Consider the following 57,671-nt stretch of genomic DNA (forward strand, 5'->3'; position numbering starts at 1 on the left):
GTCTACTTTGAGAGGATATGGTCGTAACCAGCATACGGCAGGCGGGTAGCCTCAAGCCACAGGTGAAGGTTGAAGAATTACGGGTTGGACAAGTGAAGACACCTCCATAGAGCGAGCGATGGAGCTTGCAAACATGTCCTCTATATATAAGAGGAATGACTCTCTGAGATCTCAGGCAGGCGCCTGTAGCTGACGAGCCTGCACGAAGCGCACCCCTAGCAGCGCTGCCAGGGGCCTAGCCTCCAGACTTAAAAATCACGCCTAAAAATCGCCCCGCACACCCTATATAAGGTGCGCTCAGACCACCTCCCGGCACCTCTCGCACCCCAATTTTTCGGTTTTCCGCCCCTTTCTTAAAAATTTTTTCGCCCCGAGCACCCACCCATGTCCGCCGTGCGCTGAATCGCCGCGCCGCGCCCACACGCCGCCCAAAAACCGCGGAATTCCGCGGCAAAACCGCCCATTCACGTCTCGCCGCCGCCTCAAAATCACCCGTAAAACGCCCCTCCAGACCCCCGAAAGCCCCACCCTTCACGCCCCTCAACATAAAAAAGTTGAGTAAAGTTCGCTCAAGTCTCTTGACAGCCCTTTCGAGAGGGTGCATACTTGAGTACATGAGGCTCAAGGAGCCGCGCAGACCACCCCACACGGAGCGGCACGCGCAGCACCGACCGCCTCCAAAACTTTCAAACTATCCCGCCTCGCATTAGAAGAAGCGGGGCACTAACACCTAAGGAGTGAATAAACATATGGCACGTGCAGTAGGTATTGACCTCGGTACCACCAACTCGGTCGTAGCAGCACTGGAAGGTGGCGACCCGGTCGTCATCGCTAACGCAGAGGGCACCCGCACCACCCCCTCCGTCGTCGCATTCTCCAAGGACGGCGAGGTTCTGGTCGGTAGCGTTGCAAAGCGTCAGGCGGTGACCAACGTCGACCGCACCATCTCCTCCGTCAAGCGCCACATGGGCACCGACTGGACCACCGAGATCGACGGTAAGAAGTACACCCCGCAGGAAATCTCCGCTCGTATCCTCATGAAGCTGAAGGGCGACGCAGAGGCATTCCTGAACGACAAGGTCACCGACGCCGTCATCACCGTTCCCGCATACTTCAACGACGCTGAGCGTCAGGCAACCAAGGAAGCCGGCGAGATTGCAGGTCTGAACGTCCTGCGTATCGTCAACGAGCCCACCGCCGCAGCACTGGCATACGGCCTGGACAAGGGTAAGGAAGACGAGCTCATCCTGGTCTTCGACCTCGGTGGCGGTACCTTCGACGTCTCCCTGCTGGAAGTTGGCAAGGACGACGACGGCTTCTCCACCATTCAGGTTCGCGCAACCAGCGGTGACAACCGCCTCGGTGGTGACGACTGGGACCACCGCGTCGTCGAGTGGCTGCTCGCACAGGTGAAGGCAAACACCGGCGCAGACCTGTCCAAGGACAAGATTGCTCTGCAGCGTCTGCAGGAAGCAGCTGAGCAGGCTAAGAAGGAGCTGTCCAGCGCTTCTAGCACCAACATCTCCCTGCAGTACCTGTCCGTGACCCCCGAGGGCCCCATCCACCTGGATGAGAAGCTGACCCGCGCAAAGTTCGAGGAACTGACCCGCGACCTGCTCGAGCGCACCAAGAAGCCCGTGCTCGACGTAATCAAGGAAGCTGGCGTGTCCATCTCCGAGATTTCTGAGGTCATCCTGGTCGGTGGCTCCACCCGTATGCCCGCTGTTGCTGAGCTCGTCAAGGAGCTCACCGGCCGCGAGCCCAACAAGGGTGTGAACCCCGACGAGGTCGTGGCAATGGGTGCAGCACTGCAGGCAGGCGTGCTGAAGGGCGACCGTAAGGACGTTCTGCTGATCGACGTCACCCCCCTCTCCCTCGGTATCGAGACCAAGGGCGGCGTGATGACCAAGCTGATCGAGCGCAACACCGCAATCCCGACCAAGCGTTCCGAGACCTTCACCACTGCAGAGGACAACCAGCCCTCCGTGACCATTCAGGTCTTCCAGGGTGAGCGTGAGTTCACTCGCGACAACAAGAACCTGGGTACCTTCGAGCTGACCGGCATCGCCCCCGCACCCCGTGGCGTGCCCCAGATTGAGGTTACCTTCGACATTGACGCAAACGGCATCGTGCACGTCTCCGCAAAGGACAAGGGCACCGGTGTTGAGCAGTCCATGACCATCACCGGCGGTACCTCCCTCTCCAAGGACGACATCGACCGCATGGTCAAGGACGCAGAGGCACACGCTGAGCAGGACAAGGCACGCCGCGAGGCTGCTGACACCCGCAACGAAGCCGAGTCCGTCGCATACACCACTGAGAAGCTCCTGAAGGAGAACGGCGACAAGCTGCCCGAGAACGTCAAGACCGAGGTCCAGGGCGATGTCGACGAGCTGAAGAAGGCACTCGAGGGCGACGACGACGCAGCAGTGAAGTCCGCATTCGAGAAGCTGCAGGCATCCCGATCCAAGCTGGGCGAGGCACTCTACGCAGCAGCACAGGCTGAGGCATCCGAGTCCAAGCCCGCCGCTGATGAGGACGTTGTCGACGCCGAGGTTATCGACGAAGACGAGAAGAAGTAATCATGGCTGAGCAGGAAAACACCACCCCCGACCCGCTGGAGGAGGCATTCAATGCCCCCGCAGCGGAAGGCCACCCCGAAGCTGAATCGGTCGAAAGCCCCGAGGAAGCTGCGGAAGCCGTCGAGGCTGAGCTCCAGGACGCCGTAGAAGCAGAATCTGCTGACGCGGCACTCGCCGCAGAGCGCCTGGACTCCCTGCTTCGCCTGCAGGCCGAGTTCACTAACTTCAAGAACCGCACCGCCCGCGAAAAGGAGCAGTTGCGAGGCTTCGTAACCAGTGAACTGGTGACCGCGCTGCTGCCGGTGCTCGACGATATCGACGCCGCACGCAAGCACGGCGACCTGCAGGAAGGCCCCTTCGCCTCCATCGCTACCAAGCTTGAAGAGCTGCTCGGCAAGCAGGGCGTGGAGCGCTTCGGTGAAGTAGGCGACGCCTTCGACCCGAACATCCACGAGGCTGTACTGCAGCAGCCCACCGACGAGGTGGCTGAGGATCATGTCTCCATGGTTCTGCGTTACGGCTACCGCGTGAACGACCGCGTGGTTCGTACCGCTCAGGTGGCTGTGGCTGTTGCAGCGTAAGGTGACGGCTAAGCATTGGCTGAATAACTAACGACGGGCGGGTGCTCTCCCAGCGGGGGAGTGCCCGCCCTGTTGTTTGCCTTGTGTCGTTTACCCTGGATGTTTTGCCTGGGCTGTTTTGCTGGGGCTGTTTGCTGGAGTGTTTGTCTGGGATGCGGCGAGCTGTGGTCGCGGTGAAAAACCCTTGGAGGGCGCTATTTTTTGGTCTAGCCCCTTCCAAAATTGAGTCAAGTAGACTAAACTTTTATATAGAGCATTAAGACAAGAACGTGGTGCCCTGCTAGCCGTCCCGTAACCGAGGAGGGCGGCGCATCACCGCGAGAGGAGAAACAAACACATGGCAAGTGAAAACTGGATAACTGACGACTTCTACAAGGCACTGGGTGTCAGCGAAGACGCAAGCGAAAACGACATCAAGAAGGCGTACCGCAAGCTCTCCCGCAAGTACCACCCCGACCTGAACCCCGGCGACGCCGCAGCGGAGAAGAAGTTCAAGGAAATCTCGGAAGCATACGACGTGCTCTCCGACAAGAAGCAGCGCGAGGAGTACGACCAGATCCGCCGCTACGGTGCCGCAGGCATGGGCGGCTTCGGTGGTGGCAGCTACACCGGCTACCCCGGCGCGGACGCATTCGGTGGCTTCAGCAGTGGCGGGGCGGGCATCAACATTGACGACCTGCTCGGCGGCCTCTTCGGCGGTAGCGCGGGCGGCTCCCGACGCTCCGCAGGCTTCACCAGCGCCGACTTCGGCGGCATGGGCGGTGGCGGCTTCGGCGGCGCACAGCACGTAGCCCCCGAAGAAAGCACCACCAGCACCCGCATCAGCCTCGCCCAGGCATACACCGGCGCAACCGTGACCGTGTTCCTGCCGGACGGTTCCCACACCGAGGCACGCATCCCCGCCGGTATTAAGGACGGTCAGAAGGTGCGCCTGCGCGGCAAGGGCCTGCACGGCGCCGATCTGAAGGTCACCGTGCGCGTCTCCGACGACTCCGTGTACTCGCGCGAGGGCAACAACCTGATCATGCGCGCACCCGTCACCCTCGCCGAGGCCGTCGACGGCGCAGTAATCGAGGTGCCCCTGCCCGACGCATCCACCGTGAAGCTGCGCCTGGCACCCGGCCAGGTTGGCCGCCGACTGCGTGCCAAGGGCCGCGGCTTCAAGGCTAAGGGTGGCGATGGCGACCTGATGGTCATCCCCGAAATCGTTCTGCCCACCGAGCTGAGCGCAGAGGCGCAGGAAGCATTCGACAAGTTCGTAAAACTGGCACCGCAGGAGAACCCGCGTAAGGATTTGTTGAAGAAGGCGAAGTAAACTATGGCATCTCGAGAATCATCATCCAAGTCTCGTAGCGGCAAGCCGCTGCACAGCGTGGACCTGCCGGTTTTCGTGATTTCTGTGGCGGCTGAGCTGGCGGGCATGCACCCGCAGACCCTGCGCCAGTACGACCGTATCGGCCTGGTTCAGCCTTCGCGTGCGCCCGGTAAGGCGCGCCGCTACTCGCAGCGTGACGTGAACCGTCTGCAGCAGATTCAGCAGCTCTCGCAGGAGGGCGTCTCCCTGGAGGGTATTCGCCGCATTATTGAGTTGCAGTCCCTCGTGGAGGAGCAGCAGGAACAGATTGCGGCACTGCAGCGTCAGGTTGAAGATGCGAAGGTGAAGCTGGGCCTGACGGAGCGTGTGTTCGCCGCCGGTACCAGTGGCGACGTGGTGCATATTGCCCGCGGTACCCGCCCGGCGCCTCGTCAGCGTTCTTCGGCTGTGGTGTTGTACCGTCAGCGTCACCAGTCGGCTACGGCGGATGATACGAAGCCGCAGCGCTAAACCGGCTAAACCCGCTACACTTGGATAAACGGCTCGGCTGTTTTAGCTCATTTGCGCTAGTCGGCCACCCATATAGGCTTGTGCGTCTTTGTGTATACGCCGCGTGAGGGAGGTTGACTTCCTCCTCCTTGCGAACAAAGAGGACTCCTGCCAGCCGCATACCCTACAGGTATGCGGCTCTCGGTGGGTTAACAGCGTCAACAGCAACAGCACCCGCAAGCAGGCGTCTTACGTCCCTCTTCTGTTCGTTTAAACTCTCCGCAAGTCCTGCGGCGAGCATAATATTCACACACGCATTAGCATCTCGATCTAAGCGCATACCACACTTGGTACACGCCCATTCACGGATATTCAGCGGCTTTCTACCGCCCGGCTCACCACACACAGAACACAGCTGCGACGTGGGGGCAAACCGGTCAGCAAAGACCACCATGCGATGACGTTCATCAGCCTTCTCTTCTATCAGACGGCGTAATAAACCCCATGAGGCATCCAATACCGACTTACCTAAACGGGTACGCGACAGACCAGCCACATTCAGGTTCTCCAGGGCGATGACTTGGTTCTCGTCCACCACCTTGTTTGCTACCTGATGCGCGTAATGGCTCCTTGTATTGCGTACCTTGGCGTGAGCTTTGGCTAGGCGGATGCGTTGCTTTTCGTAGCGGTTGCTACCGCGCTTTTTACGGGAGAGCTGACGTTGAAGCGTAGCAAGACGTGCCGCTGCCTTCTTTAAAGGGCGGGGGTTCTCAAAGAACACCCGTTCACCCTCAGAATTGACAGCTACGGCCAGGCGATTCAGGCCTAGGTCAACACCGACAGCGTATGCAGAAGGCTCCGGTATCTGAATATTTTCAGCAGGCACATCCACAACAAATGAGACATAGTACTTCCCATCCGGCTCACGAATGAGTGTGACTGAGGATGGCTCAGCAGGTAGAGGGCGTGACAGCACGAACCGCACATTTCCAATTTTGGCCAAGCGCACAAAACCGACTCGATGAGTTGTTTCATGCACTATAAACCCGGAGTTCTTCGTAAACCTTGCTGACTGGCGGTGACTGCGCTTTTTAAAGCGCGGTGCATGAGCGCCGCGTTTACCTTTGCGCTGGCCAGTGACAGTAGCAAAAAAAGCCTTATAGGCTTTATCCAAGTCACGTAAGGCTTGTTGTAGGGGTACGGAGGAGACCTCACTCAGCCAGAATCGTTCCTCGGTTTTCTTTAACGCAGTCAGGCGTGCGGACAGTTCAGCGGCTGAAGGTTTAGTGCCGGTGAGCCGGTAGGTCTCTAGTGCGTGGGCTAAAGCGTCGTTGTAGGTTACGCGCACGCATCCAAAGAGTCGGGCAATAGGTTCGACCTGGCCCGGTTTTGGGTATGCGCGGTATCGGTAACGCTTCAACATAACATCTCCATTATATACTTGGTGTCATGGCAGATAATGCAGACATTCGCACTGGAAGACAAGCTATCTGGGATCTTCATGTCCAGTTGGTGTTTGTAACTAAATACCGTCGATATGTCTTCACAGATGACATGTTGAAAACCTGTGAAAACATCATGCGGGACGTATGTAAAAACTTCGGCGCAACCTTGGAAGAGTTCAGCGGAGGGGCCAATCACGTTTACTTGCTGGTGGGATACCCTGCAACAGTTGCTGTTTCCAAGTTGGTCAATTCCCTCAAAGGTGTTTCCTCGCGTATCTTACGGCGAGATTACGCGGATGAGATTGCCCCTTACCTGTTGGATGGGCATCTGTGGTCACGCTCGTATTACGCAGGCTCTGCTAGTGGTGCTCTATCGCAAGCCGCGCTAACCGGCTACACTGGGATAAACAGCCCGGCTGTTCTAGCTTGTCTAGGCTAGTCAGCTACTTATATAGACTTGTGCGTCTTAGCGTCATACGAAGCGAGGGAGGGTAGACCCCCGCCCCGCATGCACTTGGACCCACACACAAGGAGGTGAGGCTCCCCGAACGAACGGGGAGCCTCACCTGCTTGGTTATATAGTTGGAGATAGCATAGTTGGACTAACAAGTTCGGGGTATTGAGATGGAAGAGGGGTTGGCAGAGTGAAAAATTTGTTCGTCTGGAACACCTTTATGCAGTGGAAGCCAGTAGCTATCAAAGAGCAGAAAGTTACTGAGAATCAGGCAGGGTCTGGCGATGCAGCAACTGATAATAATCGGGCACCGGCTGAGGCCCAAGCACCAGCTCCGGTTGAGCAGGGCGTGAGTTATGAGGAGAGATGGAGACTTGTTCAGTACTTCTCCGATTGGATTAAAAATGCTGACGTAAGAATCCAGATGCTGTTGGCCGTCCAGGGCTTTATCGTAGCGGCTTATGGCTCACTCATCCCTGCTATGGATAAAAATAATAGCTTTTGGAATTTATGGACGTATTTTTGGGTAGTTTCATTTGTTGTTAGTGTGATTACCTCTTTCGGGATTGGATTTCTTCAGTTTCCTAATAGAGAAGTTGGAGGAGCTGAAGGAAACGTATTTTTTTATGGGTCATACGAAAATAGTAACCAAAGATATATTTTGAAAAATGTTTCATTCGATAAAAGGGATGAATATCTCAGTGGTCAACTAGTGAAGCTTGCAAATATTGCAAATACTAAATTTAAAAATGTCCAGAAACTTCAGACCTCAGTATTTTTAAGTTCGCTCTTCTTGGTGCTGTCAGCGACTGGATTTATCCCATGGATTTCTACAATTTTCTATGAATGGCCGGTATGTTCTGCTCTGGTTATTGCTCTTGTAATTAGTGTTCTTGTAATTATTGGTCTTTGGATGTCATATAAAAAGAAAGTGAAGTAGGCTTGATTAGTGCTGATTATGTAGATAATAGGTCCATCGATTCTGGAAGGGCTGGGGGTGGATTTCACGCTATATTGGTATGTGGTGTTGATATTAGTGAATCAACTGCTTTAAAAATTAAGTATCCTATTTCTGGTGTCGGCGTAATATCAACCTTTATGGAAAGCTTCGATAAAGGTCTGAGGGAGTCGAATCATCAGGTTGAATCTGGCGTCGATACAGGGTGGTTCTTATGGAGAGTCAGGGGCGATGAGCTGGTGTATCTCCGAATCATACCTATTGGAGACGACGGCAGGCCTGAACCGGTAGCTATTGGAGAGGCGTTGCAGCAATTTATTGCATCTCTTGAATCAGTTTCTCCCAGTCAGATTCCTGGTTCGTCATACACCCTAAAACTGCGTAGCTACGCTTTTCTTCTTCATTCGCAAGGGAACCCCTGGGATTATCGCTGGAATCTTATGCCTAAGGATTGGAATAACAATCTAAAAGGTAAGGAGGATTTAAAAAATCAGGTAGGAGGTTTGGGTATTGGAAGTTCCGCTGACCTGAAATCATTCAGTGATTGTAGAACTAATCTCCACGAGATCCAAAAAGACTATTTTATAGATTTTATTGGAGCTGATGTTGATCTTGGGTTTAGGGTTGCAGAGCAATCTGAGGCGCATCGAATGATTCTATCGCCCTATTTGGCTTATCTTGTAATGGTGGGTCTTGAAAAAAATAAGATAAGTCCATTTAGTATATATTCTATGGGAGAACGTGAGCTAAAAGGGTGCACCATTAAAGAAACTGGTCTTGTTGAGTACCCTCTGTATTATGTCCCTATAGGAAATTTCTCGATTCTTGAAGAACTTACTGGTGCACCCATGCAGATTAATATTTCGAAAGAAATAAAGAAGCTGGAAGAGTTTGAAAAATCTAGAAATGACTCCTACCGATTTATCTACGAGAAGGCTTTGAAACATGCGTCGGCTGATGAATCATAGGGTTTAGCTATAGAAGAATCCGTATATGAACAAGGAGGTGAGGCCCCCCGAACGACCGGGGAGCCTCACCTCCTTAACGTATATTCGCGCTGACCCGCGCTCAGCTGCGCCAACTAACGCTGACGCATCCCTGCTTACTTGCGGCGGTAAGTCAGGTCGTGCGCGCGGCGGCCCGCCTCCTGAGCCTTACGCTCAAAACTGGTGAGGGTGCGGCCCTCCCAACGCGGAGCCCAACCACCCTGCGGATCCTCCTCGGTCGCACCGGTGCCGGGGTTCACGTTCTCAAAGTCGGGGTGCGCCTCCAGAACATCACGCATGACCAGGGCGTACTCCTCCCAGTCGGTCGCCAGACGCCAAATGCCGCCGGGCTTGAGCACGCGCGCAACCTTATCAGCGAACGCCGGGGACACCAGGCGGCGCTTGTGGTGGCGGGACTTGTGCCAGGGGTCCGGGAAGAACACCCACAGCTCGTCCACGGAGTTCTCCTCGAGCATGTTGTCGAGCAGCTCGGGCGCGTTCGCCTGAGCCACACGCACGTTCTCCACGCCGGCGTTGCCCATCTTCAGCAGCAGGTCCGCAATGCCGGGGGTGTACACCTCAACGGCGAGGAAGTTCGCCTCGGGAACCTCAGCTGCGCGGTGCACAATCGCCTCGCCCAGACCGGAACCGATCTCGACGACCTGGTATGCCTCGCGGCCGTAAATCTTGACCGGGTCGAAGGTTGCCTCGGGTGCGACGGAGGTGTCGGTGCGCAGGCGCGGAATGTCCAGCACGTGGGTGGGGGAGTAGGTGTCCCACGCCTTCTGGCGGCGCGCGGTGAGGCGGTCGCCGCGGCGGACGAAGGAGTAGGGCTGGCGGAAGAATTCCTCGGGAACCGGCTTCTTGGCCTTTTCTTCGGTGGATTCGGGTGCCTGGCTAGGCTGCGTGTTCTCAGTAGACATACCTAAAAGAATAGCGTAGCGCCGCTATACCGTGCGGTGTCGCGGCGTGCGGGGCTGGCATGACGCTGAATTAGCCGGGCGTGAGACTGAACTAGCCGGGTGTGAGACTGAACTAGCCGGGAACATGCCGGTCTGAGAAACACAGAAATTCAGCACGCATACAAAAGTGCGGCGGCTCAGGGGTGGTGCGGGGCGTGTTTTGGGTGGAGGTTGAGGGATGCCACAGGCTCGCCCCGTCTCAATCGCCCCGTCTCAAAAATTTGGTGATGTTGTATTCCTTGTACTTGTGTGGGTATGAGGGGGTAAAATTTGAAATTATGCATTCTCTGCATAACCTTTTATCGGCGATGCAAGAAGTCGGAAGCCCGCAAAATCGGAGCCCACAAGCCCAAGCGCACCGCGCCGGCTCGGGAAGCGCGGGAACCGCCTCCTGGCGCGCCGTTCAGGATTATGCACGAATACCAACCACCCGGACTCGCCCCCGAGTGAAATTTAGGGCGAATCGACGCAGGAAAGAGAAACACGTGACACAGCAGCCAATGCAGCACAACTCCGTCACCGGCCTAGACTCCGAAGCTGAGCACTCTAAGCTTCAGCGCGGACTAAGCTACCGACACATCCAGCTGATCGCTATTGGCGGCGCCATCGGCACCGGCCTTTTCCTCGGCTCGGCAAAGACTATCGCCCTGACCGGCCCCTCCATCGTCTTGGTGTACGCCATTATCGGTAGCGTCATCTACTTTGTTCTGCGCGCCATGGGCGAGATTCTGCTCTCCAACCCCAAGTACAAGTCCTTCACCGACTTCATTACCGACATTCTCGGTCTGCGCGCCGGCTTCTTCGTCGGCTGGTCGTACTGGTTCTTCTGGGTTGTCACAGGTATCGCGGACGTCATCGCGATTACCGGCTACGTGCAATACTGGCTACCCGACATGCCCAAATTCATCCCGGCGTTGACCGTTATCGTGGCTCTGCTGCTGCTGAACCTGCCCTCGGTAAAGAACTTCGGTGAAATCGAATTCTGGTTCGCAGTCATTAAGATCGTCGCGATTGTCGCCCTCATTATTGTTGGTGCGCTCATGGTCGCCTTCAGCTTCACCAGCCCCGACGGTACTACCGCCTCCGTAACCCACCTGTGGGACCACCCCGGCCCCTCCGGTAGCGGTATCTTCACCCAGGGCGTGACCGGCTTCCTGGGCTCCTTCCAGATTGCTCTCTTCGCCTTTGTGGGCGCTGAGCTCGTCGGCACCGCTGTGGCTGAGACCAAGCACCCCGAACGTACCCTGCCCAAGGCTATTAACGCTGTGCCCTTCCGCATTGCGCTCTTCTACGCTGTACCGCTGATGACCATCCTCGCCGTGACCCCCTGGGACAAGCTGGATAAGTCCATGAGCCCCTTCGTGGGCATGTTCTCCCTGGCGGGCATTGCGGTTGCGGCATCGCTGGTGAACTTCGTGGTGCTGACCTCCGCGGCATCTTCGGCAAACTCTGGTATCTTCTCCACCTCCCGTATGGTGTACGGTCTGGCACACGACGGCGCCGCACCCTCCGCACTGGGCAAGCTCACCAAGAACGGTGTGCCCGCCAACGCCCTGTACCTGACCACCGTGCTGCTGCTGTTCAGCCTGGTCATGCTGTACGCCGGTAGCGGCATTATGGAGGCGTTCACCGTGGTGACCTCCGTGGCGTCGATGATGGGTATCTTCACCTGGAGTATGATCCTGATTGCGTACCTGGTCTACCGTAAGAAGTTCCCCGAACGCCACGAGGCATCCGTATACAAGATGCCCTGGGGTATTGGTATGAGCTGGTTTGGTCTGGTCTTCTTTGCTGTTATGGTCTACGCCCTGAGCCTGTACCCGGATACCGCAATCGGTCTGGCGCTGACCCCCATCTGGTTCATCGCTCTGGCTATTGGCTACGAGATTCTGACCCGCCACCATGCGGCGAAGCGTGCTCGCGCACTGGCCGCCGAGAAGCCTGCTGAAGAGGCTGCTCAGAAGTAATTCTGTTCTTTCTGCGGCGCTGTTGGTAAGCCCCGTTTCTGCATTCTTTGAGGATGCGGAGGCGGGGCTTTCGCATGCCCTCATGCCTGCCTGTTTACGTTCGGGGCGGTATTTTTTACACTGCTTGATATGATGTAAATAATAGAAACAGGTCACATTTTTGCTGTAAATCCTGTTTTCTTGCACTTAATACCTGTAGAATAACTATCCAAGTAGCTGTGAGGGCTCTCAGAAAAACTCCGCGTCAATCGATAGTGTGACACTTCCGAATACTGCGCGGTAGCTGGCAGAGCCTCAGCCTCGCCCCGAAATCCGGGGACACCCCGCAAGCAAATGGCCGCATATTCATGCATTAGCTATACCTCCTGAATCTTAATGATTCTCATTACACTAGGGGTACATGCGGTACGGGGTACAACCGCTGAAAAGAGGACGTCGTGACTGAACAGAACAACGTCAGCCTGAATCCTAAAGCTCCCGAACAGGGAGAGCGACTACACCGCGGTCTAAGCAACCGCCACATCCAGCTCATCGCCATCGGCGGTGCCATCGGCACGGGCCTGTTCATGGGCTCCGGTCGCGCCATCTCCCTGGCGGGTCCCTCAGTTATTTTCGTGTACATGCTCATCGGCGCCGTCATCTTCCTGGTACTGCGAGCTATGGGCGAGATTCTGCTCTCCAACCTGAGGTACAAGTCCTTCTCTGACTTCACCACCGACCTTGTCGGCCCCATGGCGGGCTTCTTCCTCGGCTGGTCCTACTGGTTCATGTGGGTGGTCACCGCCGTCGCGGACATCATCGCAATCGTCGGCTACCTGCACATGTGGTGGCCCGACCTGCAGCCATGGATCCCGGCGCTCGCCGTCATCGGCGTTCTGCTGACCCTGAACCTGGTCTCCGTGAAGAACTTCGGCGAAATCGAATTCTGGTTCTCCATGATTAAGATCGTCGCCATCGTCGCCCTGATTATCGTTGGCGGCGGCATGATCGCCATCGGATTCACCTCACCCAATGGCGCGCAGGCATCCGTCGCAAACCTCTGGAACGACGGCGGAATGTTCCCCAACCACCTGATTGGCTTCCTCGGTGCATTCCAGATTGCCGTCTTCGCGTTCATGGGCTCCGAGCTCGTCGGTACCACCGCCGCAGAAACCCAGGACCCCGAAAAGACTCTGCCCAAGGCAATCAACGCCGTGCCGGTACGTATTATGGTCTTCTACGTGGGTGCGCTCGCCGTCATCCTGATGGTCACCCCCTGGCGCCTCGTCAGCCCCGATAAGAGCCCCTTCGTCGCCATGTTCACTCTGGCGGGCCTGGGCATCGCCGCGCACATCATTAACTTTGTGGTGATTACCAGTGCGACCTCCTCGGCGAACTCCGGTATCTTCTCTACCTCGCGTATGGCATTCGGCCTGGCGCGCGAGCGTAGCGCCCCCGCGTTCCTTGGCAAGATTTCCAAGAACGGTGTACCGCGTAACGCGCTGTTCCTCTCGGCCGTGATGTTGCTCTCCTCCATCGTGCTGCTCTACGCAGGTGACTCGATTTCTCGTGCGTTCAACCTGGTCACCACCGTGGCTGCGGTGCTGGTGATTTTCGCGTGGGCCATGATTATGGTCAGCTACCTGATGTACCGCAAGAAGTTCCCCTCGCGTCACGAGAAGTCGCACTTCCGCCTGCCCGGTGGCCGTTTCTCCGCGTGGCTGTCCCTGGCGTTCTTCGCCTTCACTATCGGTGTTCTCACCATGGATGAGGAAACCCTCATGGGTCTGATGGCAATGCCCGTCTGGTTCGCGATTCTGGGTATCGGCTGGTTCTTCAAGCGCCGCGCTGATGCACGTCGCGAAGAGGCAATCTCGACCCGCACCGCACAGATTGCGATTGTGGAGGCGTCGGAGATTTTCTCGGCACGCTAGGCAACTGCGCTAGGCAACCAGGCTCAGTCGCGCCGGTTATCGGCCCGGGGCTACCAGCGCATGCGTAAAGCCCGCGTCACCTACTTCTCTTGGAGTGGGGACGCGGGCTTTCGCTGTCTCCAGGGATGAACCCGAGAGGCTCTAGAGATGAACTCGAGAGGCGCGCGGAGTGTGCGCTTAGAGAGGCGCCACCTCAGCCTCTTCGGCAAGCGGGTCGTTGTCGTCATCGGTGCGGTAGAAATCCCAACGTTCACAACCGCAACCCGAACGCATCGCCTCGATGACGGCGGCAGCTGCCTCCAGCGGGTCGAGCGCGTGCAGATTCCACAGCGCATGCACCGGTACCGGGTGCCTCCAGCCGTGCTCCTGCAGGAACTCCGGGTCGAAGGCGGGCAGCGCCTCGACGGTGGGTTCAAGCTCGCAGAGGAAACCGGTGGGGGAGCGGAAAACCGTCACCACGGGGGTCGGGTCGGCATCTTCCAGGCAGGCTCCGTCGAAGAAGTAGTAGGTGCTCAGACGGCGGTTCCAGGCAAGCTGCGCGAGGCGTTCGCCGAAGACTTCCACCGTCTGCTCCCACTGGGTGCGGTGGTACGCCGCCAGGTCGGTGTGGGCGGTCTGCACCACGCCGATGCCCTGCTCGGTGAGTTCGCGGGCGCTCAGACGCGCGGGCTCTGCCGGTTCCGCCGGTTCTGCGGGAGCGCCCGCAGGGGAGCCGCCGTCCGGGGTATCCAACTCTGCTAGTTCTGCTTCGGTGAGCTCAGCGTTAGCCAACTCAGCGTTAGTCAGCTCAGCATCGAGGAGCTCAAGCTCCTCAGCGGCACTCAACTCGGCCTCATCCGACTCAGCGGCGCTCGCCTCCACAGCAGCTGCGTTTGCTTCGTTCTTCGTCCACAGGCGCAGCTCGCGGGCAATCTGCGTGCGTCCGCGATGCAGAGTCGTCTGCCAGGAGCCGAACTTGGCGCGTACCGCACCCAGCGGCGGCACCTCACCAATCAGAGTGGGAATGGTCGACCAGTAGCCGTAGTTCAGCGCCGTCGGCTCGCGGTCGTAGCGGGCGCAATAGCTCAAAAACAGGCTCAGAGTCTTCGGCGCAAAATCCTCGGGTACCGCCGCAGCGTCGATATACCACTCGTTCTCGAGCGCCTCCGCCGGGTAGATGCCGGTGCGGAGCATGCCCAAGGACCAGTCGCCGTCACCGAGGTAATCGTTGACCGTCTGTGCGGGGGCAGGCCACGCCGATTCGCCCTCCATACTGGCGGCAAGCAGGGTGTACAGGCTACCGCCCTCGGTGCCGATTTCTTCCAAACCGCGCAGTCGGATGTCCTCGAGGGTCTGCGCGTAGGCTTCTTCCTCCAGCTGGGAGTAGGGGTGTGCGGCAAGGTACTTGAGCGTAGCGCCGATCTTCGCCAGAACGTGCGCAATGTCTTCATTGCTGAAGTGGCGTGCCTCCAGCGCGGGCGGCAGGTCGTGAATAATATCGCAATCAAGAATCAGCGCCGCGTACTCGGGCTCCGGAGGCAGATCGTAGGCTTCCGCGAAAACGTACCAGAGGCCGCATGCGAGCACCGTGTAGCTCGGGGCGTCTGCCGTGACCGGGCCAAACTGCCAGATGCCGGAGTCCAGCGCATAGTTCAGGTGCTTCTTGTTGATGTGCGGGTACAGAAAATTGAGGCGGCGGAGAACCTGGGTAGGGGTGAACCCCAACGCGGCGAGTTCGGCGATGAGTTCCGCGTACTCGTCGTGAAAATCTAAGTAGCCCTCCGGCGCGTTTAATAGCGCGGCTTGTTCGCGCATGGGTCCCTCTTTCATCTGCGGGATGTGGCGGCACCATGTCGTACCGTGCCGCCGAAACCCTGAATGTGTGCACGCAGACAAGGGCGTTTGCGTGGTGTGAGGCCACCCCTTATCTGCATGAATAAGCGATATTTTTCAAAAAATATGCTCTTTTATCTAAATTTATCGCTGAAACTAAGCACTATTCAAATACGTGAACCCCTAACACGGTTTCTTACGGAAAGATGACAATGTTTAGCGCACCCACAGGGCAAAATGTGCGTAAAGACTCGTAATCTGCACTAGAAGATGCGATAGAAAATACGCTTACCCGCACCCGCACAGGCGAGCAAAATACGCCCCGCGCTGACTCTATCCTCAGCACCACCGCTCAACCCATGAGCCGCGGCGAAATATGCGAAACTGGAAGGATGAGCGAACACCCCCTCCCGAGCAGCATCCGCCCGCGTGCGGATCGAGCTGCACACCCCGCGCCCAGCAGCGCCGCCGGCAACGAACCCAGCAGTGCCGCACACCGCGAAAAACACGAAACCGGCGGCAAGACTGAGCAGCCTGCCGAGCACCTCATTAACGCGCTCGCCATAGAAACCGGCATTGCGCCGCACCGCATCCGCGCAGCCGTGGCGCTGCTTGACGCCGACAACTCCGTACCCTTCATCGCCCGCTACCGCAAAGAAGCAACGGGCGCACTCACCGACACCCAGCTGCGCACCATCCAGGCGCGCCTGGGCCAGCTCCGCGCCCTCGAAGAGCGCCGCAACCGCGTGCTCGAAGCGCTCACCGAACGCGCCGACGAAGGCCTCATCGACCCGCTCACCCTGCTACAGCTGCGTTCCTCGCTCATGAACGCCGCCACTATCGCAGACGTGAACGCCATCTACGCCCCGTACCGCAGCGAGCGCGTGACCCGCGCCCAGATGGCGCGTGCCGCCGGACTTGATTCCCTCGTCGAAGACCTGCTGGAGGTGCCCCTCGCCGAGGCGCACGCCATCGCCGCCGCGTACATTACCGATGGCACCGAAGACGACGAGGATGAGGGTATTGAGGCTGCGGAGGCAGACGAAGCCCTGCAGATTCACAGTGCAGAAGAGGCTCTCGACGGTGCCCGCGCGATCCTGATTGACCGCGCCCTCACCGACCCGGTGCTGAGCGAAAAGCTCCTCAAGCGCCTGCGTGAAGGCGGCGTGATTGAATCCCGCGTAATTGCCGGTCAGGAAAGCATTGGTGCGAAGTTCTCCGACTATTTCGCCTTCTCGGACCGTATTCGTTCCATTCCGCCGCACCGCGTGCTGGCGCTGCACCGCGCCAAGGATGCCGGCGTGGTGCGCCTCAAGGTGGATGTGGCACCCGCCCCCGTGGCGCTCAGCCGCTTGCGCGGTGCCGCCCGCGCCGAAGCCGAGGCCGCCGCCGAAAATTACGAGAACGTCCGTTCTGCATACGAGCGTGAAGTCGCCGCCGCGCTACGCATCCCCGTGCAGGTGCTCAACACCGTCGACGACGAAGACCGCGTACTCGGCTGGCTCGCCGCCACCGTGCGCACCGCATGGCGCAGCCACCTGCGCCCGCGCCTTGCCGAACGCATCCGCCACCAGCTACTCGCCGCCGCCGCACAGCACGCCACCGAGGTGTTCGCATCCAACCTGCGCGATATTCTGCTCGCCGCACCTGCCGGCCACAAGACCACCCTCGGCCTGGACCCGGGCCTGCGCCACGGCGTGAAATACGCCGTAGTCGACGGCACTGGTGAGCCGCTGCGCGTGGGTACCGTCTACCCGCACGCCCCGCGCAACCAGTGGGCAGAAGCGCTGCGCGAGCTTGCCGCCGCCTGCCGCGAGCATGGCGTGGAACTCATCGCCATCGGCAACGGCACCGCAAGCCGCGAAACCGATAAGCTCGCCAGCGAACTGATCCGCACCCTGCGTGAGGAAGGCGCAGAAGCACCCCAGAAGGTGACCGTCTCCGAGGCGGGCGCCTCCGTCTACTCCGCCTCCGCCCTCGCAGCCGCCGAACTGCCCGACTATGACGTGACCGTACGCGGCGCCGTCTCCATTGCCCGCCGCCTGCAGGACCCGCTCGCCGAGCTCGTTAAAATCGACCCGCAGTCCATCGGCGTGGGCCAGTACCAGCACGACGTGCCGCCCGCCGCCCTGCGTCGCGCCCTCAACGACACCGTCGAAGACTGCGTGAACGCCGTGGGCGTGAACCTCAACAGCGCCTCCGTGCAGCTGCTTGCACACGTGGCGGGCGTGGGTACCGCAACCGCCGAACGCATCGTCGCCTACCGCACCGAACACGGTCCCTTTGCGAACCGTCGGCAGCTGCTGAACGTGCCACGACTGGGCGCGAAAACCTTCCGCCAGGCGGCTGGATTCATTCGCATCCGCAATGGTGAGGAGCCGCTGGACGCCTCCGCGGTGCACCCGGAAGCCTACCCGCTCGCGCGCCGCATTATTGCCGATGCGCAGGCACGTAACGGCGCCCACTGGGTTGCCGGCGCCCTGGGCACCTCGGACGGAACCGACCCGCTCGCCGGGCTGAACCCCGCCGACTACGTGCAGGATGATCACGTGACGGACAGCCACGTGCTGGAGAGTGCGGAAGAAGGCACTGCCGGTGTGTACACGGTCGAGGACATCTTCGCCGAGCTGCGCCGCCCCGGCCTGGACCCGCGCGGCAGCTTCCGCACCGCCCGCTTCTCCGAGTCCATCTCGCACTTCGAGGACGTGCGCCCCGGCATGGTGCTCGAAGGTACCGTCTCGAACGTGGCGGCATTCGGCGCGTTCGTGGATATTGGTGTGCACCAGGACGGCCTCGTGCACATCTCCCAGATGAGCCGCGGCTACGTGGCGAACCCCCACGATATTGTGCGTAGCGGCGACATCGTGCAGGTTCGCGTGGTGGAGGTCGACCCGGCGCGCCGACGCATCTCCCTCTCCCTGCTGGTCGAGGACGAGAACTAGCGGCGAAGGATAAGCTGCGGAGCGCTCGCTAGGATAGCTACGAAAAAGCTAACCAAGCCGAGAACTCCAATCCAAGAACGAGCGTTCGCTAAAAACTTGCCCCGGAGAACGTCAGCCCTGAGAACGCAATAAAGCCCCGACAAGCACTATCTGTGCCTGTCGGGGCTTTAACAACGTGAATTTTTAAACTCTAGGCCCGAGCTATATCTTAGAAATCAATGTTCACTGGGTCATCGCCAATACGACCCTCGGGGCTGGAAAGCGCATCCACAGCCGCGATGTCCTCGGCGGTCAGCTTCACGTTCACCGACGCCAGGTTCTCCTCAATGCGGGAGGGGGTCACGGACTTCGGGATAGCCACGGTGCCCTTAGCCAGGTGCCACGCCAGCACGACCTGCGCGGGGGTTGCGCCGTGACGCTCCGCAATCTCAGCCAGCACGGGGTTCTGCAGCAGATCGCTACCGTTGCCCAGCGGGCTCCACGCCTGAGTTGCGATGCCGTACTCGGCGTGAACGGCGCGCAGCGCCTCCTGCGAGAAGTAGGGGTGTAGCTCAACCTGGTGGATGACCGGAACCACGCCGGTCTCCTCGATAATCTCGCGCAGCTGCTCCTCGGGGAAGTTCGAAACACCAATCGAACGGACCTTACCCTGCTTCTGCAGCTCAATCAGCGCACGCCAAGAATCCAGGTACAGGCCCTGCTGCGGCTTAGCCCAGTGAATCAGGTACAGGTCAACGTAGTCGGTACCCAGCTTCTCCAGGGAAGCCTCGAATGCCTCGAAAGCGCTCTCGTAACCCTGGTCAGAGTTCCACAGCTTGGTGGTGAGGAAGATATCTTCGCGAGGCACGTCAGAGTTAGCGATAGCGCGGCCCACGCCCGCCTCGTTGCCGTAGATAGCGGCGGTGTCGATGTGGCGGTAGCCGGTCTCCAGGGCGGTGCCCACAATCTGCTCGGCGACCTCGTCCTCAATCTGCCACACGCCGTAGCCCAGCTGCGGAATGGATCGGCCGTCGTTGAACTTTACGTTGGGTACGTTGTAGCTCATGATGCTCCTTTGGAATCTATGGGGAGGCGGCGCCTCCGCGGGGTCTATTGGTTCTCTATGCTACGCCCGCGGCCGAGGCGAAGACGAGTCGGTTGTGCCTCGAGCTTAACGAGGCGAAGAATCATGACGAGCCGCGGCGGGGGAGAGGGGCCGCTATCTCGCGTCCTTCTCCTCCGGCAGCGCGAAGAGCTCGCGCACATCCTCAGCAGTGACCGCCGCGGAGGCGAACTCGCCCTCGCCGACCACCGCATCGAAGAGCGCGGCCTTCGAGGCCTTCAGCTGCATGACCTTCTCCTCGATCGTGCCCTCGGCGACCAGACGGTAGACGTGCACCTCCTTGTCCTGGCCGATGCGGTGAATACGGTCCACCGCCTGCTGCTCGGCGGCGGGGTTCCACCACGGATCCATGATGAACACGTGGTCCGCCTCGGTCAGGTTCAGGCCGAAACCGCCGGCCTTGAGTGAAATCAGGAACACCGGCGCGGCCCCGGCGCGGAACGCCTCGATGACCTCGGCACGGTTGCGGGTCGAACCGTCCAGGTACAGGTGGTCGATGCCCTTCTCGCTCAGGGCCCGGGCGATGCTCTTGAGGTAGCCGGTGAACTGGCTGAACACCAGCACTCGGTGGCCCTTCTCGAGCAGGTCGGGCAGCTGCTGAACCAGGTAGTCACGCTTGACCGACGACACCCCGGCGTAGGCTTCCGGATCAATCAGCGCGGCATCGAGCGCCAGGCGGCGCAGCAGGGTCAGCGACTGGAAGATCGTGAACCGGTTCTTGTCCATATCCTCCAGTAGACCCAGCACCTTCTGACGTTCACGCTGCAGATGCGTGTCATAGATGCGGCGGTGACCGGGAGCCAGTGGCAGGTTCACGCGCGTATCGTTCTTCGCCGGAAGCTCCGCCGCCACCAGCTCCTTGGTGCGGCGCAGCATGAGCGGGCGGATGCGCCGGCGCAGACGAGCAGCCGTCGCCGCGGCGTGCGCCGGGTCCTCACCGGACTCCGCCGGGCGAGCGTACAGGTCACGGAACGCACGGGCTGAGGGGAACAGGCCATCCGCCACAATCGCCAGCAGCGCCCACAGCTCCATGAGGTTGTTCTCAATGGGCGTGCCGGTCATCGCGATCTTGGTGCGGGCGGGCATCGCGCGGGCGATGGACCAGGCGCGGGTGCCGGTGTTTTTGACGAATTGCGCCTCGTCCAGCAGGAGCGCACCCCAGCCTTCGGGGGCGGACTGCTCGCCCGTGGAATCGTCAACGGTACGGCCTAGCGTGCGGGCGTAACCGGTGTATGCGTCCTCGTCCATGCGCAACAGTGTGTAGCTGGTCAGCACCAGGTGTGCCCCGGCGATGCGCTCGGCAAGCGGGGTCTTACCGGCGGTGGTTTCGGTGATGGTCACGACCTTCGCCTCGGGTAGGAAGCGTTCCGCCTCCGCCGCCCAGTTAGTGATGACGGAGGTCGGTGCAACCACGAGGAAGGGCGCGAACGGCTCGACGCTCTCACCGCGCTCGGTGGTACGTTCGGAGGCGGTGCGGTGCTCCTCGATGGCGTGGGCGAGGAGGGCGAGAGCCTGCACGGTCTTACCCAGACCCATATCGTCGGCGAGAATACCGCCCAGACGCTGCTCGTACAGGAACGACAGCCACTGGAAACCCTCCACCTGGTAGGGGCGTAGGGTCGCCTGCAGGCCGATGGGTACCGGGCAGCTCGGAATAATCTGGCGGGAAGTCTTCTTGCGAGAGGTCTTCTGGAGCGCGGGGGAATCCTGAGTTCCCTTGTCAGAGGTCTTTTCAGAGTCCTTTTCGGTGCTCTCTTCGGCATCCTCCAGGCCCTCAACCAGCTCCAGTAGCGAACGCACCTGAGCATCCCACCGCGCGGTCGTATGCACGCTCGCCGCCAACGACTCCAGCTCAGAGAACAGCCCCGCCTGGTGCCGGTTAATGCGCAGATCGCCGCCCGCGTCGTCGAGCTCGCGAGCCTCCGCAATGAGGGTGCGCAGGGTCTTAAACTCGGGTCGACGCAGCGAAAAATAGGTACCGTTACCGAGCAGAATACGGTCTGCCCCGCGATCGAGTGCCTCAAAAATCTGTGCGAACGGCACGGTCCAATTATTGACCTTCACCGCAATGCCCAGGCCGAACCAGTCACGAGAATTGCCCTCGCTCACGGTGATTTCAATGAGTGCGTCGGTTGCCTCCACGAACTCCGGTGGGGTGCCGTTAAAACGCACCTGAACAGCGGAAACACGGCGAAGCTTCGGCAGAATCGCGCTGAGCAGCTCGCGGGTCTCCCAGCCTTCGATGCGGCGCTCCTCCAGCCCGGAAAGCGCCGGGTGGGCGGCAAGAATTGTGCGCACCGAACGCAGTACGCGCGCCTCAAAACGCTCATCGCGAACCTCGCCGCCCTCTTCACCGGGGTAGCCGAAAACGGGCAGGGACTGCACCTCGGAGGCACCCGCAGAATCCTGCGCGCTCGCCTCCTCTGAGCTGTCCTCCGCGAAGGGGTTCAGCGGGTACTCCCAACGCCAGCTCAGCTGCGCGTCGTGGCGTACCTGCTCGTCAAAGCTGATTTCAAGCACCAGATGCGGCGGCTTCACGCGCGGCAGCGCCAGCGCCGGATCGGGGGTCAGCGAGGGAATGGAGCGGCTGAGCGCGGGCAGGTACTCCTTCTGGAAGGTGGCGCGTTCCGCGGCGGGAATGTGCACGGTTCCGGCGCTAATAAGCGATTCGGAGGCGGCATCGAGCGGCTCGACCAGGGGGATGAGCGCCAGTTCCACGCCCTCGGACAGTTCGGGCACGGCGGGGGAGTAGCGCACCCGCTCACCCTGTACTGGGGCAATCGTCGGTGCGCTATTCTCGGCTTCCTCAGTCGGCGCCTTCAGCGCGTCCTTTTGCACGAAAGATTCGCGACCCACTTCATCCAGTGCGCCGGGGCGCGCGGTCTTCCAGTGCACCGCCTTTGCCGCCTGCTCGTACTCCTGCTGAACCAGCCCGCCCAGGGCAAAGAAGCCGGTGCGCGGGGTGCCGATGGGGTGGCAGTGCGCGGCGGGTAGCCAGAGCTGGCGTAGCAGTTCGCCTTCGCGTCCTTCCCAGCTGAGCGCTGCTTGAAGCTGCAGACCGGCGCCCTCGTCGTGCGCATCCTCGCTGGCGGCGGCGTGCAGGCGCACCTGTGCGGGGCTCAGCACGGCGTAGTTCACCTCGCGACCGTTGACGAGCAGGGGCAGGCCAATATCCTCCGCGCGGGCGAGTACATCCCAGAGCAGAGTGGAGGCAGAAGCGCTGATTGAGATCCAGTCGCGGTGTGAGGAGTACATGTTCTGCCAGGGGCGGGCAATCGAGTAGAGTTCGGCGAAGAATCGTTCATGTTCGGGGTAGATTTCGTGCCGTCCGACGGGGCCGCCCACGCTGGATGCGAAGGTTTCCCAGCTGAGTCCGCCCTTGATCCAGCGCCCGGTTTTGGACGCCATGAGCGGGCGGGCGAGCAGGTTAATGCTGGGGGTTGCGCCGGGCATATTGCGGCCGCGCGCGTAGGAGCCGGAGACGCTCAGTGAGAAATCCAGGGCGCCGCTCACGCGCATCGAATCGATGCCCGCAAGGTCCTGACGTGCGGAAAGAACGGAGGAGAGGTCGCGTCGCCATGCCGAGATTTTGGTGGCGGATGCCTCTGCCTGCAGGCTCGGGGAGGCACCTAGCTCGTTGAGCGCAAAGCTTCCCTGGGGGTTTTCGGGTTCGGCAGTCTCTGCATCGGGTGCGGGCAGTTTCGCCGCGGTGGTGAGTGCACCGGAGGCGCGCAGCGCCGCGAGCGGGTCGGCGAATTTCTTCGCCTCCGCAACATCCGCGCTCTTTGAATCTGCGGATCCCTTTGCAGCGGATCCCTTTGCATCTGTCGTACCCTTCGCAGCGGTAGCCTTCGTTACGGCACCGGGTACGCCGACCGGTCCGGGGTGTTCGCTGAGTGCCTTTTTCGCTACGGAGGCGCGGTCGAGCGCGGTGAGCATGAGCGCTACGGCGTGCTTGCAGTCGGTGAGCACGGGGCAGGTGCAGCGGGCGGTGAAGGTTGCGGAGCCGCTGACGACGGGGAAGAAGCGAATGGTCACTTCGTAGGGGATGATGGTGCTTCCGTTGACGAGCCCGGTGAGGGTTCGCTCGTCTTCGTCGTAGCTGTAGCGGATGACTTCGCGGTTGCGCTGGTAGGCGACACCGCGCTGGTAGGTGCGGTGCCCGGCCTGGCGAATGATCTGCGGTACGGTGACGGGAATTTCGGGGAAGGGGTTGTTGGCGCTCACCAGCTCATTATCGCGTATTGTGCGGGTATGCGCCTTGTCGCCGGTCATCGCCGGGTGGGTGTGCGGGATGTGTTTTTGATGCATAAAAACACCTATATTTACATAAATTATTCCGCACCGTATCAAAAATTCATGCCATTTAAAACGTTCCCACAAGCCAAAATGCTAATAATCTAAATCTCTTTCATAAAACGCTTTACTTAACTTGAGAAAATGCTGTAAGCTAAACCCAGCTTCAAGAGTTTCGACTGATAAGCTCCGACTATGGTCGAACGCCAACCCCATGTTCACGGGTGGCTCGGATGACGAAGCGGTTTGTATTCACCACCGGAATAACCGGTGGTAATTGGTACAGACAAGAGCAACGCGAAAGGATCGCGCCACTCACGGCGCAGGTTGTCACATGTACAACGGCTCTGCAACCGAAGCAGCAATCTCTCTGAACCCCTCCCGTTCCTACCAGGAAAGCCTGCGTGCCGCAGCTGTCCCCGCGCGAGGCGGATACACCGCAGTCAGCATTGACGATTACTCCCGCATTTCTTCTAAGCGCGACGAGTTCCTGAACTTCCTTCTTCTGCCGAACCCCGAGGGCATCCCCGCTATTGAGTACGCCGGTCTGCGCGTAGCGTAGCATTAGGGGTATGAATTTCTCCGGTATGCTCCTGGACTCCGACGTTCTTGCGGAGATCCGTAAGGCGGATCCAGACCCCGCCGTGGTCGCTTTTCTGCGCCGCCGCTCGTTCCGGCACATGTACATTTCTGTGCTGAGCATTGGCGAGCTGAAGGGCCTGTACCCCTACCCGGAAACTGATCGCTGGATTACCGAACTTCTTGAGCGCTTTGGTGACCACGTTATTAATGTGGATGCGCGCGTTAGCCTCGAGTGGGCGGGCCGTCAGGCGCCGCGCGGCGTGCATGCTGTGGGTCGTGATGATGCCGGTCCGCTGCCTACCGCCGCCCTGGAGGGTCTGATGGCGGCGAGCGCGAGCGCCTATGATTTGGAGCTGATTTCTTCTAAGGCGCAGGTGTACCGCGCCTGGGGTGTTGAAGCTTCCAACCCGTGGACTGAGGATTAAAACTTTGCCGGATGCGCGTCCTCGCGTGCGTGTCTGTATGAATACCTGTGTGAATAGTTGTGAGAACCCGCTTTCGAGTGTTAATCGGAGGCGGGTTTCGTCGTTAATTCGTGGCATGATTGAAGGACGATGAAAAGCACCTCACCTATCTCGCGTTATTCCATGCCCATGCCTCTGTGGCTTCAGGGTGTTGTTGAGCTAATTGTTACTGCCCTGTTCTCTGCGCTTGCTGTGTTTGCGGCGATGTCTGCCGTGTGGGCGACCAAGGGTTTTGGCGACATGGAGTTCTCCTCCGTGGCCGCCATGTCGGCGCACCTGTGGCTTCTGATTCACGGCGTTCCTTTGGATCTTGCGGCTGCTTTTGGTGCTTCTGCCGGCACGATGACGCTGGTGCCTCTGGGTTTGAGTATTCTGCCTCTGCTGCTCTGTTACCGTTCGGGTCGTCGCCTGGCGCGCGCCTCGTATGAGGGTGAGTTTTTGATTCCGGTGCTGTCCGGTTCGGTGACCTATGCGCTGATTAGCTCGGCGATGTACGGTTGGGCGAGCCCGCATCCGCAGCCTCTTCAGGCTTTGAATGCTGCCCTGGTGCCTTTGGGTATTGTGGTGGCTGGTCTGATGTGGGGTGGCTACCGTGAGGCGCGTTCGCTCTCTCGCATGGTGGGTGTTGATACTGCGGAGCAGATTTCGCAGATGAGTCAGTATTCGCGTTGGGCGGGTTCGTACGCCTGGGCTGTGGTACGTGCTGCGGTGGTTGCTTTTGTGGCGCTGGTTGGTCTGGGTGCGGTGCTTTTGGGCATCGGTATTTTGGCTGGCTGGTCGCAGATTGTTGCCACCTACCAGGAGCTGCATGCGGGTGCTGTGGGTGATACTGCGGTGACTTTGCTACAGCTGGGTTTCTTGCCGAACCTGGTGATTTATGCGATTGCGTGGTCGACCGGTGCCGGTTTCTCCTTTGGTGCGGGTACCTCGGTTGGTTTGACCAGTAGTGATGTTGGTACTTTGCCGATGCTTCCGATTCTGGGTGCTGTGCCCGAGTCGATGGGCACGTTCGGTCTGGTAGGCCTGCTGGTGCCGCTGGGTGCCGGTGCGATTGCTGGCTGGTGGTTCTTGCGTGAGGGTGAGGATCACCTGGATGAGTGGGTTGCTCTGAAGGTTCCGTTCCGCCCGCTGTCTGCGCTGATTTCTGCGGTGGTGCTGGGCGTGATGACCGGTATTATGACGTCGTTTGGTGCCCTGTGGCTGGGCTGGATTTCGTACGGCTCTCTGGGTATTGGTCGTTTTACGGAGGTTGGTGCTGAGCCGCTGACTTTTGCGGCGCATACCGCGTTGACGGTGGGTGCCGGCGTGACTTTCGGTATGTTGCTGAGCCGCGCCCTGGTGCCGGATAGCAGCCGTGAGCTGCCTCGTTTTGCGGATGAGCGCCCGAACCTGGGTGAGCGTCTGATGAGTTTTACTGCCTCGACTCGTGAGCGTTTTGCACAGGGCCGTGAGCATTTTGCGGAGCGTCGTGAGCAGCGTGCGGAGCGTCGTGAGCAGCGTGCCCAGGAGCGTGCGGAACGTGCACAGCGTGAGGCTGAGGAAGCCGCTGAGCGTGAAGCTGAAGAGGCGGCTGCGCGTGAAGCCGCTGAGCGTGAAGCTGAGGAGGCGGCACGTGCGCAGGCTTCCGAGCACGTTGCTGAGCCCGAGCGGTCTGTAGCATCTGAGCAGTCTGTTGTATCTGAGGTGGCGACCGGTCACGTTCCGGTGCATCCGCAGGAGCCTGTGGTTGCCGTTCCGGTAGAGACGACTGAGCAGCTGGCGCAGCGTGCGGCGGCGGATGCTTTCGCTGAGATTGTTGCAGAGCGCGAAGAGGCGGCTGAAGAGCCTGTAGTAGCAGAATCCACTGCGGACGCTACTCAGGAGTCTGTCTCCGAAGAGCTTATTGCGCAGGAGAGCTCTGCTGAGGAGTACGAGCCGATTGAGGCCGTTCAGCAGGTCGATTACCTGCACTCTGCACATGCTGAGGATTACGAGAGTATCGAAGCTTCTGTTGAGCCTGCCTCCAGCGAGCACGCTACTTATGAACACACTGCTTATGAGCCCGCCCTGTACGCTCACGACCCCTCCGATGAGCAGACCCGCGAGCTGATTCAGGAGCCCGTCTACGAGGCTGCTGAACCTGTTGAGCGTGAGGACGCTGTCGAAGAGCCCGCAGAGCAGGCGCTGCGTTCGAAGGGCCGCGCGAGCCGCATTATGGCGTACTTCGGCTTTGGTCTTGAGCAGCCCGCCGCAGCGCAAGATGACTCAGCGCAGGATAGCTCAGCCGATGCCGCTCACGCCGCATCCGCCGCGCAGGATTCCGCTCGGGACCGTGCCAATGACCGCGCGCATGAGCGTGAGCAGAAGCGCGAGGCGAAGAAGGTGGCTAAGGCGGCACGCAAGAAGCAGAAGAAGGACTCAGAGCGCGACTTTGTGGATCGCGAACTGGATGTCCTCTCTGCTGATCAGGCGATGAAGCGCATCTTTGAGGTTCGTAGTCAGACCGGAGTGCTTCCGCTGGTGACCGATGAGGCGTCTACCGTGGAGCTGCCCCCGCTGGATGTCATCTCCTCGAAGTCCCAGGGTTCTAGCGCCCAGGGTTCTAACCCGCGTAAGAAGAACTAGCGCACTGCATTCTTAGCGAGGGGAAGAAGAGCTGGACGCGCCGGTGAGCTTGTCCATCGTGCCCTGGAACTTCTCGTCGCAGGTGGACATGTCGGTCTGAGTCAGCGCGGCGGCGCGGCACTCACGGTACTCCTGCGCGCCGGGCATGAAGGCGAGGCCAATGCCACCGAGCAGGGTCATAGCGCCGTAGATAATGCTGACGCCTGCGGCAATGTAGAAGAACCAGGGGCCGCGGTAGATTGCGGTGCGCACAATCGCAATAATGCTCAGGGTAATGCCGGCGAGCGCGAAGAGGAAGAGCGCCAAGAAAAGCGGCATCGTGGAAAGCACGAAGGAAGACGCCGCAAAAATCACCAGCGCGGCAACAATCAGCATGAGCGAGGTGCGAATATTCGCTTTCTGCTGTTCGATGGGGTCGATGGGCTTGCGCGGCTTCTTGCCCTGAGGTCCCCGAGGCTGCGGCATCATGTTCTGCGGTGCCTGCTGCGGCGCTCGCGGTGGAACCTGCTGGTTCTGCGGTGCACCGTTGTTCGGGGTGGGCTGCTGCGGGGTGTCGTTCGGAGTGTTGTTCGGGGTGTTCTGCGGGGGAGTAGACATACCTATAAGGGTACCGCCCCGTCTGCCCGTGACCTATTGAGTTTGCGACCTGTTGAGTTTGCGTCCGGTGAACCCCAGTGAGGATTCGTCTCGCCGGGGTTTCTTTGTGCTCGCCTTTGGGCTTTAGGCGTGTTGTGAACCTCTTACCCCCTTTGGATAAGGGTGTGAGACGGGTTATACTAGTCGGGTGCGAATTGTGGTTATGGTATCCGGCTCCGGAACGAATCTTCAGTCCATCCTCGACGCTGTAGCAGCGGGCGAGCTTCCCCTCGACATTGCGGCAGTGGGCGCCGACAAGCCCTGTCTGGGCATTGAACGTGCCCAGGCGGCGGGCGTACCCACCTTCCTGGTGCAGCCCGGCGACTACGCCGACCGCCCCTCTTGGAACCGCGCGCTGGAAGAAAAGATCGCTTCCTACAACCCCGATTACATTGTGTTCGCCGGCTTCATGCGCATTGTTGACGCGCAGCTGGTCGAGCGTTTCAAAAACCGCATTATTAACACCCACCCCGCCCTGCTGCCCTCCTTCCCGGGTGCGCACGGCGTGCGTGACGCCCTAGCGCACGGTGTGAAGATTACCGGCCTGACCGTCCACTTTGTGGATGCGGGCGTTGACACCGGCCCCATCCTCGCCCAGGCGGCAGTGCCCGTTCTGGATGACGACACCGAAGAAACCCTGCACGAACGCATTAAGGTGCAGGAGCGCCGCCTGCTCGTGCAGACCATCGCATCCCTGGCTGAATCTCACGGCACTGCATCTGACGGCGCTGCATCCGACAGCTAATTCCGCCCACTAGATTTTTGCGGCGGAATGAGCCGAGCTCACACCCCGCCGCCCACACACGTTCCGTTGTGGCACCCGAGTACCCCTGAGGGGAAGGTGCACAGCGGCGGGGAATACCCCACACATATCCTGTCTATCCGGGCAGGCTACGTCCATCCACCAGCTGTGCCGCCGAGAACCGGCGTGCACGTCTAAAGCATCGGAGTATTTGTGTCTCTCATTGAGCTCGATCGCGTGCCCCTGCGCCGCGCCCTCATTTCCGTCTACGACAAGACCGGTCTGGAGGAGTTCGCCCGCGGCCTGCACGAGGCTGGCGTCGCGCTGGTCTCCACCGGCTCCACCGCATCCACCATCGCGGCAGCAGGCGTACCCGTCACCGAGGTCACCGAAGTTACCGGTTTCCCCGAGTGCCTCGAAGGGCGCGTGAAGACCCTGCACCCGCGCATCCACGCCGGTATTCTGGCGGACCGCCGCAAGCAGGAGCACATCGACACCCTCGAAGAGCTGGACGTTGAGGCATTCGACCTGGTGGTTGTGAACCTGTACCCCTTCGTTGAGACCGTTGCCTCCGGTGCCGATCAGGACGCCATCATCGAGAAGATCGACATTGGTGGCCCCTCCATGGTTCGCGCTGCCGCGAAGAACCACGACGCCGTCGCTATTGTTGTGGACCCCGCCGACTACGCGCGCACCGTTGAGGCCGCTAAGAACGGTGGCTTCTCCCTGGATGAGCGCCGCCGCCTTGCTGCCGGCGCATTCGCCCACACCGCCGCGTACGATACCGCTGTGGCTACCTGGACCGCATCCCAGTTCCTGCAGGATGAGGACGCTAACTTCTGGCCCCCGTACGCTGGCCTGGGCTTCGAGCGCAGCGAGACCCTGCGTTACGGCGAGAACCCGCACCAGCGTGCCGCCCTGTACGTTGACCCCGCCGCTGCCCCCGGCATTGCTCAGGCGGAGCAGCTGCACGGTAAGGCGATGAGCTACAACAACTACGTTGATGCTGATGCCGCTCTGCGTGCCGCTTACGACTTCGACGAGCCGGCTGTTGCCGTTATCAAGCACAACAACCCCTGCGGTATTGCTGTGGCAACCCCCGGCGCGGCTGACCCGATTGCGGACGCTCACGCGAAGGCGCACGCTTGCGACCCGCTGTCCGCATACGGTGGCGTGATTGCCGCTAACCGCCCGGTGACCGCCGCTATGGCTCAGACCGTCAAGGGCATCTTCACCGAGGTGATCGTGGCTCCCGGCTTCGAGCCCGAGGCGCTGGAGATCCTGCGTGAGAAGAAGAACCTGCGCCTGCTGGTTCTGCCCGAGAACTTTGCCCGCGAGGCTATCGAGTACCGCCCCATTTCCGGTGGCGCACTCTTCCAGGAGGCTGACCGCCTACAGGCTGAGGGTGACGACCCGAAGAACTGGACCCTGGTTGCCGGTGAGCCGGCTGACGAGGCAACCCTGCGTGACCTCGAGTTCGCGTGGCGTGCACTGCGTTCGCCCAAGTCCAACGCTATTCTGCTTGCCGATAACGGTGCCGCCGTGGGCATCGGCATGGGCCAGGTGAACCGCGTGGATTCCTGCAAGCTTTCGGTGGAGCGCGCGAACACTCTCGGCGGTGAAGGTAACGAGCGTGCCCGCGGTGCGGTTGCCGCATCCGACGCGTTCTTCCCCTTCGCTGACGGCCTGCAGGTGCTGCTGGACGCCGGCGTGCGTGCCGTCGTGCACCCGGGCGGTTCGATCCGCGACGAGGAAGTTATCGAGGCGGCTAAGGCTGCTGGCGTGACCATGTACCTGACCGGTACCCGCCACTTCTTCCACTAAAAATGTGTAGCGGGCTCAGCCTGCGCTGAGCTGCCCGCTGTGAGCGGGGCATTCTAGGGTGAACCTTCTGGTGAGCCTGGGATGCCCCGCTTTTTCATACTCTCCACCTGGGACATTCGTGTTGGAACATCTGCGGTGGAGCATCCGTATTGTGGGCAGTCGTATTTATAGAATTTTTGCTCTATTTTGCGCCGGATTTGCGCATGAGGGCGCGTCAACAGCGACCAGGATGCGCACGGATTGGCTAAAAGTTCGCTAGGATTAGGGTGTGCCTAAAGTCAGCGAAGAATACAAAAAGAACAGGCGTTCTCAGATTGTAGAGACCGCCCGCGAATGCTTCATCAAGCAGGGTTATCAGAAGGCTTCGATGAGCGAGATTATTGCGGCCACTGGCCTGTCTGCTGGAGCGATTTATAACCACTTCTCCTCCAAGGATGAGATTATCCTGGCGGCAGCCCGCATGGACATGGCGCCCTTCGACCGCATCCGCGCCGAACAGCCCTGGGACTACGTGTTCGGGTGCCTGAAGGTGCTGGACACCCCCAAGATTCGCCGTCACCTGCTCGTCACCTGGGGCGAGGCTGTGGCAATGCCGCAGCTGGCGACCGTGGTGTCTGAACAGCTGAGCTACCTGCGCGATCAGTCCCTGGAGCGCTACCGTGCCTGGGGAGCCGCTGAGCTGGACTTCACCGAAGAGGAGCTTGAAGAGTGGCTGACCGTTATCGGTGCCGCGGTGCTGTCGGTGCTGACCGGTTACGTGGTGCAGACCCAGCTGGTCGCTGGCGGTAAGAAGGAGAGCGCTCGCGAGGCGTACCTGGAGTACGCTTCCGCTATTCTGCGTCAGGCGTAGGGCGCACAGACCTGCGTAAACTGCCGCCAATAAGCCCGCCGGGGTGTGTTGTGCGCCCCGCGCCGGACTCGCGCAGACACCGTGAAAACTTCATCGTGATGCTTGGTAAAGCCCGTTTTCCTTCTCGAAGGAAAGCGGGCTTTACGGTATTATGAGGTGTAGCTCATATTTTTTTCATTCGGGGTTTTCAGTTGGAGGCACCCGCCGCCTCCTGAAGAACGCCCGGCATACGCCGCGGAAACCCCGATGATGAGCGACCGAAGATAACGCAAAAACACTCCCAGGAGCGTAATGTCCGAGCAGAAGATCCTCGAGATGCCCCTCGCCGACCTCGACCCCGAGGTTGCAGAAGCCATTGAGCTGGAGCGCAAGCGCCAGCAGAACACCCTCGAGATGATTGCATCCGAGAACTTCGTCCCCCGTGCCGTCCTCGAAAGCCAGGGCTCGGTGCTGACCAACAAGTACGCTGAGGGTTACCCCGGCCGCCGCTACTACGGCGGTTGCGAATTCGTTGACATCGTTGAGTCCCTCGCTATTTCCCGCGTGAAGGAACTCTTCGGCGCTGAGCACGCAAACGTTCAGCCCCACTCCGGCGCGCAGGCGAACAACGCCGTCATGCACGCACTGCTGAACCCCGGCGACACCATCATGGGTCTGTCCTTGGCACATGGTGGCCACCTGACCCACGGCATGAAGCTGAACGTCTCCGGCAAGCTGTACCACGTTGTGGCGTACGGTGTGGACGAGTCTGGTCGCGTTGACATGGAGCAGGTGCGTGAACTGGCTCTTGCCGAGCGTCCCAAGCTGATTATTGCCGGCTGGTCTGCATACCCCCGTCAGCTGGACTTCGCTGCGTTCCGCGCGATTGCTGACGAAATCGGTGCATACCTGTGGGTGGACATGGCTCACTTCGCGGGCCTGGTGGCTGCGGGTCTGCACCCGAACCCCGTCCCGCACGCACACGTGGTCTCCTCCACCGTGCACAAGACCCTGGGCGGCCCCCGTTCCGGCTTCATCCTCTGCACCGAGGAACTGAAGAAGAAGATTGACTCCGCCGTGTTCCCCGGCCAGCAGGGCGGCCCGCTCATGCACGTGATCGCTGCGAAGGCTACCGCGTTCAAGGTCGCCGCATCTGACGCGTTCAAGGACCGTCAGAAGCGCACCGTTGAGGGCGCACAGATCCTGGCGAACCGCCTGCTGCAGCAGGACGTGAAGGACGCCGGCGTTTCGATCGCTTCCGGCGGTACCGACGTTCACCTGGTGCTCGTTGACCTGCGCGACCACGCCCTCAACGGCAAGGAAGCAGAGGACTTGCTGCACCAGGCTGGTATTACCGTCAACCGTAACGCCGTGCCGAACGACCCGCGCCCACCGATGGTGACCTCCGGTCTGCGTATCGGTACCCCCGCTCTGGCGACCCGCGGCTTCGACGCTGAGGGCTTCACCGAGGTAGCCGACATTATCGCTTCCGTACTGTTGCCGAACCCGGACATCGCTGCGTTGCGTGCCCGCGTTGAGGCACTGTGCGCCAAGTACCCCCTCTACCAGGGCAGCGAGAACTGGTAGACCCATGAATGACCCCGTTCGCTCAGCATCCCTTCGTGGGCGCTGAGCGGGCGGGGTTATTTCGCCCTCTTACTTTTACCACCCTGCCCGCTACACCCGTCGAGGGACGTAGCGGGGGAGTGGTACCTCTAGGGGCGCACCCTAGAACTCAACACACAGACCGTCCGTTTCGGCGAACCCGCCGCAATCTATGGAAGGAAAAACAATGCCCCAGATTCTAGACGGTAACGCAACCGCCGCAGCCATCAAGGAAGAGCTGAAGGAGCGCGTCGAGGCGCTCAAGGCTAAGGGTATTACCCCCGGCCTGGGTACCGTGCTGGTCGGTGACGACCCCGCATCCCGCTCGTACGTGGGCGCTAAGCACCGCGACTGCGCAGAGATCGGTATTAACTCCATCCGTGTGGACCTGCCCGGTGACATCACTCAGGAAGAGCTCGACGCAGAGATCGACAAGCTGAACAACGACCCGGCGTGCACCAGCTACATTGTGCAGCTGCCCCTGCCCAAGCACCTGGACACCAACCGCGTGCTGGAGCGCATCGCCCCCGAGAAGGACGCTGACGGCCTGCACCCGACCAACCTCGGCAAGCTTGTGCTGAACGTTTCTGAGCCGCTGGATTCCCCGCTGCCCTGCACCCCCAACGGTGTCATTGAGCTGGTCAAGCGCCACGGCATCGACTGGAACGGTAAGAACGTTGTGGTGCTCGGCCGCGGCATTACCGTGGGCCGCCCGCTGGGTCTGCTGCTGACCCGCCGCGAGGTGAACGCGACCGCAACCCTGGCGCACACCGGTACCGAGAACCTGGACGAGGTGCTGCGCGAGGCTGACGTCATTGTTGCCGCTGTGGGTGTTCCGCACGTGCTGAAGGCTCACCAGGTCAAGGACGGCGCAATCCTGCTGGACGTTGGTGTTTCCCGTGCTGAGGACCCGGAGACCGGCAAGAAGAGGCTCTTCGGCGATGTCTCTCCGGAGGCTGCGCAGAAGGCGTCCTGGGTTTCCCCGAACCCCGGCGGTGTGGGCCCGATGACCCGCGCGGAGCTGCTGGTGAACGTGGTTGAGACCGCGGAGCGTCAGACGGCGTAAGGCCCGCAGCATTTTAGAGCTGAAATATTTCAGAGCTGATAACTCAAAAAGGGCGGTGCCCCGGTAGAACAATCTACCGGGGCACCGCCCTTCACACTGTCATCACAATCGAAAAGGCAGGTGCTAGAGAATCATCTCGTAGAAGTAGGCATCGGCAAGGTACAGGGTCTCTGCGTACTCTACGGGACTACCTTCTTCGGTGTAGCCGGTCGCGCAGACCTTGAACGCCGCCTCGCCCACGGGCACCTGCTGGTTGAACGCCTCGGCGTCGGCGTCGGTGAAGAGCGCCGCGCTGGTGCGTACGCGGGCGTGCTTAATGGCGTTGGGGGTGTCGGCAAGCTGGTCTAGCGAGCTCATCGCACCGGACATCTCCGCCATCATGGCGTCCAGGATGCTACTTGCGGCGGCCTTGACAAAGTAGGAACGCTCAAAGCCGATGACTTCGTGGTCGGCAAGACGCAGGCGGCGCACGAACAGCACCTGCTCGCCCACCGGCACGGATAGGTGGGTGGAGATCTCTTCGGTGGCGTCCACCCAGCGGGTCGCAATCATGCGGGTGGAGCCCTCAAAACCGCGGCGGCGCATATCGTCAACGAAGGTGTCCACGCGCGGAATGTAGGTGGCGTCGCTACGCTCGGCAACGTAGGTGCCGGAGCCCTGCACGTTGTAGAGCAGGCCGCGTTCAATCAGAACCTTCAGGGCGCTACGAACCGTCTGGCGGCTCACCCCAAAGTTCTGCTGAATCATGCGTTCGGTGGGCAGCTTATCGCCGGGCTTGCCGGGAATAATGTAGCGCTGCTCAATGTAGTGGATGACCTGCTCGTACTTCGGGCCGGGAATCGGGGGTAGCTCGTAGCGGCTCTCAGCGTTGTGAGCGGTACTTTCGGATGCGGTGGTGCCCGCAGAATGTGAGGGGGCACCGTGGTCGGTGGTCTGTGAGGAGTGTGAATTCATCACCCAATAGTTTACCGTTCAGCCAGAGAAAAAACGCGCACGAGTGAAAATTTCTCTTCCCTCAAACTGGCATAATTAAGACTATGCATTTTTCTAACACCCCTGCACCGCGCCCGAGCGGTCTGCTTCGCGTGGCAAGCGTGAATGTGAACGGTATCCGAGCCGCCTACAAGAAGGATATGGCGGCGTGGTTGGCGAGCCGTGACATCGACATTCTCTGCCTGCAGGAGGTGCGCGCACCCGACGCTATCGTGCGTGAGCTGCTGGACGAATCCCAGTGGCATATTCTGCACGCGGAGGCTGCCGCGAAGGGCCGCGCCGGTGTGCTGGTGGCGACCCGCCGCACCCCGAACTCGGCCGGTGAACTCCTGGAGAACCAGCCGGTAGCGACCCGTTCGAATATTGGCGAAGAGTACTTTGACGATTCGGGCCGCTGGGTTGAGGCGGACTACGTTCTGCCCAACGGCAAGACCCTGACCGTGGTCAGCGCCTACGTTCACTCCGGTGAGGTCGGCACCCAGAAGCAGGACGATAAGTACCGCTTCCTGGAGCGCATGCTGGTGCGCATGCCTGAACTGGCAAAGCATTCGGACCACGTGCTTATCGTGGGCGATTTGAACGTAGGCCACACCGAGCTGGACATTAAGAACTGGAAGGCTAACCAGAAGCGTGCCGGCTTCCTGCCGGAGGAACGCGCCTACTTTGACCGCTTCTTCGGTGATATCGGCTACCGCGATGTGGCTCGTGAGCTGGCGGGTCAGGTGCCCGGCCCCTACACCTGGTGGTCTTACCGCGGTAAGGCGTTCGATAATGACGCAGGCTGGCGTATCGACTACCACATGGCGACCCCGGCGCTCGCCGAAAGCGCCGTAGAAGCGGTCGTGGACCGCGCGGCAAGCTACGATGAGCGTTTCAGCGATCACGCGCCGCTCGTGGTTGACTACCGCATCGGTGAGTAAGACGCGGACCCACCTACAGATAAGTTTTTGAAGATGTGCTGCACCGTCCGCAGCACCACACAGGAAGAACTGCACAGGAAATAACTATGGCAGACGAAAAGAAGCAGGATAAGTCCCTCATCCCTAACGCCTCTCAGCAGAAGGCGCGTATCTACTCGGGTGCGCAGCCGTCGGCTGATTCGATGCACCTGGGTAACTATATTGGTGCTGTGAACAACTGGGTGGCGTTGCAGGACGACCCGAATAACGAATGTCTGTTCTTTATCCCGGATATGCACGCCATCACCGTTCCTCAGAACCCCGAGGAGCTGCGTGAGCGTACCCGCCTGACCGCGGCGCAGTATATCGCCTCCGGTATCGACCCGACCCGCACCCCGCTGTTCGTGCAGTCGCACGTGCCCGAGCACGCCCAGCTGGCGTGGGTTCTGAACTGCTTCACCGGCTTCGGTGAGGCGTCCCGTATGACCCAGTTCAAGGATAAGTCCCAGAAGCAGGGCGCCGAGAACGCCTCCGTGGGCCTGTTCACCTACCCGATTCTGATGGCTGCCGACATCCTGCTCTACCAGGTGGACGGCGTGCCCGTGGGCGAAGATCAGCGTCAGCACCTGGAGCTGACCCGTAACCTGGCGCAGCGTTTCAACTCCCGTTTCGGTGAGACCTTCGTGGTGCCCGAGCCGGTGATTCTGAAGGAAACCGCTAAGATTTACGACCTGCAGGACCCGACCTCGAAGATGTCCAAGTCTGCAGCCACCGACAAGGGCCTGATTAAGCTTCTGGACACCCCCAAGGTAACCCAGAAGAAGATTAAGTCCGCCGTGACCGATGACGGCTCCGTCATCGCCTACGACCGCGAGGCTAAGCCCGGCGTCTCCAACCTGCTCTCCATCTACTCGGCAATGACCGGCGAGAGCATCGATGAGATTGTGGCACGCTACGAGGGCAAGATGTACGGCCACCTGAAGGTTGACCTTGCCGATATCGTGGTGGAGCGCCTCACCCCGGTGCGTGAGCGTACCCTCGAGCTGATGGACGACCCCGCCGAGCTGGACCGCCTGCTGGCTGTGGGCGCATCCGCTGCCCGCGAGATCGCTACGGTCACCATTGAGAACGTGTACAAGAAGGTTGGCTTCCTGCCTGCCGCAGCAATCTAGCGCGCTGTTCAGCCAAATCGGCTGAGACGCCGCATTACCTGCACGATTGAGATGACAGCACAAGAGAACTCTTTGAGCCCCACGACGGCTCCTGTATCCCCGACCCTGAAACCCGGTCGCCGCTACCTGAGCGTTATTGCGCACGTGAGCGGTGAGAATGTTCAGCGCCTGGAAGAGTGGAAGCGCGCGGTAGCTGGTGGTGCGGTGGCGCCTATCAGCACCCACGTGACCGTGTACCTGACAGAGCTGAACGAGTCTCTATTGGCTGCGGTGCAGTCCCCGCAGTTCCGCGAGGCGCTGGACACGCCGCGTTTTGAGGCACGCTGGGGTTCGGTACACTCCTTCCGCCCGGTAACCGAGGTGGAGTACCTGAACCTGGAGGCGGGTAAAACCGAGTTCGAGCAGATTCACCAGAAGCTGGTTGAGCTATTCGGTGCCGGCGCGGCATCCTTCCCCTACGTGCCGCACGTGACTCTGGGCCACGGCTTGAGTGAGGAGCAGGTGGCGAACGCCCGCAAGGTGTTTGACGCTCTGCCCGCCGAGCAACGTACCTTCACCGTGGATCACCTGCACTGCTACTCCTACGATGGGCAGAACTGGGAAGAAATTGGGGGTCTGCCGTTGCGTTAGTAGCTGGCGCATAAACCCTGCATGCACAAAGAGAGATGCGACCGATAGGTTATCGGTCGCATCTCTCTTTATGTTTTCGCTAGGTTTGCTTCAGCGTGAGAACCATAGCGGGAGTGGCCCTCGCCAGACTCGCCGGATTAGTGTGCGTCAGCGGAAGCCGAGCCGTGAGCTTCTGCGCCGTGTGCCTCTGCCTCAACCGGTGCAGCGTTCGCAGAAGAAACACCCAGGATCTCGTTCGGGGTCTTCGGAAGCTCCACGCTCATCAGCTCCTTCGGTGCTGCCGGGTTCGACAGGGACACCGCAATGAGCTTCTTGGTCGCCGGATCGGTCACGTAGGCGGTCTTACCGTCCACCCACAGTGCCGGACGCTCGTCCTGCCACGTCTCAGACTCGGTCCACGCCTCCATGAGCTGTACGGAGCCCAGCTCAGTGCCGGTCGCCGGATCGAAGACGCGCAGCTTACCGTCGGTGGTCAGCAGCAGGGCCTCACCCTGGGGGCCGCGACCCAGCGAACGGAAGGTGTAACTCACGCCAGAAGGCAGGGAGTAGACGGTGCGGGTTGCCGCAACGGTGTCGATGATGGAGAACTTCTCGGGGCGCTCCAGTTTAGCGTCCTTATCGGTCTTGTAGTCCGCCAGAACGTACTGGGAATCGGCCTTACCCGCCTGGTTGCCCGAGCGCGAGTACGGGTCCTCGGGGTTGGTGATCTTGGTGAACTTGCCGTCCTTGTAGACCAGCGCGCCGTCGGTGCAACCGATGGTGAATGCACCGTCCTTGGCGATGGCTTCACCGTGAACGCCGGGGCAGGCGGGGCTCTCGGTGACAGTCTTGCCCTGAGCATCCACAACAGCGGCACCGGTGCGGGTCTTGGAGTCGCCGACCGCTACCAGGTACTGGTCGTTGGGCAGCGGGATTGCGAAGCCGTGGTGAGGCTTCGGCAGGGTGACGGTCGTGGTCTCCAGGGAGGAGGCGGTGCGCTTGTCGTGGGTCAGCTTCGCCGGGTCGTACACGGCGAAGGAGCCGGTGCCGTCAGCGAATGCCGCGACCTTGCCGTTGTCCTTGATGACGTGACCGGTGTGGTCAGCCGCCAGAGACAGCGAAGACAGCGACGGGGAAGTGGTGTAGTAGTGCGAGTGGTCGCCGTGCGCTACGGACCATACGCCGGTGTCCAGGAAGGTGTAGCTGTTGCCGTCTGCAACGACGAGGTGGCGGTTATCGCCAGCGTCAGAGAGGCGCAGGAAGCCTTCCTTGGGGATGTCTGCGAGCAGCTTCATGTCCTTGGCGTCGTAAACGAGCACGCCGCCGTCGTAGGTGATGGCAACGCGGCTTGCCGCGCCCTTGCCTTCGGTGATGGATGCGGGGGTAGCGCTCGCGGAGGTGGAGGCGCTGGGGCTGGTCCGTGCGTTCTGGGTGGTCTGGGAGCCGCAGGCGGTCAGTGCGAGGGCGGCTACAGCGCCGAGTGCACCGGCGCGGGTGAGGAAAAACTTACGGGTCATGTGCATGCACCAAGATTAACATGAGAATGGTTCTCTATAGTGGTTGATCCTTGGCTTGTATCAGACTCTGGAAGTGCAACCTACACAGGGCGCATAAGACATTCTGCCCCTGCTCAGCCGCATGGAGTATCCTTCCGCGTCCCACTAGGCAAAAGCCTTGAAACCGCCCGCAAAATGAGCCATTAGGGCAAAAGAAAACCGGCTCCCTTCCGAAAAGAAGAGAACCGGTTTTGAAAGAGGTGTCTTTTGCTCGAGTAGGGGTCATTGCCCACTCAGGGTTAAAAATTTAGAGGAGGTTGTTCAGGCCTCGCGCCTTAATCTCGCCCACGGCATCCTTGACAGCCTGTGCCTTGGAACGCGGGGCGACCAGCAGAGCATCGGGGGTGTCAACCACAACGATATCGTCCAAGCCAATCACGGAGATCTTACGCTCGGTGTTCGCGACAATAATGCCGGAGCAACCGTGGTTAATGACGTTGTCCTTTTCGCCGAGGATGGTCAGCTCTTCGCCGCTCTTCTCGGTGTTCAGGCGAGCCACAGCGTCGAAGTCTCCAACGTCGTCCCAGCTGAAGGAGCCGGGAACCATGGCGACGTCACCCGCTACCGCTGCGGGCTCAGCCACAGCGTAGTCGATCGCGGTCTTCGGCAGGGTCTCCCACACGCGGTCCATAACAGCCTCACGCTCGGGGGTGTCCCAAGCGTTAGCGATCTCCATAATGCCCGCGTACAGCTCGGGCTCGTTTGCCTCGAGGTGCTTGAGCATCAGGGCTGCCGGTGCCACGAACATGCCTGCGTTCCAGGTGTACTCACCGGAATCCAGGTACTTCTGTGCGGTAGTGGTGTCCGGCTTTTCCACGAAGGTGTCCACGGCGTGAGCATTGGGAGCGCCTTCGATGCCCAGGGACTCGCTGGCATGAATGTAGCCAAACGCGCTGGAGGGCTCGGTGGGGGTAATGCCAATGGTGACAATCTTGTTGGTTGCCGCGGTGATGACAGCTTCGGTCACCACGCGGTGGAACTCGTCCACCGGGCTGATGACGTGGTCAGCTGCGAAGGAGCCGATGATGGCGTCCGGTTCGCGGCGGTGGATGATAGCGCAAGCCAGGCCGATAGCTGCAGCCGAATCCTTGGGGGAGGGCTCCAGTACCAGGTCAGCGGCACGCAGTTCAGGAATCTGCTGGGTAACCGCATTGGCGTGCGAAGTGCCGGTAACTACCATGACGGAACCGTTGCTGAGATCGATGAGACGGTCGTAGGTGTCACGCAACAGGGAATTGCCCGACGAGGTAAGGTCGAGCAGGAATTTCGGGGCATGCGCGCGGGACAGGGGCCACAAACGCGAGCCAACACCGCCGGCGGGAATAAGCGGGCGGAATCGAGTGAGTGCAGTATTCATCGCTTCAAGAATAGCGGGTGAATTTGTCATATATCGAATTCTTTTAGGTTTTAACAAAAAAGTGTCAGGCGGCTCTCATTTAGGTGATGTTTGAGGTTAGGTTAAGGTAAGTTCCGTACAAACACAGGGGATTAGGGGATATCGTAAAGAAAATGTGCCCTAATTTGATTTTAGAACCTGTAAAAAAACCCTAAACAGGGTGTCAGTAAGCTGTGAATTTACCTGATATCTTGGAAGTAACAGACGAACAAAAGCAGTCGGTGAGCACACAGCTGTGCCTGGAAGCTGGGGCCTAAAAATGCGGTACCAGAACCCAGACGCTCGCCGTCGCAGCAGGAGGTTATTCAGTGTTGAATGGTTCTAAAGGAACCCTCTACCGCGGCCGCTGGGGCATGTGGTCCTGGGTTGCTCATCGCATTACCGGTATCGCGATTTTCTTCTTCCTTCTTGTACACATCCTAGATACTGCCGTCGTGCGTATCTCCCCGGAGGCCTACAACGGTGTACTGAGCCTGTACAAGAACCCCATCATGGGCCTGGGCGAGACCGCGCTTGTCGCCGCCATCGTCTACCACGCGTTCAACGGTATTCGTATTATCCTTATTGACTTCTGGGGTAAGGCAACCAACTCGCACGTGGAGCACATCCAGGCGAAGAACAAGGACGGCAACGTCGAAATCAGCCAGAAGGCAACCTACATGCACATCAAGATTCTCTGGGTTGTGCTTTTCCTCTGGGCAATCACCGTTGCTGGCTTTGCCGCACGTCACCTGCCGATCGTTTTCTCGCACATGGGAGGTCACTAAACTATGGCTACTCCGCTTAAGCCCCGCACCTATGTACCCCGTCTGCGTGACAACCGCATCGACGGTGTGAAGTACAACCGCTCCTCCTCCAAGCGCAACAACTTTGAGATGTTCGCTTGGCTGGGTATGCGCCTGTCCGGCGTCGTACTCGTCGTGCTGATTTTCGGTCACCTGTTCTCCAACCTCATGGTCGGTGACGGTATCCACGCCATCGACTTCGGCTTCGTGGGCGGCAAGTGGGCTAACCCCTTCTGGCAGGTCTGGGATCTGCTGTTGCTCTGGCTGGCTATGCTGCACGGTGCTAACGGCATCCGCGTCATCATCGATGACTACGCTGAGAAGGACCGCCTGCGCGTTTGGCTGAAGGTCATTCTCTTCGCAGCATGCGCATTCGTCCTGCTGGTTGGTACCCTCACCATCTTCGCGTTCGACCCCTGCCCCTCCGGCGCAGCGGCTGAACTGCTCCCCAGCTTCTGCTCGGCACGCTAACGGCGACGTATCCGAGACAAACGAAAACATCTAAAACACAGAAAGAACATCATGCAGGTACATAAGTACGATGTAGTGATCGTCGGTGCCGGTGGCGCAGGTATGCGTGCCGCCATTGAGGCCGGTCAGCGAGTTCGCACCGCGGTACTGACCAAGCTATACCCCACCCGCTCCCACACCGGTGCGGCACAGGGTGGCATGTGCGCCGCTCTGGCAAACGTTGAAGAGGACAACTGGGAGTGGCACACCTTTGACACCGTCAAGGGTGGCGACTACCTGGTCGACCAGGACGCAGCAGAAATCATGGCTAAGGAAGCTATTGACGCTGTGCTCGACCTGGAAAAGATGGGTCTTCCCTTCAACCGAACCCCCGAAGGCCGCATTGACCAGCGCCGCTTCGGCGGTCACACCCGTGACCACGGTAAGGCTGCTGTGCGCCGCGCATGCTACGCAGCTGACCGTACCGGTCACATGATTCTGCAGACCCTCTACCAGAACTGCGTTCGTCACAATGTGGAGTTCTACAACGAGTTCTACGTTCTCGACCTGATCCTGGTCAAGGACGAAGAGGGCAAGCCCCGCCCCGCCGGCGTTGTCTCTTACGACCTGGCAACCGGCGAGGTCCACGTCTTCCAGGCTAAGTCCGTGATCTTCGCATCCGGCGGCTGTGGCAAGATCTTCAAGACCACCTCCAACGCACACACCCTCACCGGTGACGGCATGGCTATCGCACTGCGTGCAGGTCTGCCCCTGGAGGACATGGAATTCGTTCAGTTCCACCCGACCGGCCTGGCTGGCCTGGGCATTCTCGTTACCGAGGGTGCTCGTGGTGAAGGCGGTATTCTCCGTAACGCTGACGGTGAGCGCTTCATGGAGCGCTACGCACCGACCATTAAGGACCTCGCACCCCGCGATATCGTGGCACGTGCAATGGCAAACGAGGTGCGTGAAGGCCGCGGTTGCGGTCCCCACAAGGACTACGTGTTGCTGGACCTGACCCACCTGGAGCCCTCCCACATCGACGAGAAGCTGCCCGATATTACCGAGTTCGCTCGTACCTACCTGGCAGTGGAACCGCACCACCAGCCCATCCCGGTGTTCCCCACCGCGCACTACGCAATGGGCGGTATCCCCACCAACAACGAGACCGAGGTCTACCGCAACAGCGAAGAGACCATCCCCGGTCTCTACGCAGCGGGCGAGGTTGCTTGCGTGTCCGTCCACGGTGCAAACCGTCTGGGCACCAACTCCCTGCTGGACATCAACGTGTTCGGTAAGCGTGCAGGCCGCAAGGCTGCAGAGTACGCAGCATCCGCTGAGTTCGTGCCGGTTCCGGACGATGCAGCAGATCGCGTTCTGAACATGCTCAACGGCATCCTCGAAGGCAAGGGCACCGAGAAGGTCGGCGCTATCCGCGCAGACCTGCAGAAGGCTATGGAAGCTGACATGCAGGTGTTCCGTACCGACGAGACCATCCGCGCAGCACTGGCAACCATTGCCGAGCTGGAAGAGCGCTACAAGAACATTGCCATCCAGGACAAGGGCAAGCGCTTCAACCTCGACCTGCTCGAGGCTGTTGAGCTCGGCTTCCTGATTGAGCTGGCAAAGGTCATGTCCGTTGGCGCGCTGCACCGTAAGGAATCCCGCGGCGGTCACTACCGCGAGGACTTCCCCAAGCGTGACGACGTTAACTTCATGAAGCACTCGATGGTCTACCTCGACCCCGAATCCGAGTTTGAGGGTGTTAAGGGCCTGCGATTCGACACCAAGCCCGTTGTCTACACCCGTTACGAGCCGAAGGAGCGTAAGTACTAAAATGGCTGAAAACGAACTCCCCGAACCGGAATCCGTCAAGCTGTTTGAGGGTATGACCGGCGGCGACTCCGACTCCATCCCCACCTACGATGTGGTCATCAAGATTCGTCGCTACAACCCGGAAGTTTCCTCCGAGGCATACTGGGATGAATTCCCGCTGACCATGTACCGCACCGACCGCGTGCTGGATGCTCTGCACAAGATTAAGTGGGAAGTAGACGGCTCCGTCTCCTTCCGCCGCTCCTGTGCACACGGCATCTGCGGTTCGGACGCGATGCGCATCAACGGCCGTAACCGCCTGGCTTGCAAGACCCTGCTGAAGGACCTTGACCTGTCCAAGCCGATTACCGTTGAGCCCATCAAGGGTCTGCCCTGCGAGAAGGACCTCATCGTTGACATGGAGCCCTTCTTCCAGGCATACCGCGAAATCATGCCGTTCTTCATCAACGACTCGAACGAGCCTGAGCGTGAGCGCCTGCAGACCATTGAGGACCGTGCACGTTTCGATGACACCACCAAGTGCATCCTCTGTGCAGCATGTACCTCGTCCTGCCCGGTCTTCTGGACCGACGGTCAGTACTTCGGCCCCTCCGCTATCGTGAACGCACACCGCTTCATCTTCGACTCGCGCGATGATGCAGGCGACCTGCGTCTGGAGATCCTCAACGACAAGGAAGGCGTATGGCGTTGCCGTACCACCTTCAACTGCACCGAGGCTTGCCCCCGTGGCATCCAGATCACCAAGGCTATTGCCGAGGTGAAGCAGGCAATCCTGAGCCGCTCGCTCTAATCTGAGTACGCGGTATCAGCTGATACAGCATTGACGATTCAAGCCGTCACCCACACCGGGTGGCGGCTTGAATTGTTTGACAGAAAAAGTCTGATGGAAATGATGGCACAGAGCATTTTCAGGGGCTTCGGCGTGCACAAAAACTCTTCACAATCTGTCATAAAGTCATAGATATTCTCGAGGGCTGTCAGAAAGGGGGAGCGGGTAGGTAAACCCCGGCGGGCGGCGTTATTCTACTGTGTATGGTTTTCGCTAATTCTCGCTACGATTTGTCCACCCCTGTCTTCGACGACTGGGTGGAGCGCATGATGGGTACCCTCGTGCAGTTCCGCCGCGAAGTGCACGCCAACCCGGAGCTTTCCTTCCGTGAAGTGGCGACCACTGAGCGCCTCATGAATCGACTGCGAGAAGCCGGCATGAATCCTGTTGCTTGCGAAGGCACCGGCTGCTACGTCGATATCGGAAGCGGTCCCTTCGCCGTGGCTCTGCGTGCCGATATTGATGCTCTGCCCATTGTTGAGCAGACCGACCTGCCCTATGCCTCCACCGTGCCCGGCGTGATGCACGCCTGCGGCCACGATATTCACCAGACCGTCATGCTCGGTGTGGCGCTGGCACTGCACGAGCTGAACGAGAAGACCCCGCTGGGCCGTAGCGTCCGCATTCTTTTCCAGCCCGCTGAGGAGCAGCTGCCCGGCGGTGCGGTGCAGATGATTTCGCAGGGTCTACTCAAGGATATTCCGCGTGCTTTCGCTCTGCACTGTGACCCGAAGGTGGACTTGGGCCAGATCGGTACCCGCATCGGTGCGATTACCAGCGCCTCGGATACCGTGAAAATTCATCTGAGCGGTCACGGCGGCCACACTTCTCGCCCGCACCTGACCGAAGACCTCATCTACGCCATGAGCCAGATTGCTGTGCAGGTTCCCGCCGTGCTGACCCGCCGCACTGACGTACGTTCGGGCGTGCTGGTCGCCTGGGGACAGGTCAGTGCCGGTGTTGCTCCCAACGCTATCCCCGCCGAGGGCTACCTGGCGGGCACCATGCGTTGCCTGGACGTTGAGGTGTGGCGTCAGGCAGGCAACCTGCTGGACGAAGTGATCGAGCAGGTCGCTGTACCCTTCGGCGTGAAGGCGCGGGTGGAGCACATCCGCGGCGTACCCCCGGTCGTGAACACCGATCTGGAAACCACCATGCTCGAGAACGCAGCCCGCGCCGAGCTGGGCGAGGACTCCATCGTGCTGGTCGAGCAGTCCATGGGTGGCGAAGACTTCGCGTGGATGCTGCAGGAAGTTCCCGGTTCCATGTTCCGCCTGGGTACCCGTGCCCCCGGCGACCCCACCTATGATCTGCATCAGGGCGATTACGCCCCGAGCGAGCAGGCAATCGGCATTGGTGTGCGCGTCATGGCGGCAACCGCCCTGCGCGCCGTCCGCTTTGAACTGGCGAAGGCTGCGAAGGCTGCGAACCCCATCCGCGATGAGGCGCGCTAAAGAGCCACTCGAAAGCTTATGAGTCAGGTGTAAAGACGCGACTATTTCGCCACATCAAGCCTTGAAAGCTGTACAAGTTTCACCTCGTCACCTCTCACCGAGTGACGGGGTGAAACTCTATGCACGCGATAGAATTAAAGGGATTATGAGGACATTTGCGTTATGTTCCCGACCCCGTGCCCACACACCCTCGGGGGATGAAGGAAATGGCGCATCATCACACGGCGCACGCCGGAGGAGGACACCCAATGAGCTTCTTTGGAATCGGCAAGAAGAAGTTGGATGAACAATCGCGCGAAGAACAGAGCGCCGAAACTGCCAAGGCTCAGAAAGAACAGGCAAACGAAGACGCTCCCAAGAGCGCACGACTGAGCGAAAAGATTATGGAACAGCAGCAGTGGGAGGACTCCCTGCGCCGCTTCGTGAAGTCTGAGAGCGCACGCCACCAGAACCAGGACGAAGAGCAGAGTGAAGAGTACCGTGCTGTTGAGGATCTCAAGCGTGCCCTCCTGCGCGGTGACGAACAGGTTGAAGAGAATCCCTCTGCTGAGGAACTGACTGAAGAGCAGGTTGAGGAGCAGGAGCGCCGTAGCCTGTTGGCGGCGCTTGGTGCTTTCCCCCAGGAATCTGAGGAACCTGTTGAGGTTGAGCAGGTCGCTAAGATCCAGGACATTGAAGAAGATGCTGCTCCGGTTGCTGAAGCACCCGAGCCGGCTACCCCTGCGTTCCTGCGTGATGATGAAGAGGTTACCTCTGAGGCTGAGGAAGCGTCGGTTGATGCTGAGGAGCCGAAGGATGCTGCGGAGGATGCGCGATCCCAGTTTGAGAAGCACCTGCGTGCTGTGCGTGCTGAGAACACCGAAGATGAAGCCGATGAAGAACCTGAGGTGACTGCACCCGCAGCTGTAGAGGCAACTGAGGAAAAGTCGGAGAACACTCATTCTGTATCTGAGGCTTCTTCCGCTGGCGCTGCGGAAACCCTGACTGTTGAAGACATGAAGGCAGCTCGTACCCGCGCCGCCGTCACCGAGGCACAGAACGCTGGTCTGGATGATTTGGCGGCAGCCTACGCGGCACGCCTGGGCATCACCCTCGATAGCGAAGAAGAGACCTTTAGCGAGGTTGCTTCCGACGAGGTGACCGCTGAGGAAACTACTACTGAGGTAGTTGCTGAGGATGCAGACTCTGCTGAATCCGCTGAGATTACTGAACCCGTCGAAGAGGCTGAAGAAGAACAGATTGAGGCTGTCGTTGAGGCACCCGAACTGTTGGCGGCTGAAATCGCTGACGAGGAGAATGCGGTTTCTGACGAGACTGAGCTGATGTCTGCTGTATCCGTTGAGGAGGAACGTGAAGTATCCGCCTCTGAATCGTTCGAGGCTGAGAGCCTTGACGCTGAAGAAGAGAACACCGCTGAGCTAATTTTTGATGCTTCCGCTGTTGAAGAAAGCGCAGCGGAAGAACCCGCTGTGGAAGAGACCGAAAAGGTAACCTCCGAGCCGGTAGCATCCGGAACCAAGGTTGAGGACTCTGCATCTGAGGAATCTGAAGACACCGACTCTGCGGACGACGAGCCCGCCAAGAGTACCTCTGCAGCTCCTGGTGTCGCGCTTGCCGCCGCTGTTGCGGCACCCGCCGCTGCGGTTGCTGCTTCGACTGCCTTCAAGAGCGAAAACGCGGATGAGAAGGCAGAGAAGGGCAACTCCCAGGGCGTCGCATTGACTGCAGAGGGCATCGACAAGAAGGAAGCCGAGAAGCACGAGGCTACCTCGGCTACCGGTGAAGAATCCGCTGAGGAACCCGCCACTGAGCTGAAGGAAACTGAGCAGAAGCTCAGCGAAGACGAAGCTGAACTGGTTGCCGAATCCATCATCCTGAGCGAGCCCGTTGAGGGCGCGGCAACCCTGCCCGCTCTTACGGAGCAGCGTGCCCTCTACGGCCTCGCGGAGCTCATGCGTACCCGCGGTTCGGGCACCATGAGCCTGGAACTGCGCCAAGTTGATGAGGACATGCATTACCGTCTGCTGCACCGCGGTCGCGAGGTCGAAACCGGCATTGTTGTGCCCGGCATTGACTGGTTCGCACCCGTGGCGGCACTGTACACCGAGGCTCAGCAGGCCGGCGCAACCTGGAACCGCGCGGCGGTCTCCCTGAACCCGCGTCTAGGTGACGGCCTGGAGGTTCACGCATCCTACCTGGGTATGGCGGACGGCCAGACCACCCGTGAGAGCTTCCTGCTGGAGGGCACCGCTGTCGAGGCTAAGCCCGTTGCGACTGCTGAGGCCGCTGAGGCTACCGTTCAGAGCGTTGACTCGGTTGAGGCTGAACGTGAGGCTATTGAGCGTGAGCTGGAGGCTGAGCTTGCTCAGAAGCAGGTAGCTAACGAGGTTGAGGCCGCTGTCGAATCTGCTGAAGAGCCCGTTGCTGAAACTGCTGAAGAGCCTGCCTCTTCGGGCCTGGCGGCTGCTGCAGGTCTTGCCGCTGCCGGTACTGCTGTGGCTGGTTCTGCCGCTTCTGCGCAGGAGAAGGACGAGGCAGAGGAGGCCGTTGAAGCTTCCGACGAGCCTGCCCAGCCTGACCAGACTGAGTTTGCGCCGGTTGAGGCTGAGTTCGAGCACGATTACGAGAATGACCCTGTCTTCGGTGCGGCTACCGTAGAACCCGAAACTGAGCAGGCTGAAGAGTCCGCCGCTGAGGCAACCGAGGTATCCGCCGAGGACTCTGATGAGCCCGGCGAAGATATGGAAGCCGCCCTGGCTGCCATCGTTGCCAACGCTCAGAAGAAGCTGGACGCTGAGGAAACAGCAGCCCCCGCAGTTGCTGAGGAAGCACCCGCTGAGGAAGTTTCGGCTGTCGAGGAGCAGAAGGCTGCCGCCCCCGTGGTTGCAGAGTCCTTCACCCTGGATCGCACCCAGCCCGTTGAAGAGGCTGTAGAAGAACCGGTCGCAGAGAGCGCCGAAGAACCTGCCCTGCCGGCGTTCTTGGATGACGCTGAACTGCTACCCGAGAAGGAAACCTCCGCCGCTTCCGCTGAAGCGCCCGCCGAGGAACCTGCCCTCGTAGACGTTGAGCCCGTCTCCGAGAGCGCATCTGTGGCTCCCGGCCTGGCTGGTGCTCTTGCCGCAGCTGCCGCAGTGGGCACCGCCGGTGCCGTTGCAAAGGCTACCGAGGCAAAGGCATCTGAGGCGAATGCTACCGAGGTAAAGGCTCCTGTCGCTCAGGAAGAGTCCGCTGAGAAGGTCGCTGAGCTCAAGACCGTTGAGGTGACCCCCGCGGCTAAGAACGCTGAGGCTCCCGCAGCGGTTGCTCCCGCCTCCGAGGCTGCCGCTCAGACTGCACCGGTAGCAGAGGCAGCACCCGCTGTGGCTACCACCCCGGTTGCCCTGCCGGAGAGCACCCCGGCAGGTATCTCCTCTAGCATCTCGGCATCCGCGCTGAGCGAGCTCAACCAGCTGCCCACCATCGTGGCTGAGCCGGACACCCCCTCCGCCGCGGTGCAGAGCCCGCTGATTCCCTCGGAGACTCAGCTGGCAACCGGTAACCTGGTTCTGACCGAGGCACAGGTCGCTCAGCGTCTGGCGCCGGTCGTCGAGCACCTTTTCGGCGAGAACGGCACCGCAAAGGACGCCACCACGGTGCTGATTCGTGTACGCGCCCTCGGCTCCTACTACGACGCCCTGACCCACGTGCGCCGCAACGGCTTCTGGGAACAGGTCCGTACCTTCGAACTGATTCCCGAAACCCTGCTGGACATTCCGGCGCTGAAGACCGACTCGTACAGCGAGGGCGAAGGCTCGCCGCTGGCTATGAGCCTGACCTTCACCCCGGGCGTGCCGGTTCAGGCGGCATTCGATTATGCGAATGAGCAGGCGTTTGTCACCTACCCGCGTCCGCTGGATGCTGAGCGTTACGTTGAGGAGCTGCGCATGTTCCCGCGTCTGGGTTCGAAGATCCCGGCTCATATGACGAGCGCGCTTTCGCACTGGAACCTCTAAACCCTTGTAAAGTGCGCCGCGCCGGCTCCCCATGTGGGGGTCGGCGCGGCGTGCTATGTTTGTCATTTTTTCGATGAGGAAGATTGTTATGACTGATACCCCTAACACTCCTGAGACTTCTGCGGCACAGAATGTTCAGGACACTGCCGCCCGTGCGGCTGAGGCCTTCGGCACCCTGGTGGAGACCATGGCGTTGCTACGCGCACCGGGTGGTTGCCCGTGGGATGCTGAGCAGACTCACGCCTCCCTCATCCGCTACCTAGTGGAGGAAGCCTACGAGGTTGTCGAAGCTGTAGAAACCGGCGGCGAGCCGAATATGCCGCTGCTGCGTGAGGAGCTGGGCGACGTGCTGCTGCAGGTGGTGTTCCATTCCGATATTGCTGCGGCAAACCCGCAGGGCTTCGATATTGTGCAGGTGGTTGAGGGCCTGGTGCAGAAGCTTCGTTCGCGCCACCCGGACGTGTTCGCGGCTGAGTCTGAGGGCTCTTCGGAGGCGCCCCGCACCGCAGCTGAGCAGCAGGCGGCGTGGGATGCGTTGAAGAAGAAGGAGAAGAGCGACCGTGGCGCGCTGGACGGTATTCCGCCGCATCTACCGGCGCTCGCTATGGCTGAGAAGACTGCTGTGAAGGCACGTAAGGCGGGTATTATTCTGCCGCCGGAGCCTACGAGCATGGAGGACGATCTGCGCTATATGCACAATGAAGAGGATTTCGGTGAGCTGCTCTTTGCGTTGGTGAGCCGCGCACAGCGTAATGGTTTGGACGCTGAGCGTGCCCTGCGTTCGTACACTCGCCGCTATATTGCTCAGCATACGCATGATGAGCCGAGCTATTAGACACGCTGGTTGAGTTCTTCTGTGAGGCGCTTTGGAACCTGTTCTCTGAGGGAATACGAGGTTTCAAAGCGCCTTCTGTTTGTTTGGGTTCGTGTTGGATAGCCGTGAGGATGCTCGTGGCACATGCCCCGGCATTTGGGCTCATGTTGTGCTTTGGCCGAGTACCCACACCCTCCCAATGTGGGGGAGTGTGGGTCTTGTTCCGCTTTGTAGCGCCTGACTAAGGGTTATCGAGACCTTCATTAAGGCAATAAAAAAGCGGTGGCAACTAGTGTGTTTGTGTGGGAGTTTTGCTAGAATTTAGGGGACGCGACTTGTCCACTACCGGGTGAGCCGTTCACATCCTTGACATCTCATAAGGAGAACAATTCATGGCTGTTATTACCGCAGTTCACGCACGCCAGATCCTGGATTCCCGTGGCAACCCGACCGTTGAGGTTGAGGTTCTGCTCGAAGACGGTGCTTTCGCACGCGCAGCTGTGCCCTCGGGCGCATCCACCGGTGAGTGGGAAGCTGTTGAGCGCCGCGATGGCGACAAGTCCGTATACCTGGGCAAGGGCGTTCTGGGTGCAGTGAAGTCTGTTATCGAAGAAATCGCTGAAGAGGTCATCGGCATTGAGGCTTCCGACCAGCGCGCTGTTGACGCAGCCATGATTGCTCTGGATGCAACTAACAACAAGGGCAAGCTGGGCGCAAACGCAATTCTGGGTGTCTCCCTGGCTGTTGCTAAGGCTGCTGCTGAGTCCGCTGACCTGCCCCTGTACAAGTACCTCGGCGGCCCGAACGCTCACGTTCTGCCCGTCCCCATGATGAACATCCTCAACGGTGGTTCTCACGCAGACTCCAACGTTGACATCCAGGAGTTCATGATTGCTCCCATCGGCTTCGACAACTACTCTGACGCTCTGCGCGCAGGTGTTGAGGTTTACCACTCCCTGAAGTCCGTGCTGCACGACCGCGGCCTGGCAACCGGCCTGGGCGACGAGGGTGGCTTCGCACCTAACCTGGAGTCCAACGCAGCTGCACTGGACCTGATCGTTGAGGCAATCGAGAAGGCTGGCTACAAGCCGGGCGAGCAGGTTGCACTGGCACTGGACGTTGCATCCTCCGAGTTCTACAACGACGGTGCATACGAGTTCGAGGGCCAGAAGAAGTCCGCAGCTGAGATGAGCGCATACTACGCTGACCTCGTTGCAAAGTACCCCCTGGTTTCCATCGAGGATCCCCTGGACGAGAACGACTGGGAGGGCTACAAGACCCTGACCGAGCAGATCGGTGACAAGGTCCAGATCGTCGGTGACGACCTGTTCGTGACCAACCCCGAGCGTCTGGCTCGCGGTATCGAAGAGGGCGCAGCTAACGCTCTGCTCGTGAAGGTGAACCAGATTGGTTCGCTGACCGAGACCCTCGACGCAATGGAGCTGGCACAGCGCCACGAGTACCGTTGCATGGTTTCTCACCGTTCCGGTGAGACCGAGGACGTCACCATCGCTGACCTGGCTGTTGCAACCAACGCTGGCCAGATCAAGACCGGTGCTCCCGCACGTTCCGAGCGCGTTGCTAAGTACAACCAGCTGCTGCGCATCGAGGAAGAGCTGGGCGAGGCAGCTGTCTACGCTGGCAAGTCCGCATTCCCCCGCTTCAAGGCATAAGTTACTGAAGCATCCGACCGCGTGAGCGGTTAGACGTCAGGGAGGCGGTGCTACCCCGTAGGGGAGTGGCACCGCCTCCTTCTCTGTGTGCGGTCTATCAGCTCAGGTATGCCGTGGCAGGGTAGAATGTATCGCTTGCAACATAGAGCTGGGGAAGCTCTCTGAACCCGGTAGAATATGAAGGAAGCGTTTAGCGGTACAGAACGGAACGAAGGATAGAGCAATGAGCCAGCGAGCAAACAAGCAGACCCGGTCGCACTCTACGAGTTCCACTGCACCCGCTCAGGGCGCTACCGCCTCCAATGCGCCGCGTGGCGCCGCGAAGGAAGCTGGCACCTCCCTGATGAAGAAGGCTAGTGCCCTTTTCTTCGGTGTGGGTTTGAACCAGCGTCACCCTGAGCGTGAACGTCAGGCGCAGGCTCGCCGTGAGGAGCGTGCCCGCCGCCGCGCCGCTGCCCAGCAGGGCAGCGAAGAGGGCGGATACGACGCCCCCGTGGCGGCTCATATGTTCTCCGGTCGTAGCTTCCTGACCGCTGTTGTGGTGGGCGTGATTGCGCTCGGTACCGCATACCCGGTGGTCACCTACATTGACCAGGATCGGGAAATCAAGCAGATCAACGCGCACATTTCCCAGTTGCAACAGGAGAACGCCCAGCTGAAGGCGGAGCAGACCTGGTGGAACGACGACAACTATGTTCGCCAGCAGGCACGTAGCCGCCTCTACTATGTGAACCCCGGCGACACCCCCTACGTGGTTACCGGCATTACCGAGGACTCCACGAAGGCGGACGGTACTTCTGCGAATGCGAAGAACGCCCCCGAGGAAGCCTGGACTACCAAGGTTTGGAATTCTCTCGAGAAGAACTAGCCCCAGCTGCCGGCAGTAACCCTGCCCGTGCAGACACCCGGCACAAGTGGACGAGGCGACCCCTCGTTCCAGAAACTTAGGATTATGAGCACCGAAAACACCATTGAAGAGCTGAAGGCACGCACCCCCGGCGGCTTCGGCGTAACTGTTGAAACCCTGACCCCCACCGAGCAGGACATCCGTGTTCTCTCCGCGCAGCTGGGCCGTAAGGTCCGCGACGTGATTGAGATTCCGGCACGCTGCGTGTGCGGTAACCCGCTCGTGGCTGCTACCGCGCCGCGCCTGAGCAACGGCACCCCCTTCCCGACCGTTTTCTACCTGGCGCATCCGGTGATTACCGCTGCGGCTTCCCGCCTGGAGGCGGGCGGTCTGATGTACGAGATGACCGACTCGCTCGCTGAGGATGCGGACCTGGCGGCACAGTACGCTGCTGCACACGAGAACTACCTGGCTGAGCGTGAGCGCATCCGCCTGATCAGCGGCACCGAAGAGGTCCCGGAGATTGACGGCATCTCTGCCGGCGGCATGCCGACCCGCGTGAAGTGCCTGCACGCCGTTATCGGCCACACCCTGTCGGTGGGTCGCGGCGTGAACCCGATGGGTGACCGCGGTCTGGACGCTATCGCCGAGTGGTGGACCCCCGAGGTCTGCTCCTGCGACCCTGCGTGGCGTGAAGAAGCCTAAATATTGATTCTGGTGCGCCCGCATCGTCGTCAGCGACGGTGCGGGCGCATAATAGATAGAAGAAAGAGCGCCGAAAAGCGAAAATTTTTCGCCTGCGGCGCTCGCGTTGCCTTTGGCACTGATTGGTATTGAAGACCTGAAAGGAACCCACCGTGCGCGTTGGTGCGATTGACTGCGGTACGAACTCTATTCGCCTGCTGATTGCTGATTCCACTACTGAGGTGGTGGACGGGGTCGAGAAGACCGTCCTGAAGGACGTTGTGCGTGAGATGCGCATTGTGCGTCTGGGTCAGGGCGTGGACGCGACCGGCTGGCTGGCGCAGGAGGCGCTGGACCGTACTTTCGCTGCGGCTCGTGAGTATGCGCAGCTGCTGAAGGAGCACGGCGCTGATTCGGTGCGTTTTGTGGCGACCAGTGCGACTCGCGATGCGGGTAACCGTCAGGTGTTCGTGGATGGTATCCGCGAGATTCTGGGTATTGAGCCCGAGGTGATCAGCGGTGATGAGGAAGCTGCTCTGTCCTTCGCTGGTGCGGTGCGCGCTGTCGGTTACGGCGACGGTGACACCCTGGTGTTTGACCTGGGCGGCGGTTCGACTGAGTTCGTGCTCGGCGACGAGTCGGGTGTGAAGGCTTCCCGCAGCGTCAATATTGGTTGTGTGCGCCTGACTGAGCGTCACATGATGAGCGCCCCGTCCACTGACTCGCAGATTGCCCGCGTTGAGGCTGATACTGACGAGGCTCTCGAGGTGGCACGTAAGACTGTGCCCCTGCAGGATGCGCGCCGCGTGGTGGCTGTGGCTGGTACCGCAACCACTGTGGCTGCTGCCGCGCTGGGTCTGGACCGTTATGACTCTGAAGCTATTAACGCTCAGAGCTTCTCCGTAGAGACCGTTCAGAAGACTGCCCGCTGGTTGGCTTCGCTGAGCCGTACTGAGCGTGAGGAGCTCGGCTACATGCACCCCGGTCGGGTGGATGTGATTGGTGCCGGCGCGACGATTTACGCCCGTATCCTGACCCGTCTGAATGAGATGACTGATGGCGCCGTGGATTCGGTGACCGTCAGTGAGCACGACATTCTGGACGGTATCGCTCTGTCCCAGCTGTAGGCTTGAGCGCTCGCGCCGTGAACCAACGGTGATTCACGGCGCGGCTCAGCTTGAGGAGTTTTAATGGTTCGTTCTGAGCGTCGGCGAGGTATGCCCCTGACCGGCTGGTCTTTTGCGCCGTCTTTCGCCTGTGCGTCTCGTGTATTTGGTGTGCGCGCCTCGGTTGGTTCTGACCGAGGCGCTACTCGCCGCATTCGTAAGGTTGCAGCTTTGGGTGCCAGTGCCGCGTTGACTCTTCTGCCGTTGTGGACTCCGATGGCGCCTGTTGCCTGGGCGACGGACCCGACCCCTTCTGCTTCGCCGAGCCCGAAGAGGGAGGTGACGGCGACTCCTTCACCGTCGGCTACTGCGGTGCCGAAGACTTCCGCAACTCCGAGTAAGGGCACGTCGACCACGAATGGTGATGATGTTCGTCAGCGTGAGTATTGGCTGAACGAGTACGGTATTACGTCCTTGTGGTCGCAGGCTACGGGTAAGGGCGTGACGGTTGCTGTGATTGATACGGGCGTGGACGGTACCCACCCGGATCTTGAGGGTAATGTTCTGCGTGGTTATGATGCCTCGGGCGTGGGCAGCGAGGACGGCTGGAAGGGCCTGGGTGCTGAGCCGATGCACGGCACGGAGGTCGCTTCTCTCATTGCAGGTCACGGCCACGATACGCAGGGCTATTCTGCGATTGCGGGTCAGCCGGGTAAGCCGACCGGTGTGATTGGTGTGGCTCCCGAGGCGAAGATTCTGCCGATTTCGCTGAATATGGGTACGACCGGCGGTAAGAGTATTGATGAGCAGATCCCGGCGGCGGTGCGTTATGCAGTCGACCACGGGGCTCAGATTATTAACATGTCGATTGGCTCGAATAAGACGAGCTGGCCGCAGAGCTGGGATGAGGCGTTTGCCTATGCGGAGCAGAAGGGCGTGCTGATTGTTGCGGCTGCGGGTAACCGCGGTAGCGGCTTGACGCAGGTTGGTGCTCCGGCGACGATTCCTGGCGTGTTGACGGTGGGCGGTATTGACCGGAATAAACAGGTTTCTGAGGGCTCGTCGACTCAGGGTATTTCGATTGCTGTGGTTGCTCCGAGTACGGATATGATTGCGGCTGCTCCGGGTAATGGGTACATGATTTGGTCGGGTTCTTCGGCTGCTGCTCCGTTGGTGACGGGTGTTGCTGCTTTGTTGAAGCAGAAGTATCCGAAGGAGTCGGCGGCTCAGCTGGTCCAACGTTTGATTGCTTCGGCTGATGATGCTGGTGTGACGGGCCGTGACCCTTTGTATGGTTACGGTATTTTCAATCCGCAGGATGCGATGGCTTTGGCGGCGCCTACGGTGACGGCGAATCCGTTGGGTTCGATTTCTGAGTGGATTGCGGTGCACCGTAAGCAGCAGGTGAGTGAGCCGATTCCGAGTGATGCTGCGCCGGTCCATGAGGAGGGCGAGAGCATTGTGAAGGCGGCTGCGCCGGATGCGCGTCGTCCTCCGGAGGATCGTGGCTGGTTGCCGCCGGTAATTTTGGCGGCGCTGACGTTGTGGCTGACGATTATTACGGCTGGTTCGGTGCATCGTTTGCATAGGATGCATGTGAGCGCGGGGCAGGCTGCGCGGATGGCTCGTGAGATGGCGCATCATCCGGGTGCTCATCACGGAAAGAGTCGTGTTTCAAAGGGGTCGCAGCGGGGTGCCCGGAGGGGGACTCGTTAGGGTTCTTGTGAGTCTGGGGTGCCGGTGTTTTTCTTCTCTGCGGAGACTTCTCCTGTTCGCCCGGGGCTGACTTTTGAGCTGGTCCCGGGCTTTGTTCTTTGAGATCTGGCTTGAGACGGCGGAACACCCCAATAAACGAAAATATCGAATATGTTGCGCAAAAAACGGAAAGGGTATTTTTGACTGTAACCCGCATCACGAGATGAACTCTGTTCATATCTTCAAAACTTTTAACTTAGGCTCAGCTCAAAGGGACCATAGGTGCGAAATTACCTAAACAAAGGCGTAAAATAAAAGACAACAGGTATGTGATAGACAGGCTCGTGCTGCTAGCCACTTCGCGTTGCGCAAGGACTTCCAGAGCGAGCCGCTTTGTTCGTCAGGGGAGCTTTCGGAACGACCCGAAAGTTGCACATACCACCCTACCGGGGCTACCGAACCTCGGTACCTAAAGACTAGGAAGTAACAAAATGGCATTCACTAAGGTGGCACAGGACCGTCCTCGCGTCCTGATCGTCGGTGGCGGCTACGTCGGCTTCACCGTTGCTAAGAAGATCCAGAAGGCTATCAAGGAGACCGGTGGCGTTGTCACCATCGTCGAGCCGAACCCCTACATGACTTACCAGCCCTTCCTCCCCGAGGTTGCGGCAGGTTCCATGGAAGGTCGTAACGCAACTGTGCCGCTGCGTCAGCACCTGCGC

The 57,671-nt window shown here is 60.1% G+C and carries 43 protein-coding genes and 1 riboswitch (1 of these 44 running past the window's edge); of the genes, 34 read left to right on the plus strand and 9 right to left on the minus strand.

What is annotated here, in order from left to right; translation table 11 throughout:
• Window positions 1-749 precede the first annotated feature (749 nt).
• From dnaK to HMPREF2712_RS00745, 4 genes are all read left to right on the plus strand, one after another.
• Window positions 750-2,582, plus strand: coding sequence for a molecular chaperone DnaK (gene dnaK, locus HMPREF2712_RS00730; RefSeq protein ID WP_070819007.1), 1,833 nt, complete (start codon window positions 750-752; stop codon window positions 2,580-2,582).
• Window positions 2,583-2,584: 2 nt separating this feature from the next.
• The gene (locus tag HMPREF2712_RS00735) at window positions 2,585-3,163 is read left to right on the plus strand and encodes a nucleotide exchange factor GrpE (RefSeq protein WP_070819008.1); all 579 of its coding nucleotides are present in this window, start codon (window positions 2,585-2,587) and stop codon (window positions 3,161-3,163) included.
• Between the two features lie 337 nt (window positions 3,164-3,500).
• Complete coding sequence (locus tag HMPREF2712_RS00740; protein ID WP_070819009.1) at window positions 3,501-4,478, plus strand: DnaJ domain-containing protein; 978 nt, start codon at window positions 3,501-3,503, stop codon at window positions 4,476-4,478.
• 3 nt (window positions 4,479-4,481) lie between these two features.
• Complete coding sequence (locus HMPREF2712_RS00745) at window positions 4,482-4,988, plus strand: heat shock protein transcriptional repressor HspR (RefSeq protein ID WP_070819010.1); 507 nt, start codon at window positions 4,482-4,484, stop codon at window positions 4,986-4,988.
• Between the two features lie 163 nt (window positions 4,989-5,151).
• Here HMPREF2712_RS00745 and HMPREF2712_RS00750 read toward each other — a convergent pair whose 3' ends face one another.
• Window positions 5,152-6,390 carry an RNA-guided endonuclease InsQ/TnpB family protein gene (locus HMPREF2712_RS00750; protein ID WP_049346853.1) on the minus strand — a complete coding sequence of 413 codons (1,239 nt, stop codon included), beginning with the start codon at window positions 6,388-6,390 and terminating at the stop codon, window positions 5,152-5,154.
• Window positions 6,391-6,416: 26 nt separating this feature from the next.
• Between HMPREF2712_RS00750 and tnpA the strand changes: the two genes are divergently transcribed.
• The 3 genes from tnpA to HMPREF2712_RS08995 all read left to right on the plus strand — a co-directional run bounded on the left by tnpA (window position 6,417) and on the right by HMPREF2712_RS08995 (window position 8,792).
• Window positions 6,417-6,851 (plus strand): IS200/IS605 family transposase, encoded by a 435-nt coding sequence (gene tnpA, locus HMPREF2712_RS08880; protein ID WP_239663332.1) that lies wholly within the window; start codon window positions 6,417-6,419, stop codon window positions 6,849-6,851.
• Window positions 6,852-7,065: 214 nt separating this feature from the next.
• Entirely contained in the window at window positions 7,066-7,806 is a 741-nt protein-coding gene (locus HMPREF2712_RS00755) for a Pycsar system effector family protein (protein ID WP_141762556.1), read from the plus strand.
• Between the two features lie 2 nt (window positions 7,807-7,808).
• Window positions 7,809-8,792 (plus strand): hypothetical protein, encoded by a 984-nt coding sequence (locus HMPREF2712_RS08995; protein WP_141762284.1) that lies wholly within the window; start codon window positions 7,809-7,811, stop codon window positions 8,790-8,792.
• A 134-nt stretch (window positions 8,793-8,926) separates the two neighbouring features.
• Here the strand turns inward: HMPREF2712_RS08995 and trmB are convergent, their stop codons facing one another.
• Window positions 8,927-9,733, minus strand: a complete 807-nt coding sequence (gene trmB / locus HMPREF2712_RS00765; RefSeq protein ID WP_070688376.1) for a tRNA (guanosine(46)-N7)-methyltransferase TrmB — start codon at window positions 9,731-9,733, stop codon at window positions 8,927-8,929.
• A 539-nt stretch (window positions 9,734-10,272) separates the two neighbouring features.
• Between trmB and HMPREF2712_RS00770 the strand changes: the two genes are divergently transcribed.
• Window positions 10,273-11,739: an amino acid permease gene (locus HMPREF2712_RS00770; protein WP_070819012.1), complete on the plus strand. Its 1,467-nt coding sequence runs from the start codon at window positions 10,273-10,275 to the stop codon at window positions 11,737-11,739.
• A gap of 437 nt (window positions 11,740-12,176) precedes the next feature.
• Entirely contained in the window at window positions 12,177-13,652 is a 1,476-nt protein-coding gene (locus tag HMPREF2712_RS00775; protein ID WP_070819013.1) for an amino acid permease, read from the plus strand.
• 177 nt (window positions 13,653-13,829) lie between these two features.
• On the opposite strand, the gene HMPREF2712_RS00780 is transcribed toward HMPREF2712_RS00775, so the two are convergent.
• Window positions 13,830-15,446 carry a dehydrogenase gene (locus HMPREF2712_RS00780; RefSeq protein WP_070819014.1) on the minus strand — a complete coding sequence of 539 codons (1,617 nt, stop codon included), beginning with the start codon at window positions 15,444-15,446 and terminating at the stop codon, window positions 13,830-13,832.
• Window positions 15,447-15,856: 410 nt separating this feature from the next.
• Between HMPREF2712_RS00780 and HMPREF2712_RS00785 the strand changes: the two genes are divergently transcribed.
• Window positions 15,857-18,406 (plus strand): helix-hairpin-helix domain-containing protein, encoded by a 2,550-nt coding sequence (locus tag HMPREF2712_RS00785; RefSeq protein ID WP_210401003.1) that lies wholly within the window; start codon window positions 15,857-15,859, stop codon window positions 18,404-18,406.
• A gap of 208 nt (window positions 18,407-18,614) precedes the next feature.
• On the opposite strand, the gene HMPREF2712_RS00790 is transcribed toward HMPREF2712_RS00785, so the two are convergent.
• Window positions 18,615-19,451, minus strand: a complete 837-nt coding sequence (locus tag HMPREF2712_RS00790) for an aldo/keto reductase (protein ID WP_070819015.1) — start codon at window positions 19,449-19,451, stop codon at window positions 18,615-18,617.
• Window positions 19,452-19,604: 153 nt separating this feature from the next.
• Window positions 19,605-23,783: a DEAD/DEAH box helicase gene (locus HMPREF2712_RS00795; protein ID WP_070819016.1), complete on the minus strand. Its 4,179-nt coding sequence runs from the start codon at window positions 23,781-23,783 to the stop codon at window positions 19,605-19,607.
• 185 nt (window positions 23,784-23,968) lie between these two features.
• Window positions 23,969-24,103, plus strand: a riboswitch (SAM riboswitch).
• A 35-nt stretch (window positions 24,104-24,138) separates the two neighbouring features.
• On the opposite strand from HMPREF2712_RS00795, the gene HMPREF2712_RS00800 reads away from it, so the two are divergent.
• From HMPREF2712_RS00800 to HMPREF2712_RS00810, 3 genes are all read left to right on the plus strand, one after another.
• Window positions 24,139-24,366, plus strand: a complete 228-nt coding sequence (locus HMPREF2712_RS00800; protein ID WP_005506796.1) for a hypothetical protein — start codon at window positions 24,139-24,141, stop codon at window positions 24,364-24,366.
• Between the two features lie 10 nt (window positions 24,367-24,376).
• On the plus strand, window positions 24,377-24,811 hold the full coding sequence (locus HMPREF2712_RS00805; protein WP_049337480.1) for a PIN domain-containing protein: 435 nt from the start codon (window positions 24,377-24,379) through the stop codon (window positions 24,809-24,811).
• A gap of 162 nt (window positions 24,812-24,973) precedes the next feature.
• A complete protein-coding gene (locus tag HMPREF2712_RS00810) occupies window positions 24,974-27,454 on the plus strand; it encodes a cell division protein PerM (protein ID WP_246828644.1) in 2,481 nt (826 codons plus the stop codon).
• 12 nt (window positions 27,455-27,466) lie between these two features.
• On the opposite strand, the gene HMPREF2712_RS00815 is transcribed toward HMPREF2712_RS00810, so the two are convergent.
• On the minus strand, window positions 27,467-28,051 hold the full coding sequence (locus HMPREF2712_RS00815; RefSeq protein ID WP_049362023.1) for a 4-hydroxyphenylpyruvate dioxygenase: 585 nt from the start codon (window positions 28,049-28,051) through the stop codon (window positions 27,467-27,469).
• Window positions 28,052-28,253: 202 nt separating this feature from the next.
• Between HMPREF2712_RS00815 and purN the strand changes: the two genes are divergently transcribed.
• The 5 genes from purN (at window position 28,254) to HMPREF2712_RS00840 (ending at window position 34,156) form a co-directional block, all read left to right on the plus strand.
• A complete protein-coding gene (gene purN / locus HMPREF2712_RS00820) occupies window positions 28,254-28,835 on the plus strand; it encodes a phosphoribosylglycinamide formyltransferase (protein ID WP_049352241.1) in 582 nt (193 codons plus the stop codon).
• Window positions 28,836-29,045: 210 nt separating this feature from the next.
• Window positions 29,046-30,656, plus strand: a complete 1,611-nt coding sequence (gene purH / locus HMPREF2712_RS00825; RefSeq protein ID WP_012904095.1) for a bifunctional phosphoribosylaminoimidazolecarboxamide formyltransferase/IMP cyclohydrolase — start codon at window positions 29,046-29,048, stop codon at window positions 30,654-30,656.
• Between the two features lie 268 nt (window positions 30,657-30,924).
• Window positions 30,925-31,506, plus strand: coding sequence for a TetR/AcrR family transcriptional regulator (locus tag HMPREF2712_RS00830; protein ID WP_049341495.1), 582 nt, complete (start codon window positions 30,925-30,927; stop codon window positions 31,504-31,506).
• A gap of 291 nt (window positions 31,507-31,797) precedes the next feature.
• Complete coding sequence (glyA, locus tag HMPREF2712_RS00835) at window positions 31,798-33,072, plus strand: serine hydroxymethyltransferase (RefSeq protein ID WP_070819018.1); 1,275 nt, start codon at window positions 31,798-31,800, stop codon at window positions 33,070-33,072.
• Window positions 33,073-33,277: 205 nt separating this feature from the next.
• A complete protein-coding gene (locus tag HMPREF2712_RS00840; RefSeq protein WP_070614708.1) occupies window positions 33,278-34,156 on the plus strand; it encodes a bifunctional methylenetetrahydrofolate dehydrogenase/methenyltetrahydrofolate cyclohydrolase in 879 nt (292 codons plus the stop codon).
• Window positions 34,157-34,279: 123 nt separating this feature from the next.
• Here HMPREF2712_RS00840 and HMPREF2712_RS00845 read toward each other — a convergent pair whose 3' ends face one another.
• Window positions 34,280-35,113: a GntR family transcriptional regulator gene (locus HMPREF2712_RS00845; RefSeq protein WP_049327895.1), complete on the minus strand. Its 834-nt coding sequence runs from the start codon at window positions 35,111-35,113 to the stop codon at window positions 34,280-34,282.
• An 80-nt stretch (window positions 35,114-35,193) separates the two neighbouring features.
• Here HMPREF2712_RS00845 and HMPREF2712_RS00850 point away from each other — a divergent pair, with 80 nt between their 5' ends.
• The 3 genes from HMPREF2712_RS00850 to HMPREF2712_RS00860 all read left to right on the plus strand — a co-directional run bounded on the left by HMPREF2712_RS00850 (window position 35,194) and on the right by HMPREF2712_RS00860 (window position 37,850).
• Window positions 35,194-36,069 (plus strand): exodeoxyribonuclease III, encoded by an 876-nt coding sequence (locus HMPREF2712_RS00850; RefSeq protein WP_005508971.1) that lies wholly within the window; start codon window positions 35,194-35,196, stop codon window positions 36,067-36,069.
• Window positions 36,070-36,155: 86 nt separating this feature from the next.
• Window positions 36,156-37,220: a tryptophan--tRNA ligase gene (trpS, locus tag HMPREF2712_RS00855; protein ID WP_070614704.1), complete on the plus strand. Its 1,065-nt coding sequence runs from the start codon at window positions 36,156-36,158 to the stop codon at window positions 37,218-37,220.
• Window positions 37,221-37,292: 72 nt separating this feature from the next.
• Window positions 37,293-37,850, plus strand: a complete 558-nt coding sequence (locus tag HMPREF2712_RS00860; RefSeq protein ID WP_246827897.1) for a 2'-5' RNA ligase family protein — start codon at window positions 37,293-37,295, stop codon at window positions 37,848-37,850.
• Window positions 37,851-37,987: 137 nt separating this feature from the next.
• Here HMPREF2712_RS00860 and HMPREF2712_RS00865 read toward each other — a convergent pair whose 3' ends face one another.
• Window positions 37,988-39,352, minus strand: a complete 1,365-nt coding sequence (locus HMPREF2712_RS00865) for a hypothetical protein (RefSeq protein WP_070819019.1) — start codon at window positions 39,350-39,352, stop codon at window positions 37,988-37,990.
• A gap of 280 nt (window positions 39,353-39,632) precedes the next feature.
• A complete protein-coding gene (locus HMPREF2712_RS00870) occupies window positions 39,633-40,742 on the minus strand; it encodes a mannose-1-phosphate guanylyltransferase (protein ID WP_070819115.1) in 1,110 nt (369 codons plus the stop codon).
• Window positions 40,743-41,089: 347 nt separating this feature from the next.
• On the opposite strand from HMPREF2712_RS00870, the gene sdhC reads away from it, so the two are divergent.
• From sdhC to HMPREF2712_RS00935, 13 genes are all read left to right on the plus strand, one after another.
• Window positions 41,090-41,548, plus strand: a complete 459-nt coding sequence (gene sdhC / locus HMPREF2712_RS00875; RefSeq protein WP_005508964.1) for a succinate dehydrogenase, cytochrome b556 subunit — start codon at window positions 41,090-41,092, stop codon at window positions 41,546-41,548.
• Window positions 41,549-41,551: 3 nt separating this feature from the next.
• Window positions 41,552-42,037, plus strand: coding sequence for a succinate dehydrogenase hydrophobic membrane anchor subunit (locus HMPREF2712_RS00880; protein WP_005506820.1), 486 nt, complete (start codon window positions 41,552-41,554; stop codon window positions 42,035-42,037).
• Window positions 42,038-42,088: 51 nt separating this feature from the next.
• Window positions 42,089-43,852 (plus strand): succinate dehydrogenase flavoprotein subunit, encoded by a 1,764-nt coding sequence (gene sdhA / locus HMPREF2712_RS00885; protein WP_070614699.1) that lies wholly within the window; start codon window positions 42,089-42,091, stop codon window positions 43,850-43,852.
• Window position 43,853: 1 nt separating this feature from the next.
• Window positions 43,854-44,642, plus strand: a complete 789-nt coding sequence (locus HMPREF2712_RS00890; protein WP_005506828.1) for a succinate dehydrogenase iron-sulfur subunit — start codon at window positions 43,854-43,856, stop codon at window positions 44,640-44,642.
• Between the two features lie 242 nt (window positions 44,643-44,884).
• Entirely contained in the window at window positions 44,885-46,135 is a 1,251-nt protein-coding gene (locus tag HMPREF2712_RS00895) for an amidohydrolase (protein ID WP_049346821.1), read from the plus strand.
• A gap of 248 nt (window positions 46,136-46,383) precedes the next feature.
• Window positions 46,384-50,130 carry an ornithinee aminotransferase gene (locus HMPREF2712_RS00900; protein ID WP_070819020.1) on the plus strand — a complete coding sequence of 1,249 codons (3,747 nt, stop codon included), beginning with the start codon at window positions 46,384-46,386 and terminating at the stop codon, window positions 50,128-50,130.
• Between the two features lie 88 nt (window positions 50,131-50,218).
• A complete protein-coding gene (locus tag HMPREF2712_RS00905; protein WP_070819021.1) occupies window positions 50,219-50,965 on the plus strand; it encodes a nucleoside triphosphate pyrophosphohydrolase in 747 nt (248 codons plus the stop codon).
• Window positions 50,966-51,336: 371 nt separating this feature from the next.
• Window positions 51,337-52,617, plus strand: a complete 1,281-nt coding sequence (gene eno / locus HMPREF2712_RS00910) for a phosphopyruvate hydratase (RefSeq protein ID WP_005506838.1) — start codon at window positions 51,337-51,339, stop codon at window positions 52,615-52,617.
• A gap of 223 nt (window positions 52,618-52,840) precedes the next feature.
• Window positions 52,841-53,485, plus strand: a complete 645-nt coding sequence (locus HMPREF2712_RS00915) for a septum formation initiator family protein (RefSeq protein WP_070819022.1) — start codon at window positions 52,841-52,843, stop codon at window positions 53,483-53,485.
• Between the two features lie 84 nt (window positions 53,486-53,569).
• Window positions 53,570-54,169 (plus strand): DUF501 domain-containing protein, encoded by a 600-nt coding sequence (locus tag HMPREF2712_RS00920; RefSeq protein WP_049341514.1) that lies wholly within the window; start codon window positions 53,570-53,572, stop codon window positions 54,167-54,169.
• Between the two features lie 152 nt (window positions 54,170-54,321).
• Window positions 54,322-55,275 carry a Ppx/GppA phosphatase family protein gene (locus HMPREF2712_RS00925; RefSeq protein WP_005508954.1) on the plus strand — a complete coding sequence of 318 codons (954 nt, stop codon included), beginning with the start codon at window positions 54,322-54,324 and terminating at the stop codon, window positions 55,273-55,275.
• Between the two features lie 63 nt (window positions 55,276-55,338).
• Window positions 55,339-56,970, plus strand: a complete 1,632-nt coding sequence (locus HMPREF2712_RS00930) for a S8 family peptidase (RefSeq protein WP_070614688.1) — start codon at window positions 55,339-55,341, stop codon at window positions 56,968-56,970.
• A gap of 470 nt (window positions 56,971-57,440) precedes the next feature.
• Window positions 57,441-57,671 carry the 5' portion of an NAD(P)/FAD-dependent oxidoreductase gene (locus HMPREF2712_RS00935; protein WP_070614686.1) on the plus strand. It continues 1,155 nt past the right edge of the window, so only the first 231 of its 1,386 coding nucleotides appear in the window; the start codon lies at window positions 57,441-57,443; the stop codon falls past the right edge of the window.

The organism is Rothia sp. HMSC064F07 (assembly GCF_001837265.1).
GTDB lineage: Bacteria > Actinomycetota > Actinomycetes > Actinomycetales > Micrococcaceae > Rothia > Rothia mucilaginosa.

Coding starts and splice junctions, on each gene's coding strand:
- dnaK (WP_070819007.1), top strand. CDS start 750: ATGGCACGTGCAGTAGGTATTGACCTCGGTACCACCAACTCGGTCGTA.
- HMPREF2712_RS00735 (WP_070819008.1), top strand. CDS start 2,585: ATGGCTGAGCAGGAAAACACCACCCCCGACCCGCTGGAGGAGGCATTC.
- HMPREF2712_RS00740 (WP_070819009.1), top strand. CDS start 3,501: ATGGCAAGTGAAAACTGGATAACTGACGACTTCTACAAGGCACTGGGT.
- HMPREF2712_RS00745 (WP_070819010.1), top strand. CDS start 4,482: ATGGCATCTCGAGAATCATCATCCAAGTCTCGTAGCGGCAAGCCGCTG.
- HMPREF2712_RS00750 (WP_049346853.1), bottom strand. CDS start 6,390: ATGTTGAAGCGTTACCGATACCGCGCATACCCAAAACCGGGCCAGGTC.
- tnpA (WP_239663332.1), top strand. CDS start 6,417: ATGGCAGATAATGCAGACATTCGCACTGGAAGACAAGCTATCTGGGAT.
- trmB (WP_070688376.1), bottom strand. CDS start 9,733: ATGTCTACTGAGAACACGCAGCCTAGCCAGGCACCCGAATCCACCGAA.
- HMPREF2712_RS00770 (WP_070819012.1), top strand. CDS start 10,273: ATGCAGCACAACTCCGTCACCGGCCTAGACTCCGAAGCTGAGCACTCT.
- HMPREF2712_RS00780 (WP_070819014.1), bottom strand. CDS start 15,446: ATGCGCGAACAAGCCGCGCTATTAAACGCGCCGGAGGGCTACTTAGAT.
- HMPREF2712_RS00785 (WP_210401003.1), top strand. CDS start 15,857: ATGAGCGAACACCCCCTCCCGAGCAGCATCCGCCCGCGTGCGGATCGA.
- HMPREF2712_RS00790 (WP_070819015.1), bottom strand. CDS start 19,451: ATGAGCTACAACGTACCCAACGTAAAGTTCAACGACGGCCGATCCATT.
- HMPREF2712_RS00795 (WP_070819016.1), bottom strand. CDS start 23,783: ATGACCGGCGACAAGGCGCATACCCGCACAATACGCGATAATGAGCTG.
- HMPREF2712_RS00800 (WP_005506796.1), top strand. CDS start 24,139: ATGTACAACGGCTCTGCAACCGAAGCAGCAATCTCTCTGAACCCCTCC.
- HMPREF2712_RS00805 (WP_049337480.1), top strand. CDS start 24,377: ATGAATTTCTCCGGTATGCTCCTGGACTCCGACGTTCTTGCGGAGATC.
- HMPREF2712_RS00810 (WP_246828644.1), top strand. CDS start 24,974: ATGCCCATGCCTCTGTGGCTTCAGGGTGTTGTTGAGCTAATTGTTACT.
- HMPREF2712_RS00815 (WP_049362023.1), bottom strand. CDS start 28,051: ATGTCTACTCCCCCGCAGAACACCCCGAACAACACTCCGAACGACACC.
- purN (WP_049352241.1), top strand. CDS start 28,254: ATGGTATCCGGCTCCGGAACGAATCTTCAGTCCATCCTCGACGCTGTA.
- glyA (WP_070819018.1), top strand. CDS start 31,798: ATGTCCGAGCAGAAGATCCTCGAGATGCCCCTCGCCGACCTCGACCCC.
- HMPREF2712_RS00840 (WP_070614708.1), top strand. CDS start 33,278: ATGCCCCAGATTCTAGACGGTAACGCAACCGCCGCAGCCATCAAGGAA.
- HMPREF2712_RS00850 (WP_005508971.1), top strand. CDS start 35,194: ATGCATTTTTCTAACACCCCTGCACCGCGCCCGAGCGGTCTGCTTCGC.
- trpS (WP_070614704.1), top strand. CDS start 36,156: ATGGCAGACGAAAAGAAGCAGGATAAGTCCCTCATCCCTAACGCCTCT.
- HMPREF2712_RS00865 (WP_070819019.1), bottom strand. CDS start 39,352: ATGCACATGACCCGTAAGTTTTTCCTCACCCGCGCCGGTGCACTCGGC.
- HMPREF2712_RS00870 (WP_070819115.1), bottom strand. CDS start 40,742: ATGAATACTGCACTCACTCGATTCCGCCCGCTTATTCCCGCCGGCGGT.
- HMPREF2712_RS00880 (WP_005506820.1), top strand. CDS start 41,552: ATGGCTACTCCGCTTAAGCCCCGCACCTATGTACCCCGTCTGCGTGAC.
- sdhA (WP_070614699.1), top strand. CDS start 42,089: ATGCAGGTACATAAGTACGATGTAGTGATCGTCGGTGCCGGTGGCGCA.
- HMPREF2712_RS00890 (WP_005506828.1), top strand. CDS start 43,854: ATGGCTGAAAACGAACTCCCCGAACCGGAATCCGTCAAGCTGTTTGAG.
- HMPREF2712_RS00895 (WP_049346821.1), top strand. CDS start 44,885: ATGGTTTTCGCTAATTCTCGCTACGATTTGTCCACCCCTGTCTTCGAC.
- HMPREF2712_RS00900 (WP_070819020.1), top strand. CDS start 46,384: ATGAGCTTCTTTGGAATCGGCAAGAAGAAGTTGGATGAACAATCGCGC.
- HMPREF2712_RS00905 (WP_070819021.1), top strand. CDS start 50,219: ATGACTGATACCCCTAACACTCCTGAGACTTCTGCGGCACAGAATGTT.
- eno (WP_005506838.1), top strand. CDS start 51,337: ATGGCTGTTATTACCGCAGTTCACGCACGCCAGATCCTGGATTCCCGT.
- HMPREF2712_RS00915 (WP_070819022.1), top strand. CDS start 52,841: ATGAGCCAGCGAGCAAACAAGCAGACCCGGTCGCACTCTACGAGTTCC.
- HMPREF2712_RS00920 (WP_049341514.1), top strand. CDS start 53,570: ATGAGCACCGAAAACACCATTGAAGAGCTGAAGGCACGCACCCCCGGC.
- HMPREF2712_RS00930 (WP_070614688.1), top strand. CDS start 55,339: ATGGTTCGTTCTGAGCGTCGGCGAGGTATGCCCCTGACCGGCTGGTCT.